The sequence below is a fragment of the Enterococcus sp. DIV1089c genome, assembly GCF_050530965.1.
Taxonomy (GTDB): domain Bacteria; phylum Bacillota; class Bacilli; order Lactobacillales; family Enterococcaceae; genus Enterococcus_B; species Enterococcus_B hirae.
This window is the reverse complement of the sequence record NZ_CP172888.1, coordinates 2,335,001-2,392,671: the sequence shown is the minus strand read 5'-3', so window position 1 is coordinate 2,392,671 and position 57,671 is coordinate 2,335,001. Positions and strand designations below refer to the sequence as shown.

52 protein-coding genes, 1 rRNA gene and 3 pseudogenes (2 of these 56 running past the window's edge) are annotated in these 57,671 nt (G+C 36.9%); 47 read left to right on the top strand and 9 right to left on the bottom strand.

The window, feature by feature from the left end; genetic code table 11:
• Together IGL30_RS11295 and IGL30_RS11290 are read right to left on the bottom strand one after the other, a co-directional pair.
• On the bottom strand, positions 1-804 hold the 5' portion of the coding sequence (locus tag IGL30_RS11295) for a glycosyltransferase family 2 protein (protein WP_002317103.1). Its footprint begins 153 nt before the window's first position; 804 of the gene's 957 nt are visible here — the first part of the coding sequence; its start codon is at positions 802-804; the stop codon falls past the left edge of the window.
• Positions 805-975: 171 nt separating this feature from the next.
• Entirely contained in the window at positions 976-1,329 is a 354-nt protein-coding gene (locus IGL30_RS11290) for a PepSY domain-containing protein (RefSeq protein WP_002317104.1), read from the bottom strand.
• Between the two features lie 198 nt (positions 1,330-1,527).
• Here IGL30_RS11290 and pepA point away from each other — a divergent pair, with 198 nt between their 5' ends.
• From pepA to ytpR, 4 genes are all read left to right on the top strand, one after another.
• Entirely contained in the window at positions 1,528-2,607 is a 1,080-nt protein-coding gene (gene pepA, locus IGL30_RS11285) for a glutamyl aminopeptidase (RefSeq protein ID WP_010720947.1), read from the top strand.
• Between the two features lie 416 nt (positions 2,608-3,023).
• Positions 3,024-3,344, top strand: a complete 321-nt coding sequence (locus tag IGL30_RS11280; RefSeq protein WP_002317106.1) for a thioredoxin family protein — start codon at positions 3,024-3,026, stop codon at positions 3,342-3,344.
• A 29-nt stretch (positions 3,345-3,373) separates the two neighbouring features.
• On the top strand, positions 3,374-3,841 hold the full coding sequence (locus tag IGL30_RS11275; RefSeq protein ID WP_002317107.1) for a universal stress protein: 468 nt from the start codon (positions 3,374-3,376) through the stop codon (positions 3,839-3,841).
• A gap of 309 nt (positions 3,842-4,150) precedes the next feature.
• Positions 4,151-4,756 carry a YtpR family tRNA-binding protein gene (ytpR, locus tag IGL30_RS11270; protein WP_123874971.1) on the top strand — a complete coding sequence of 202 codons (606 nt, stop codon included), beginning with the start codon at positions 4,151-4,153 and terminating at the stop codon, positions 4,754-4,756.
• Positions 4,757-4,813: 57 nt separating this feature from the next.
• On the opposite strand, the gene IGL30_RS11265 is transcribed toward ytpR, so the two are convergent.
• Positions 4,814-6,100: a S1C family serine protease gene (locus IGL30_RS11265; protein ID WP_010737045.1), complete on the bottom strand. Its 1,287-nt coding sequence runs from the start codon at positions 6,098-6,100 to the stop codon at positions 4,814-4,816.
• A 452-nt stretch (positions 6,101-6,552) separates the two neighbouring features.
• Between IGL30_RS11265 and rlmH the strand changes: the two genes are divergently transcribed.
• Positions 6,553-7,032, top strand: coding sequence for a 23S rRNA (pseudouridine(1915)-N(3))-methyltransferase RlmH (rlmH, locus tag IGL30_RS11260; protein WP_002317110.1), 480 nt, complete (start codon positions 6,553-6,555; stop codon positions 7,030-7,032).
• Between the two features lie 429 nt (positions 7,033-7,461).
• Positions 7,462-8,727, top strand: coding sequence for a serine/threonine transporter SstT (gene sstT / locus IGL30_RS11255; protein WP_104858008.1), 1,266 nt, complete (start codon positions 7,462-7,464; stop codon positions 8,725-8,727).
• A 201-nt stretch (positions 8,728-8,928) separates the two neighbouring features.
• Here the strand turns inward: sstT and IGL30_RS11250 are convergent, their stop codons facing one another.
• Positions 8,929-10,107, bottom strand: a complete 1,179-nt coding sequence (locus IGL30_RS11250; RefSeq protein ID WP_113803553.1) for an IS256-like element ISEf1 family transposase — start codon at positions 10,105-10,107, stop codon at positions 8,929-8,931.
• Positions 10,108-10,565: 458 nt separating this feature from the next.
• Here IGL30_RS11250 and xrtG point away from each other — a divergent pair, with 458 nt between their 5' ends.
• The 7 genes from xrtG to IGL30_RS11215 all read left to right on the top strand — a co-directional run bounded on the left by xrtG (position 10,566) and on the right by IGL30_RS11215 (position 17,512).
• A complete protein-coding gene (gene xrtG / locus IGL30_RS11245; RefSeq protein ID WP_002326396.1) occupies positions 10,566-11,168 on the top strand; it encodes an exosortase family protein XrtG in 603 nt (200 codons plus the stop codon).
• A complete protein-coding gene (locus tag IGL30_RS11240) occupies positions 11,168-12,502 on the top strand; it encodes a TIGR03111 family XrtG-associated glycosyltransferase (RefSeq protein ID WP_002326397.1) in 1,335 nt (444 codons plus the stop codon). The genes xrtG and IGL30_RS11240 overlap by 1 nt, the downstream gene beginning before the upstream one ends.
• A 6-nt stretch (positions 12,503-12,508) precedes the next feature.
• Positions 12,509-12,880, top strand: a complete 372-nt coding sequence (locus IGL30_RS11235) for a 6-carboxytetrahydropterin synthase (protein WP_002326398.1) — start codon at positions 12,509-12,511, stop codon at positions 12,878-12,880.
• Between the two features lie 13 nt (positions 12,881-12,893).
• Positions 12,894-14,414 carry a TIGR03766 family XrtG-associated glycosyltransferase gene (locus IGL30_RS11230; RefSeq protein ID WP_025478680.1) on the top strand — a complete coding sequence of 507 codons (1,521 nt, stop codon included), beginning with the start codon at positions 12,894-12,896 and terminating at the stop codon, positions 14,412-14,414.
• 439 nt (positions 14,415-14,853) lie between these two features.
• A complete protein-coding gene (locus IGL30_RS11225; RefSeq protein WP_104858010.1) occupies positions 14,854-15,558 on the top strand; it encodes an EAL domain-containing protein in 705 nt (234 codons plus the stop codon).
• A gap of 17 nt (positions 15,559-15,575) precedes the next feature.
• Positions 15,576-16,745, top strand: coding sequence for a GGDEF domain-containing protein (locus tag IGL30_RS11220; protein WP_162783196.1), 1,170 nt, complete (start codon positions 15,576-15,578; stop codon positions 16,743-16,745).
• Positions 16,746-16,807: 62 nt separating this feature from the next.
• Positions 16,808-17,512 (top strand): Firmicu-CTERM sorting domain-containing protein, encoded by a 705-nt coding sequence (locus IGL30_RS11215; RefSeq protein WP_002326402.1) that lies wholly within the window; start codon positions 16,808-16,810, stop codon positions 17,510-17,512.
• Between the two features lie 895 nt (positions 17,513-18,407).
• On the opposite strand, the gene IGL30_RS11210 is transcribed toward IGL30_RS11215, so the two are convergent.
• Positions 18,408-19,570, bottom strand: a protein-coding gene (locus IGL30_RS11210) for an IS3 family transposase (protein WP_218192801.1) whose coding sequence is annotated in 2 segments (ribosomal slippage) — positions 18,408-19,294 and positions 19,294-19,570 — 1,164 coding nt in all. Because the reading frame shifts where the segments join, the coding sequence is not laid out codon by codon here.
• Positions 19,571-19,678: 108 nt separating this feature from the next.
• On the opposite strand from IGL30_RS11210, the gene IGL30_RS11205 reads away from it, so the two are divergent.
• The 17 genes and pseudogenes from IGL30_RS11205 (at position 19,679) to IGL30_RS11125 (ending at position 34,858) form a co-directional block, all read left to right on the top strand.
• A complete protein-coding gene (locus tag IGL30_RS11205) occupies positions 19,679-19,987 on the top strand; it encodes a DUF960 domain-containing protein (protein WP_086284680.1) in 309 nt (102 codons plus the stop codon).
• A gap of 26 nt (positions 19,988-20,013) precedes the next feature.
• A pseudogene (locus IGL30_RS11200) lies at positions 20,014-20,304 on the top strand (4'-phosphopantetheinyl transferase); the annotation flags it as partial.
• The gene (locus IGL30_RS11195) at positions 20,278-20,820 is read left to right on the top strand and encodes a DUF2877 domain-containing protein (RefSeq protein ID WP_374220267.1); all 543 of its coding nucleotides are present in this window, start codon (positions 20,278-20,280) and stop codon (positions 20,818-20,820) included. The pseudogene IGL30_RS11200 and the gene IGL30_RS11195, both read left to right, overlap by 27 nt.
• A gap of 50 nt (positions 20,821-20,870) precedes the next feature.
• The gene (arcC, locus tag IGL30_RS11190) at positions 20,871-21,812 is read left to right on the top strand and encodes a carbamate kinase (protein WP_375371694.1); all 942 of its coding nucleotides are present in this window, start codon (positions 20,871-20,873) and stop codon (positions 21,810-21,812) included.
• A gap of 474 nt (positions 21,813-22,286) precedes the next feature.
• Positions 22,287-23,180, top strand: coding sequence for an ROK family protein (locus IGL30_RS11185; protein WP_002305082.1), 894 nt, complete (start codon positions 22,287-22,289; stop codon positions 23,178-23,180).
• A gap of 73 nt (positions 23,181-23,253) precedes the next feature.
• Positions 23,254-24,693: a glycoside hydrolase family 1 protein gene (locus IGL30_RS11180; RefSeq protein WP_002305084.1), complete on the top strand. Its 1,440-nt coding sequence runs from the start codon at positions 23,254-23,256 to the stop codon at positions 24,691-24,693.
• Between the two features lie 47 nt (positions 24,694-24,740).
• On the top strand, positions 24,741-25,043 hold the full coding sequence (locus IGL30_RS11175) for a PTS sugar transporter subunit IIB (RefSeq protein WP_002305086.1): 303 nt from the start codon (positions 24,741-24,743) through the stop codon (positions 25,041-25,043).
• A gap of 18 nt (positions 25,044-25,061) precedes the next feature.
• The gene (locus tag IGL30_RS11170) at positions 25,062-26,426 is read left to right on the top strand and encodes a PTS sugar transporter subunit IIC (protein WP_002319286.1); all 1,365 of its coding nucleotides are present in this window, start codon (positions 25,062-25,064) and stop codon (positions 26,424-26,426) included.
• A 55-nt stretch (positions 26,427-26,481) separates the two neighbouring features.
• Positions 26,482-26,796, top strand: a complete 315-nt coding sequence (locus IGL30_RS11165; protein ID WP_002305088.1) for a PTS lactose/cellobiose transporter subunit IIA — start codon at positions 26,482-26,484, stop codon at positions 26,794-26,796.
• A 333-nt stretch (positions 26,797-27,129) separates the two neighbouring features.
• Positions 27,130-28,176 carry a LacI family DNA-binding transcriptional regulator gene (locus tag IGL30_RS11160; RefSeq protein ID WP_002319287.1) on the top strand — a complete coding sequence of 349 codons (1,047 nt, stop codon included), beginning with the start codon at positions 27,130-27,132 and terminating at the stop codon, positions 28,174-28,176.
• Between the two features lie 586 nt (positions 28,177-28,762).
• A pseudogene (locus IGL30_RS11155) lies at positions 28,763-28,984 on the top strand (recombinase family protein); the annotation flags it as partial.
• A 565-nt stretch (positions 28,985-29,549) separates the two neighbouring features.
• On the top strand, positions 29,550-30,122 hold the full coding sequence (locus IGL30_RS11150) for a Dps family protein (protein ID WP_002292150.1): 573 nt from the start codon (positions 29,550-29,552) through the stop codon (positions 30,120-30,122).
• Positions 30,123-30,266: 144 nt separating this feature from the next.
• Entirely contained in the window at positions 30,267-30,971 is a 705-nt protein-coding gene (locus IGL30_RS11145; protein WP_002292156.1) for a Crp/Fnr family transcriptional regulator, read from the top strand.
• Between the two features lie 227 nt (positions 30,972-31,198).
• On the top strand, positions 31,199-31,537 hold the full coding sequence (locus tag IGL30_RS11140) for a hypothetical protein (RefSeq protein ID WP_002300938.1): 339 nt from the start codon (positions 31,199-31,201) through the stop codon (positions 31,535-31,537).
• Positions 31,522-32,376 (top strand): annotated as a pseudogene (lgt, locus tag IGL30_RS11135) (prolipoprotein diacylglyceryl transferase). Before IGL30_RS11140 ends, lgt begins: the two are co-directional and overlap by 16 nt.
• Positions 32,377-32,522: 146 nt before the next feature.
• Entirely contained in the window at positions 32,523-32,756 is a 234-nt protein-coding gene (locus tag IGL30_RS11130) for a heavy-metal-associated domain-containing protein (protein WP_002292161.1), read from the top strand.
• A gap of 197 nt (positions 32,757-32,953) precedes the next feature.
• Positions 32,954-34,858, top strand: coding sequence for a heavy metal translocating P-type ATPase (locus IGL30_RS11125; RefSeq protein WP_375371693.1), 1,905 nt, complete (start codon positions 32,954-32,956; stop codon positions 34,856-34,858).
• Between the two features lie 358 nt (positions 34,859-35,216).
• Here IGL30_RS11125 and IGL30_RS11120 read toward each other — a convergent pair whose 3' ends face one another.
• Positions 35,217-35,549, bottom strand: a complete 333-nt coding sequence (locus IGL30_RS11120) for an OsmC family protein (protein WP_256737378.1) — start codon at positions 35,547-35,549, stop codon at positions 35,217-35,219.
• A gap of 114 nt (positions 35,550-35,663) precedes the next feature.
• On the opposite strand from IGL30_RS11120, the gene IGL30_RS11115 reads away from it, so the two are divergent.
• The 10 genes from IGL30_RS11115 (at position 35,664) to IGL30_RS11070 (ending at position 43,812) form a co-directional block, all read left to right on the top strand.
• Positions 35,664-35,912 (top strand): GlsB/YeaQ/YmgE family stress response membrane protein, encoded by a 249-nt coding sequence (locus IGL30_RS11115; protein WP_002292290.1) that lies wholly within the window; start codon positions 35,664-35,666, stop codon positions 35,910-35,912.
• 199 nt (positions 35,913-36,111) lie between these two features.
• Entirely contained in the window at positions 36,112-36,516 is a 405-nt protein-coding gene (locus IGL30_RS11110; RefSeq protein WP_002292291.1) for an organic hydroperoxide resistance protein, read from the top strand.
• Positions 36,517-36,648: 132 nt separating this feature from the next.
• Positions 36,649-37,692: a hypothetical protein gene (locus IGL30_RS11105; protein WP_086284368.1), complete on the top strand. Its 1,044-nt coding sequence runs from the start codon at positions 36,649-36,651 to the stop codon at positions 37,690-37,692.
• 14 nt (positions 37,693-37,706) lie between these two features.
• Complete coding sequence (locus IGL30_RS11100; protein ID WP_002294754.1) at positions 37,707-38,270, top strand: restriction endonuclease subunit S; 564 nt, start codon at positions 37,707-37,709, stop codon at positions 38,268-38,270.
• A 316-nt stretch (positions 38,271-38,586) separates the two neighbouring features.
• On the top strand, positions 38,587-39,096 hold the full coding sequence (locus IGL30_RS11095) for a DUF1456 family protein (RefSeq protein WP_002296569.1): 510 nt from the start codon (positions 38,587-38,589) through the stop codon (positions 39,094-39,096).
• A gap of 99 nt (positions 39,097-39,195) precedes the next feature.
• Positions 39,196-39,846, top strand: a complete 651-nt coding sequence (locus IGL30_RS11090) for a hypothetical protein (protein WP_002296570.1) — start codon at positions 39,196-39,198, stop codon at positions 39,844-39,846.
• A gap of 450 nt (positions 39,847-40,296) precedes the next feature.
• Positions 40,297-41,235, top strand: coding sequence for a 2-dehydropantoate 2-reductase (locus IGL30_RS11085; RefSeq protein WP_002291914.1), 939 nt, complete (start codon positions 40,297-40,299; stop codon positions 41,233-41,235).
• A gap of 12 nt (positions 41,236-41,247) precedes the next feature.
• Complete coding sequence (locus IGL30_RS11080) at positions 41,248-42,300, top strand: PTS sugar transporter subunit IIC (RefSeq protein ID WP_123874978.1); 1,053 nt, start codon at positions 41,248-41,250, stop codon at positions 42,298-42,300.
• A 257-nt stretch (positions 42,301-42,557) separates the two neighbouring features.
• Complete coding sequence (locus IGL30_RS11075; protein WP_123874979.1) at positions 42,558-43,475, top strand: hypothetical protein; 918 nt, start codon at positions 42,558-42,560, stop codon at positions 43,473-43,475.
• Between the two features lie 13 nt (positions 43,476-43,488).
• The gene (locus tag IGL30_RS11070; RefSeq protein ID WP_010737055.1) at positions 43,489-43,812 is read left to right on the top strand and encodes a hypothetical protein; all 324 of its coding nucleotides are present in this window, start codon (positions 43,489-43,491) and stop codon (positions 43,810-43,812) included.
• A gap of 105 nt (positions 43,813-43,917) precedes the next feature.
• Here the strand turns inward: IGL30_RS11070 and IGL30_RS11065 are convergent, their stop codons facing one another.
• Entirely contained in the window at positions 43,918-46,068 is a 2,151-nt protein-coding gene (locus tag IGL30_RS11065) for a GH92 family glycosyl hydrolase (RefSeq protein WP_123874980.1), read from the bottom strand.
• Between the two features lies 1 nt (position 46,069).
• A complete protein-coding gene (locus IGL30_RS11060) occupies positions 46,070-47,116 on the bottom strand; it encodes a GntR family transcriptional regulator (RefSeq protein ID WP_123874981.1) in 1,047 nt (348 codons plus the stop codon).
• A 154-nt stretch (positions 47,117-47,270) separates the two neighbouring features.
• Here IGL30_RS11060 and IGL30_RS11055 point away from each other — a divergent pair, with 154 nt between their 5' ends.
• From IGL30_RS11055 to IGL30_RS11045, 3 genes are read left to right on the top strand one after another with little or no spacing between them, the layout of a single operon-like run.
• Positions 47,271-48,572 carry a glycoside hydrolase family 125 protein gene (locus IGL30_RS11055; RefSeq protein WP_034700410.1) on the top strand — a complete coding sequence of 434 codons (1,302 nt, stop codon included), beginning with the start codon at positions 47,271-47,273 and terminating at the stop codon, positions 48,570-48,572.
• Positions 48,573-48,582: 10 nt separating this feature from the next.
• Positions 48,583-51,264: an alpha-mannosidase gene (locus IGL30_RS11050; protein WP_123874982.1), complete on the top strand. Its 2,682-nt coding sequence runs from the start codon at positions 48,583-48,585 to the stop codon at positions 51,262-51,264.
• A 3-nt stretch (positions 51,265-51,267) separates the two neighbouring features.
• Positions 51,268-52,128 (top strand): ROK family protein, encoded by an 861-nt coding sequence (locus IGL30_RS11045; RefSeq protein ID WP_088775669.1) that lies wholly within the window; start codon positions 51,268-51,270, stop codon positions 52,126-52,128.
• 102 nt (positions 52,129-52,230) lie between these two features.
• Here the strand turns inward: IGL30_RS11045 and IGL30_RS11040 are convergent, their stop codons facing one another.
• A complete protein-coding gene (locus IGL30_RS11040) occupies positions 52,231-53,085 on the bottom strand; it encodes an RluA family pseudouridine synthase (protein ID WP_123874983.1) in 855 nt (284 codons plus the stop codon).
• Between the two features lie 207 nt (positions 53,086-53,292).
• Here IGL30_RS11040 and IGL30_RS11035 point away from each other — a divergent pair, with 207 nt between their 5' ends.
• From IGL30_RS11035 to IGL30_RS11020, 4 genes are all read left to right on the top strand, one after another.
• On the top strand, positions 53,293-55,464 hold the full coding sequence (locus tag IGL30_RS11035) for a PBP1A family penicillin-binding protein (protein WP_123874984.1): 2,172 nt from the start codon (positions 53,293-53,295) through the stop codon (positions 55,462-55,464).
• Between the two features lie 65 nt (positions 55,465-55,529).
• Positions 55,530-55,871 carry a YlbF family regulator gene (locus tag IGL30_RS11030; RefSeq protein ID WP_010720913.1) on the top strand — a complete coding sequence of 114 codons (342 nt, stop codon included), beginning with the start codon at positions 55,530-55,532 and terminating at the stop codon, positions 55,869-55,871.
• Positions 55,872-56,117: 246 nt separating this feature from the next.
• The gene (locus tag IGL30_RS11025; RefSeq protein ID WP_010720912.1) at positions 56,118-56,330 is read left to right on the top strand and encodes a hypothetical protein; all 213 of its coding nucleotides are present in this window, start codon (positions 56,118-56,120) and stop codon (positions 56,328-56,330) included.
• Between the two features lie 638 nt (positions 56,331-56,968).
• Positions 56,969-57,671 (top strand): 16S ribosomal RNA (locus tag IGL30_RS11020) (it continues 857 nt past the right edge of the window).

The window sequence follows — 57,671 nt, the reverse complement described above, 5'->3', positions numbered from 1 at the left end:
AGAAGGTACCCGTGTGATAAAGTGAGTCAGCATATACTCTCGGATCACTGGAACACCGGCAAATAAGCCGAATACAAAAAAGAAAAAGGTCCAGATGCCAAAAAACATCAATGGTTTGTAGTCTTTCCACATTTTAACGATCATCATGATCACTTTGAATCCATCAGAAAATGTATTCAGTTTCGATTCACTGCCTTCTGGACGGTCTCGGTAATCGATCGGCAATTCGACCAATTTGAATTTTTTGTCTAAGGCATGGATCGTCAGCTCAGTTTCGATTTGGAATCCGGAACTCATGATCGGGAAACTTTTGACAAAAATACGATTAAATCCTCGATAGCCTGTCATGACGTCTCGTATTTTTGTTTTATATAATCGTGTGATTGTGTTTTTCACTAAATTGTTCCCAAAATCATGAAACGGACGTTTGTTTTCGTCAAAGTAAGTCCCATTTGAAAGTCGGTCACCAATTACCATATCCGCTTCACCTGAGCGAAGTTTATCCAGTAATCCATGCACCGCTTCGGCAGGATAGGTATCATCACCATCCACCATGAGATAGTAATCTGCATCAATATCAAAAAACATTTGCCGAATGACATTTCCTTTCCCTTGTCTTGGTTCTTTTTTGACGATTGCCCCACACGCCACGGCAAGTTCATAGGTGGTGTCAGTCGAATTGTTGTCATATACGTAAATCTCTGCTTCCGGTAATTCTCGTCTAAAGTCTGCAATGACTGTTGAAATCGTCGCTTCTTCATTATAACAAGGAATCAGAACAGCAATTTTCTCTTGTTGTTCCATTTTTCACTCTCCTTAAATCATAGAAAACAAAATCTCTATTAAGAATACTGTATCAAATTCTTAAATGCTAGTACCTAGAGAGAATTTTCACTTCTTTTTGTTTCTATTGTAAAAAGCCCCGTATAAAACCACTATTTTTATGTTAATGGTGATAGCTGAGGCTTCGCTTTATTAAATCAATTCATTCTTTTTTCTTGAAATCTCTAACACGGTGCCGGTATACGCATCCGCTAAAAATTCGTAGCAAATGATTTCGCCATCTTCCAGGCGGGAAATCCCTCCACGATAAGCTTTGGAATGGATCGCAAATTTTCTAGTCGGTTCTTTTTCAAATGAGATCCAAGACCCCTCGATGGAGCCTTCTTTTAAGAATGATTCTTTGACTTGTTCTAAGACTTGATCGGCTGATAACGTTTTCTTACGTTGATACAAAACCATTGAAGTGATGCCACTGATTAAACCAAGTCCGATACCTATAGCAAGACCGTTTTTAAAATTATTTGACTCACATTCTTCAGAATACATACGTCTTACCTCCTTCTTTGTCCAAAAAGATTATCTTCATTTATTCTACCATACTCTGTGTTTTTCTTAGAAATAAATAACCGCTATCAATTAAAATAAGCTATAATAAATGTGAGTGATTGACTAAGAGTAATACAAATTAGTCAGTCAACTATAAATTTGAGAGGAGCATAGTCTGAATCTTAGGCGAACTTTATTATGGATGAAAAAACATTTCAACGAATCAAAGAGTTAACAGAACTTCAAGGAACAAGTGGTTTTGAACAAGACATTCGTGCGTATATGGAAGCGCACATGGAACCCTTAGTGGACGAATTACAACTAGATGGTTTAGGTGGAATCTTTGGCTTACGCCAACATGAAGAGGCAGATGCCCCACGTGTGATGGTTGCGGCTCATATGGATGAAGTAGGATTTATGCTAACCCAAATCCAGGACAACGGTTTATTCAAAGTTGTACCTTTAGGTGGCTGGAATCCGTATGTGGTTTCTGCTCAACGCTACACATTGAAGACTTCTTCTGGCAAAAATTACCCATGTATTTCTTCTTCTGTTCCACCACATTTATTACGTGGAACAAGCGGCCAAAAATCAGTGGAAGTGACAGATATCTTATTTGATGCTGGTTTTGAATCACGTGAAGAAGCAATGAGCTTTGGCGTATTGCCAGGCGATACGATCGTACCATTCGCTGAAACCATCAAAACGGCTAATGGCAAAAATATTATCAGTAAATCATGGGATAACCGCTATGGTTGTACAATGGTGTTAGAAGCGTTAGAAGCGCTGCAAAATGAAAAACTAGGTCATACATTGATCGCAGGAGCAAACGTGCAAGAAGAAGTTGGTTTACGTGGGTCAAAAGCTTCTGTCAACAAATTCAAACCTGATCTATTCTTTGCAGTCGATTGCTCAGCAGCAGACGATACGGTAACGAAAAAAGGGACATTCGGACATCTAGGTGAAGGAACGTTGATGCGTATCCAAGACCCAGGATTGATCATGTTACCACGCTTGCGTGAATACTTATTAGACGTGGCTGAAACAAATAACATTCCTTACCAATACTTTGTCTCAAAAGGCGGCACAGATGCAGGTGCGGCACATACACAAAACGAAGGAATCCCAAGTACGGTGATCGGAGTCGTAGGACGCTACATTCATACACATCAAACAATGTTTAGCATTCGTGACTTTGAAGCAGCAAGAGAGATGTTGATCCAAACATTAAAAGGATTAGACAAATCGACTGTCAATACGATCGTTTACGGAAAATAAGAATACATCCTTTAAACGAAGTGAAACGAGAACCATGGATCGTGGAACAGAGATAAGCGAAGGATAGTATAAATAGTTAAGAAGAGGCTGTGAAAGAAGCGTTTAGCTCCGAGCGAATAAGAGAGGACTTTTTTAAAATAGCTCCTCATATTTTAGAAAATCATCGCTTATTGTTGAGGAGTTGCTTCTTGAACACCGTTTATTCGTTTTTAGAGATACTAGAAGAGGCTGAGACAAGTTTTGTCCCGGTCTCTTCTTGTTTTGTCGTCAGTCAGTAAATACGGGGGAAATCGGTGAATCGTTTTTTTGGTTGATGCATCTGAATTTTTTGAATACAAAAGTGAGGACTGGTTAGGAGTTGGTGACTTTTAAAGAAAGGTGTATAATTTAAATATAAAAAGAAAAGAGGGACAGCAATGATTATTCCAGAAAACTTAGAAGAATTAGCAGGTTACGTTGAAAAAGGAAACAGTGTCTTTTTCTTTACCGCAGATTGGTGTGGCGATTGTCGCTTTATCAAGCCTCAAATGCCAGAAATAGAAAATGATTTTGCCGCATGGCGTTTTATTGAAGTCGATCGTGACAAATACATAGATGTAGCCGCTGAGTGGAACATTTTTGGAATCCCAAGTTTTGTAGTGATCAAAGACGGTAAAGAATTAGGTCGTCTAGTGAATAAAGATCGGAAAACAAAACAAGAAATCGAGGATTTTTTAAATCGTGTGACGAACGGCTAACATCTGGATATTTGTTAGGAGGGATCAGGATGGAACAAGAATATAAAAATATTTTGGTCGGGATCGATGGAAGTGAGCAAGCACTTTCTGCCTTTAAAAAAGCAGTTGAGGTTGCTCGAAGAAACGACGGAACCGTCTATGTAGCAAATGTGATCGACCAACAATTTTATAATTTCATGGGCTATGTCCCAATAGATCAAACGCTAGTTGACCAACAAACAGAAGCAGCGAAACAAATGATCGAAGACTGCAAAGCTTATGGAAAAACAGTTGACTACCAAAAAATCGAAGGAATCGTCGCTTATGGTTCTGTTAGAGAATCAATGGCAGTCAACTTACCAAAAAAATATGCGATCGATTTGATCATGGTCGGTCAATCAGGATTAAATGCGGTTGAACGATTTATGACAGGTAGTGTTTCCAGCTATGTCATCCGCCGAGCACCATGTGATGTCTTGATTGTCTCTGATGAAGTGGAGAACAACACCGACAATTAAATATGTTAACTAAGAGATAGTGATAGGCCTAGATCTGAAAAATAAGCCGGAGAATCCAAAAATAGTTCCTCCTATTTTTGGGATTCTCCGGCTTATTTTCTGATAGAGCGACTTTTTGCATGCTGTTTACTCGTTTTTTAGAGTGAAGGGCAAGATATCTTTCACAGGCTCGTTGCTATTGTAAATTCTTGCGATTCCATAACTAAGAAAATAGTTGTTCGCACTTTTTTTGAAGAATGAAAAAAAGCATGCACAAAAACTTTTTTTTTGTTAAGATAAATGTCAGCAAAGGATAATGGAGGAAAAAACATGATTTTTGCTTATAATAAAGCGCACGTGGGAGATACCTTGATGGTCATCGTCTCAAATGACAATGGAACCGAAAATACGGTCATCCGTAAATGGAATGTTGCTCAAATCAAAGATGAAACAGGACAAATCGTTGGCTGGAATTTTTTCCATATCTCCGACCATCTTAAGATCGAAGGTAACGGACAGGTCAAACTAACAGAAGAACAAATTGCACAGTTGAACCGCTTGATCAAAGAAGCTGGTTTTGAAGAAACTCTAACAGAAGAAAATGAACCAAAAATCGTTGTTGGCTACGTCAAAACTTGCGTACCACATCCTGATTCTGATCACTTATCGATCACTGAAACACAAGTAGGAAAAGAGGAAGTCTTACAAATCGTTTGTGGCGCTCCGAACATCGAAGCAGGACAAAAAGTCGTTGTTGCCAAACCAGGAGCTATGATGCCTGATGGAATGATGATTTGGCCAGGAACATTACGTGGGGTTGAAAGTCACGGAATGATTTGTTCGGCGAAAGAATTACAATTACCAGATGCACCGAAAGAAAAAGGCATCCTTGTTTTACCAGAAGATGCAGTGATTGGCGAAGCATTTCCAAAATAAGCAAAAAACAGCACAGTTGCCGAGCAACCGTGCTGTTTTTGCATAGGAAATTAGTTATTAGTTACCAGAGTTCTCTGATTGGCTTTGTTTTAATGCGGATTGATCAATTGTTAATTGAATCGTTGTTGTTTTCTTTTCTTTTCCGCGATAGTAAGTGACCTTCACTGAATCGCCGACTTTTTTCTGATACAAGACAGATTGTAATTCTACACCAGAAGAAACATCAGTATCATCGATTTTTGTAATGACATCATATTGTTTCAAGCCAGCTTTTTCTGCAGGTGTCGCCGGTTGAACGCTGGTAACAATCACACCATTTGTCACAGACTCAGGAATTTTTAAGATTTGTTCTTGTTGTTGGGTTGAAACGGCTGAAAGGTCAACCATTGTGATCCCTAGAGCAGGACGGGTTACTTTTCCATCTTTTTCAAGTTGGTTGATAATATTTACTACATCGTTACTTGGGATCGCAAAGCCCATTCCTTCCACGCTTACACCTGATGAAGAAGCAGAAGTACTTGCAATTTTACTTGAATTGATCCCGATCACTTGACCTTCAATATTAACTAATGGACCACCAGAATTACCAGGGTTAATCGCAGCATCTGTTTGAATCGCATTGATATTGACCGTTTGATTTGACTCGTTCGTGCTGGTTACTTGGCGATTCAATGAAGAGATAATCCCCGAAGTCACAGAGTTGGCATATTCAGAACCTAGAGGAGAACCAATTGCGATCGCAGGTTCACCTACTTTCAATGAATTAGAGTCACCAAATGAAGCAACTTTGTTCACTTTATCTGCACTGATTTTCAAAACGGCTAAGTCAGAATAAGCATCCGTCCCGACTAATTCAGCTTTGACTTTTGTACCATCTTTTAATAAAACTTCTAATCCTTGTTGCCCTTCTACTACGTGATTATTCGTTACGATATAAGCGGAATTACCACTTTTTTTGTAGATGACACCACTACCTTCACTAGAAGCCTCTAGATTGCTATCATCAGAACTTTCTTGTTGTTGTTGGCCAAACAGTTGCCCGAAGCCGTTGGTCCCTTGATTTTGGCTTTGAAGATTGATAACAGATACCACCGCATCTTGGACTTTATCGACCGCATTCGTAATATCTGAATCGACATTGACTTTGACATTCTCAACGACAGTTTCGCCCGCTGAATTTTGATGACCACCCGAATTTGACGCTGCGTTTCCAGAACCCATGACAGCATAAAAAATACCAGCCGTTACCAAGCCCCCAATAATTCCACCGACTAAGCCTAGACCCAGCTTACGCCAGATTCCATTATTCTTTTTCATTTTTGGTGTCACATCTTTTCTCTCCATGTGATCTGCCTCCATTTATCATTTTCTTCTATCTCTAAGTATAGACTTATTTGTTAAGATTAGTCTACTTGGAGACTATGAACTTTTTATGAAAAACTTTAGGAAAAATCATTGCGTTCAGATGAAAAAATAAGAAAAAAGTTTTCCACAAATCCTGTGTAGAAATCAGCGGAAAACTCGCAGAAAAACAATACCCTTTTTTATCCACAAGATGTGGACAACGTGGATAAATCGGTGCAAAACATACGTTTGCTTAAGAAATACTTATAAAATAAGCCAAAATCATCGTCTTTTCTGTGGATAAACCTGTGGATGATGTGCATAACTATGTGGGAATCTTTAAATAAATAAAAAATAACTCGCTTTTTCTTTTAGCAAACATTTCGTTATAATAGAAAAGAAGGAAATACGAACAACTAACAATGAAGAGGAAAAATGAAGGAGTAAAGCAATTGAATATCAAAATCATTTCAGTCGGTAAACTAAAAGAGAAATACTTGATCCAAGGAATCAATGAATACGTCAAAAGGCTGCAAGCATACGCTAAAATCGAACGAATCGAAGTCCCTGATGAAAAAGCACCTGAGAACTTGAGTGAAGCTCAAATGCGCCAAGTCAAAGAAAAAGAAGGCGAGCGGATCTTGAGCAAAATCAAAGAACAAGAATACGTCTACGCACTAGCAATCGAAGGGAAAAATCCAACCAGTGAAGCTTTCGCCAAAGAAATCGACCAACTAGGAATCCAAGGGAAAAGCCAGATCACTTTTGTCATCGGTGGCTCACTCGGCTTAAGCGAAGCCGTCATGAAACGCAGCAACGCCCAAATCTCATTTGGAAAAATGACCTACCCCCACCAACTCATGCGCTTGATCCTCGTCGAACAAATCTACCGTGCTTTTCGAATCAATGCGGGTGCTCCGTATCATAAGTGATGATATTTTTGGACAGTACAATATTGTTGTAATGAGAGATGACCTTTGTACCCGTAACGTTGCAGTCACAGAAAAAATCATTCAAAAAAATGGATTTATTGAAAGTCTACAAGAACAAGCCTACTGATGAATTCCGCCTAGAATCTAACCTATTCTTTATTTCAAATCAATAAATCATCATTTCGTTAATTTGTTCCCCACGAACGTGGGAAAAAAGTAAGAAACACTTTTGACTCATTCTTTAAAAAAGAATAAACGGTGGGAGCAGAAGCAACTCCTTCTTAAATAAGTCGAAATTCACAAAAATTTGAAAAGCAATTTTCGTGAATTTCTTCTTATTTCTCGGAGTTAAACGCTTCTGTCCGATCCTCTTTAATAGTTTGAATTTTTAGAAAGTTTATCTTTTATTTCTATTTTAGAGATGTTAAAATGATGGTTAAACTATATAGGGGTGATTATTTGTTAGATAAGTTTTTGGACATGTCTTTAGTTCAACGAATTGGTTGCGGTATCATAGTTGGTATTATAGTTGGTATTTTTTTACCCTCATGGACGTTTATCACCATATTGGGGACTTTATTTGTTAGTTGCTTAAAAGCGATTGCTCCTCTCTTGGTATTTTTTCTGACGGCAGCTTCGATTGCAAAACATAAAGTTGGGAATGAAACCTATGTCAAACCTATTTTATTTTTATACTTAGGTGGAACATTCCTCTCTGCGTTAGTTGCAGTAGTCGTTAGTTCGATTTTTACGATCCCAATCACTTTGCAAGAACAGGTCTCTGAAAAGGCGCCACAAAATATCGGCAGTGTCTTATCTACGATGTTGACTAACGTGACACAAAACCCGATCCAAGCAATCATTGAATCAAATTATCTAGGCGTTTTGTTCTGGGCCGTCTTGTTAGGGCTGGCTTTGCGTAGTCGTACGGAAACAACTAAAGAAGTCGTGGATCAAGTTTCTGTAGCCTTGTCACACGTAGTGCAGCTGATCATTGCGTTTGCACCGATCGGTATCCTAGGATTAGTTTATCAATCGATCTCAACGACAGGGTTGTCTGGCTTAGCAGAATATCTTCAACTAGTTCTGGTATTAGTAGGAACCATGTTATTTGTCGCTTTAGTTGTTTATCCACTTCTGACTTTCTTATTTATCAAAGAAAATCCCTATCCATTGATTTTCTTTTGCTTAAAAGAAAGTGCGGTTCCCGCCTTCTTTACACGTAGTTCAGCAGCTAACATTCCTATCAATATGATGTTAGCCGAACGATTGAAATTAACGAAGGAGTCCTATGCGATCTCGATTCCATTGGGAGCGACCATCAATATGGGGGGCGCTGCTGTAACGATTACCGTGATGACATTGACGACGGTACAAACATTAGGGATCGAAGCGTCCTTTGCTTCAAAATTGATCCTTAGTCTGTTGGCAGCCGTTGCTGCTTGTGGAGCTTCAGGTGTTGCGGGAGGTTCGTTGCTATTGATTCCTTTGGCTTGCAGCTTGTTCGGTATTTCGAATGAGATTGCGATGCAAGTTGTAGGGATAGGATTTATTATCGGTGTGATCCAAGATTCGGTAGAAACAGCTTTGAACTCTTCTAGTGATCTGTTATTCACAGCGATTGGGGAATTAAGCGTGCGGAAACGTAATGGAGAAGCAATATCCTTAAAAGATTCCTTAAGTGAATCAAACTGATTGCGAATGGATGATCATTTTTCGATGATTGGTTTTCTGAAGTGATGATTGACCGAAAATAAAAAGCTTTTATCCTAACTTTAAGTATAGGGTAAAGGTTTTTTTATTTTGAATTTATGTAGAATCAAAATGAGCATGGGATAAAAGTAGGTTGCGTCAAGAATTATGTGTAAATAAATCGTCCTTCTGCAAAATAATTAGTTACTCAGTAAACATTGAAACTAATGTATCGGTTACTTGTTGGAAACCTTTATGGCTTCTGTTTAGAAATTTTTGATTGTATGTATCAAAAATGCTGACTAGAAAGCGTTCTAGTGATTCTTCATTTTGAAACTGCTCTTTTCTGCGGCTGTACTTTTTAATTTGCTTATTGAAAGACTCGATTAGATTGGTTGAGTAAATGGTTCTACGAATACTGGGCGGAAACTCATAAAAAGTCAATAAATCTTGGTTTTCTATGAGTGACTGCGTCACTTTAGGATAGTTTTTCTTCCATTTCTCAATCATACAGGATAATAATGTATTCGCTTCTTCCTTTGAGTTAGCTTGATAAACAGCCTTAAAGTCATCACAGATTTCTTTTCGGTCTTTGACACGTACTTTATGAGCAATATTACGAGATACATGGATACAACAATGCTGATATTTTGCTTTAGGATAAATTTGTTGGATGGTATCTTTCATGCCTTTTAAGCCATCCGTAATAAAAAGCAAGACTTCTTGAACTCCTCTGGAGTTAATATCCTGTAGCAGCTCATTCCAAACGTATGTTGATTCAGTCGGAGCAATCGCATAACTTAGTACTTCTTTAGTGCCGTCTTCTCGTATACCAATGGCAATATAAATTGCTTCTTTGGATACGGTTTGACGTTTTAATGGAATATAAGTAGCGTCCATAAAAATAGCAACATACTTATCATTTAAGGCTCTGGATTTAAAGGCGTTTACTTCTTCAGTCAGAACTTTAGTCATGTTGGACATGGTTTGTGGAGTATAGTGATGCCCATACATTTTTTCGATTAAATCAGCAATTTCAGACATCGTAACACCTTTTTCGAATAAATGGATAATAGTGGTTTCTAATGTGTCGTTTGTTCTTTTGTAGGCTGGTAAAGTTTGTTGTTTAAACTCACCATTACGATCTCTAGGTATTTCCAATGTTAATTCACCATATTCGGTTTTGATTGATCGAACATAAGAACCGTTTCTCGAATTACCTGAATTAAAACCAGTGCGATCATATTTTTCGTAATCTAAAAAAGCCGTTAATTCAGTCCGTAGGAGTGTGTTTATCGCTTTTTCTAAGTGCAAACGGAATAATTCATTTAAATCGCCTTTAGTGACTAGAGTTTGCACAATTTCTGTAGTAAAATCATTCATGGGGAAGTCCTCTTTTCTGTGAATTGGTTGTCGTTAACTTTATTCTACAGAAGGGACTTCCTTTTTTGTATGGATTTTTTCATTTACACAAAATATTTTACACTCTCTTTCTGTAATTCAAAGATAAATAATTGTTGATTTCAAATCATGAAGTATATATTATATATTTAGAAAAATCAGAACATATTAATCAATTATATCGCTATAAACTATTAAAATATTCAATTATTGTAAATCATTCAAAATTAAGCACGTGTATTGTTTTATTACTTAAAGCGTAAGTTATTTATAATTACACTGAGAAAACTAGTCATTCTTTGATAGCTAAAAAATTGCTACCATTTCTTGAACATATGAGAGATGATAAAAATATTTATTAGTGTATTAAAAAATTTGCCAATTACTGATCTTATTGATTATGAATTGAATGAGATTAACTATATAAAGAGGATTGAAAAATGAACATATATATATTGATTTGTTTATTTATCTGGATTTACTTATTGTCCATAATGAAACGCTCTAGACTGTCAGCCTTCTACTTTATTTTAGGCAGTATAGGTTTGTTTTATTTCCTGATCTTGTTTAGTAGACCTTATTGGGTTTGGTTCTTGACTCAATTGTTAATTAAAGCAGTCGCTTTATTTGATTCAATCACTCATGTTACAGAGACGTTTAGTCAGTATAGTTTGCTTGTTGTCCATAGTGCAAAGGAACAAATGTCTTTGTATGTTGATTATGAATGTTCAGGGGTTATAGAAACAGCAGCATTTTTAGGATTGTTGACTTTCTATCCTTTATACGATCGACAGGAAAAATTTTTCTATGGAATTTTTGGTATATTATGTATTTTTGCTAGCAATGTCATAAGGTTACTTCTTGTTATTATGCTTGTGCATTTTGGCGGTAGTCAACTTTATTTCTTTGCACATTCGATATTAGGGCGATTAATCTTTTATGGATTAGTCATTGCTTTATATTATTACACATTTACGTATTCTCAAGTGGCCAAAAGTTTGTATCAAAAAAAGAGTAAATTGCTTAAAAGAGGGGTATATTAATGGATTATGTATTTAACTTAACACTTGCACAAATGGGCTTCTGGATTACTTGGTTGCTCATTCCTTTGTTAGTGGAAATCATACCAGGTATCTATTCCATTTGTTACTTATTCTTCAAAAAGTTTCGGATTAAACCGTTGGAATTACCAGAGAAATTGCCTTTCATAACTGTAATCATCCCTGTTTATAATTCGGCAGATTCTTTATATAAATGCATCCAGTCGATTGATGCTTCTTCATATCCGAATGAAAATATTCAAATTATTTTAGCAGACAATGGAAGTACAGACTCTAGCTTTTCTGTATTTGATGAGGCACATAATCAGTTCAACCATCTTAATATGCATTGGATTCGCACTGAACAAGGAAAAGCACAAGCACTGAATTCTGCTATATACAATAGTATCGGCACATACATTATCAATATAGATAGCGATGGTTATTTAGAACCGACAGCGTTGATGAACATGGTTCTAAATTTTGAAAGTAATTGTAGTATCTCTGCCATGACTGGTACGATATTAACGCAAAAAGAAGTTATTGAGAAAACTAAATCCTCGTTGATTCGTTGGGTACAAAAAAGTGAATACATAGAATATGCCCAGTCTTTTCTAGCTGGAAGAAATGTCGAAGCGATGAATAATCATTTATTCACAATGGCCGGTGCATTTTCTGGTTTTAGAAAAGAAATTTTAATTAATACCTATCTCTACAACACAGATACTGTTGGAGAGGATACCGATATGACGTTTCAAATAAGGCATCGATTAAAAGGAAAAGTTTCATTATGTGAGAATGCTATATTCTATGTGGAACCGATCCAAACTCTCGATGAATTATATATTCAACGACAAAGGTGGCAGCGAGGTGAGCTAGAAGTAGCCAAGGACTATTCTGAAGAGCAAGTTGGTTTAAGCAAATTTTTTGATAATTTTTTGGTACGCAGGTTAATTATTGACCATACGTTTATTTTTCCAAAAATGATTTGGTTGTTTGCTAGTACCGTTTTATTTTTCTTTGGTTATACAGTTAAAATATTGTTCCTATCTTATTTACTCATTTATTTGCTTTATTTCTTTGACTCGTTACTCAAATTTATCAGCATTTCATTGTTGTTGCAATCCTTTAAGTCTGAACAAAAATTTTATTTTAAACAATGGATAGAAGTGTTAACCTTTCCATTCTATAATTTCTTAATATCATGGTTTCGTTTGATTGGAATTATTAATGAAATCACTTCTACTTCGAAATGGAATGCGACGCCTTTTTCAAAAGAAATAGGACAGATTAAAGAAACTATTTCCAATGATTTAATGAAAATTAGAAAGAAGTGATCATCATTGTCAGAAAAAAGCTGTATCTATAAATTTAAATCACATGTTAATGCAAGTCATGCGATGCGGTGGGAAGGTGGTATGGGAGCAAAACATAATCACACCTGGGAAATTATTTGTGAAATCAAATCCAATAATGGCGAAATGCACTTGTTTGAAGAAATAGAAGGGGTGCTAAAGGATTTCTTCCAACCTTTCTCAGGCTGTTTCTTAAATGAAATGTCACCGTTTGTGGAAATCAACCCATCAGTTGAGAATGTAGCTAATTATTTCTATGATCAATTATTTCATAGATTTGCAGCAATCCAAACGGAGTTGATTCGGATTGAAGTAGGGGAATCACCTACTCGCTTTTATTGTATTGAAAAACAAGGGTAACATGGGGTGGAGAATGAAATCGAAAATATTTAATGCTGGGAATAGACTAATTAACGTCCTATTCTTTATCTTCATAGTTTCGGCGTTATTGTTTGCACTGACTTCTCCTAATTTAATAATCGGAGATAATCAAACCCTTGGAACCAGTACGACATTAGTTACGACTTATCTTGTTTTAAGTGCAGTTGCTTTGTTCATTGCGCTTTATTGTCATCCAAAATTACAACGATCATTTAAGTGGCTTTTTGTAAAAAATCGCATGATAGCTATCACTATATTCATTATAGTTGTTTTAGTTTGGCAAGTGACCTTTGTACACTTCTTACATCCGGCGATAGGCTGGGATGTGTCAGCAATTCATGATGCCCTGACAGATAACATGAGTCCTGAGATTCTTGCTTATTATAGTTTGAATCAGAATAATCTACCGCTTCTCTTGTGGCAACATCAATTGTCTGAGTGGTTCTCAACGACTTCGTGGCTCTTTTTTGATTTTGTGACACTCTTTTTAGTTGATCTTTCAGTCTTGCTCAACGTACTATCGATTCGCTTACTAGCCCGAAACTATTTGTTTCCTTCTATTTATCTGCAAGGAATCTGGTTATTGGTATTTCCTTGGATCATCGTCCCGTATACGGATACATGGGTCTTGCCTTTTGTTTCTTCCAGTCTATTCTTTTACGCATTGATGAACAAGAAAAAGCTTAACTTAAAATACAGAGCAGTTGGAGCTATTGCTATGGCTGTGGTTGCCACATTGGGTTATTTCATCAAACCGTCAGCGTTGATTCCTATCATTGCTATTTTATTGATTGAACTAGTAAGTTTTTTTGAAAAAAAATGGCAGTCAAAAGGTCGTTTGGTATTGCTATTAATAGCCGTACTTACCGCAGGTGTAACGTATGCTGTCTGCAATCAACTATTAGAAAAGCAGCAGTATATTACTATAGATGAAAGTCGCGGAATTCCAATGATTCATTTTATGAACATCGGCCTAACCAACGATGGTGGGTATAGTGCTGAAGATGCACAAGCAATGGCTAAATTACCGAGTAAAGAAGCGAAGATCGCTTATTCAAAAGAAAAAATCCACGAGCGTCTCAAAGAAAGAGGAATTCTTGGCTATTTGAACTTTCTATTTCAAAAACATCGAAACAATACATCAGATGGAACATTTGCTTGGCTAAAAGAAGGGTCATTTATCAAAGAGAGAGAAATACCTACGGGTAAAGGATACAGCGGTTGGCTAGAAGAATGGTATTACTTGTATGGAGAACGAATCGCTGATTTTCGTTTTATTGCACAAATTTGGTGGGTCACTTGTCTTTTTTTTATCGTATTTGGATGGAAGTATCAAGGAAAATTTGAACAGATGTTGCGACTGAGTTTAGTTGGAGGATTCATTTTCTTGCTTTTGTTTGAAGGAGGACGTAGTCGATATTTAATTCAGTTTTTACCAATTTTTTTATTATTGGCAAGTCTTTCTATGGACAACAGCATAAATTTTATTAAACGACTCTTCGCATCGAAATGACGGATTACATGCAGAATGATTAGAAACAAATATTTCTTGTTACCATCAAGGCTGTCTCTACTTGATATAGAATCTTTAACTCCATCATTCATGTGAGGGTAACCCGATTAGCTATTTTTAACAAAATGTGATTTAAAAAAGTTGTTTGGGTTTTGACAATGATCAATAGTGCCTCGCTTTTTTATCATTATTCAGAATTTCACTAATGGGATTGTTGTTCAAAACATTGATTTACAAATGATCATTCTTTTCTAGTCTCTATATCTATTTTGATAAAAATGGTTCGTTTGCTTTGATATTTTCTAAGTATAATTGTTGTTTTTTACTATATGTATCAAGGAGAATATCCCACATCAAGTATTATTTTGTTTAAGCGAATAGTAAGTATATTGGAATAATCATATTTTTTGAAAAATTGTGAAGGGAGTATTTTTTGGTAATGAATTATAATGATTTAAATTTTTTTTGTCAGGGGATTCATCACCCAGAAACGAAGAAAACAATTTATTATGAGTTATTATTAAGAAAAAAAGAAAGTGAAAGTATTTTTCCTGAAGATTTTCATTTGAGTATAATTAGCGATCTAGATAAACATTGGCTATATATGTATTGGCTAAAGAAAACGTTAATTAAGATCTTAGAAAATAATCCGAAAAAAATTTTTAGTCTTAATTTAGACCCACAAGAGTTAGAGTACGACTCCACCTTTTTACTGCTTGAAGAGTTGAGGCGGTATAAGCATCAATTAATTATTGAAATCACAGAAACTCCGCCCCTTAAGAGAAACTACCCCTATTACTCTTTAATAAACGAAGATGCTTTAAAAAAAATTATCCAATTTGGTTACACAGTTTCTATAGATGATGTTGGTCAAGGGATTAATTCTTTAAGTGCTATGTTTAAAATGAAAAATTACTTTCATATCATCAAATTTTCAACAATGGTATTTAGGAAAACAACTTCGGAAGAAACTTTGAAGCAAATTATAAAGTTGTTTGCAAGCATTGCGATTCAGTTAGATAAGCTCTTTGTTGTTGAAGGAATAGAAAATCAAGAATTTGCACAATGGTTAGAAACAAATATTTCTTGTTATCATCAAGGCTATCTTTACTCGATACCGAAAAGGCTCCAAAATATCGATTGATAAGGAGGAAGTTTTTGATGGAAATATTTTATGGAATGTATTTTATGATTATTCGGCTATTTATTGTAATGGGACTCCTTTTTTGTAACTACATGATTTTTATGGGAGTAACTCAATCACCTGTTTTTGAAACAAAAAGTAGTCTAAAAAGAATTATTTGGATATTGATTATAATCAATAGTTTGTTAATTTTGCAAGGGGTACCTGGTTTTTCTTACATTATTCAGAATTACGCTTATGGTATTGTTGTTCAAAATATTGATTTACAAATGGTCATTCTTTTCTATAGTTTATATCTATTTAGAGAAAAATGGGTCATTTACTTTAATGTGTTTCTAGGCAGTATTATTACCTTTTACTATATGTATCAAGGAGAATATCACACAACACAAGATTACATTATTTCAATAGCTATTATAGGAGGGATCTTTTTATCATGTTATCTTGTTTTGGTTTTAGAAGATAGAGCCCTAACAGATTTTTCTACATTCTTTTTGTCAATTTTTCTTTTCGGATCTACTTGGGGATTCAAAATGAATCCATCTTTGAAATTTGATTTTCCTACATATATTGTTTTCTTATTAAACTTTCTTTTTTTGATGATTATAGTTCGTTTAGTCAACAGATTAGTGTATAAACAATTTGCAAAAATAAATGAATTATCAAACCAAGTTCAAATAGATTTTTTGACTGGTATAAAAAATCGATTGACTTTTGAACAAGAATTTAAGAAACGGTTCGATTCTCCGAATTTAAAAAATAGTTTGGTGCTTGCTATAGTCGACATCGACCATTTTAAAAGGATCAATGATAATTATGGACATGATACAGGTGATAGAATTTTAAAAAGTGTAGCTCAAATCATTGAAGAAACACTCTTTCAATATCAATTAGAAAATCAGGTATTTCGGATTGGGGGGGAAGAGTTCGGGTTATTATTTCAAGAAGAACAACATCATGATATTTTGGATATCTTGAAAGTGATAAGTAAAAAGATAAAAAATTTTTCCTTCATTATTGAGGGAGAAGAAATTCGAGTAACCATTTCCACTGGTGTATCTCATTATAATATAACGGATCATAGTAAGAAGGATCTTTATAAGCGTGCGGATGAATACTTATATATCGCTAAGCGCGCGGGACGTAATGCCATATTTATGGATGGTAAAATCAATTATATTACCTAATTAGAATAGATTGTGTTTCTACTTTTACAGTATTTATAGCGGTTATTAGGGAGGAGAACCAAATGAAAAAAAAATACTATCAGTTGCTTATCGCTTTACTAGTCATGGTAATAACGGATGTTTTTTTGACAATAAATGCTCATGCAGACAATAAGTATGATATTGTGATTGATGGTGCATTTAGTGACTGGTCAGACTTGCCAAAGACTAAAATGTTTTTTTCTTATGAAAATGGACAAAATATTAAATATGCTAGCCTAGTCACGGATGATAAGAACTTGTATTTCTGTTTGGATATGGCACCAGAAGGACATAACTACCGTAATTTACAACCAAGTGGACATAGGTTGACAATTGGAAACAAAGTGTATTGGATGACATTTATTAATGTATTTAATAGTGAAGACCTGTCAGTTATTGGTCAAACAAAAGATGTTCAGGTCAATTTTTGGGCTGAAGATAATACTGTTAACTTAACGATTCCAGGGAAACTTACTCGTGTAAAAACGAATTATAGCGCTACTTCTTACTCAGATACAGTGGAAGTTGCAGCTCCTTTTGAGCAATTGAAAGTAGAAGCAACAAGCAGTCAAACTATCACTTATAGCAATAACAATTTGGGACAGCAGATGATTTCTGTAGCAGGAGGAAGCACTGGGCCATGGATACTTGCCGGAATTGCAGCAGTAATCGTAGGTTATTCTTTATGGAAAAAAGAGAAATCCCAAAAAATTAAAATAAAAAACTTACTCTCAAGAATTTCTTGATTAATAATTAGGAATATTTATGAGGAAATAGCTATAGTATAACCACAAAAATTGTATTTGAATAACAATTTTTGTGGTTAAAGATGTCTTGATTTAATTATTTCAAATTTCTTATAATAGAATTAAAGATATCTTTTAAGATATTTTGAGGGGGAATTTTGGGGAAGTGGTTACCCCTCTTTTTTACATAAATTATTATATTTTAAAAGAATATAGAACATATAATTACTATATCTAGATGGAAACAACTTTATGGAATGAGTGAATATAGTGATTGATTAAAATTCTATGCCAACGCAATTGTAAAAATAATATAGAGATTTACTTAACTATGTTACATTTGAAAATATGTATCATCCTATTCGTTTTTATTGCGATATAATCTTAAGAAATATCTTGTTGTATTGGTATTTGTGAAGGAAAAACACTCCATGTAATTTAGCAAATTTACAATGATTTAGAAAATCATTTTATTTATATCCAAATGTGGTAATAATAGATGTAAGAATTTTTTAAGAGGTGATTATTGCATGAAGAAAAAAATATACTCCACGCCCTAAATCAGACTTTGAAAAGCGTTTATTTAAAAGATTTGAAGAACCTAATCGTTTAAAAGCGCTGGAAAAAACTAGATATAAGAGAGCAAGTAAAGGTGGATTTTTATTAATTCAAGTAATTAGTTATTTTAGCTGAATATATTTTTTTTAGATATCGATCAATCTTAAGTAAAAAACAAGAATCCCTATACACAATCATAGGTATTAATATGGAATGGCAACAGTTTTTTTGACAAATTTTATAAGGTGCAGAACTTCTTTCCGTATGCTATTCCGATTGTCCTTGACAATGAGCCTCCTCGGATGTGACGATCTTCGGCAGGAGCTAACAGTTAAAGTTAGACTGCCTCGCTAGCGTTAGCACATCCGAGCTCATTATCAAGGATTCGCTGCGCCAATCTCTGGTTACGGTAACCAACCGGTGTCTCGTAGCCAAGTGTACCGTGCAACCGAAGGTGGTTCCACCAATTGACATAGTCAAATAACTCCAAATCCAATTGTTGTAAGGTTTCAAATGTGTATTGATAGACAAATTCTACTTTCAACGACTTATAAGTTGATTCAGCTACGGCATTATCAAAAGGACAGCCTTTATGACTCAATGATCGATTGATGTCAAAAGTTGTTAATAATTCATCAATAGCTTGGTTATCAAACTCTTTTCCACGATCAGTATGAAAAATCTCAACCTCTGTCAGAGGTTGTTTGATACGGCTAAATGCTTTTTTTACTAGAACGGCATCTTTATGTTCTCCACAAGAATAGCCGAGAATTTCTCGATTGAACAGATCCAAAATGAAACAGACATAATTCCATTTTTTCCCGACTCGTACATAAGTCAAGTCTGTTACGATCGCTTCTAATGGGTTGTCTCTTAAGAATTTACGATTCAATACGTTTGTCGTTTTGGCTTCATTGCAAGTAGAATGATGTACTTTAAAATAAGCAACAGTATAGCTCGATTTTAATCCTCTATTTTTCATGATTCTACTAATTTTTCGTCGGCTGATCTGAATGCCTCGTTTTGATAAGGCTTTTTTTATTTTTCTTGAGCCGTAGGCCTTTCGGCTGCGGATAAATTCTTCAGCGACTACTTCTTCAAGTTCTGATTCGTCTTTCTTTGGTTTTGATTGATAATAATAGGACTGACGTGATAGACCTAATATTCTGCACATCGCTGATATAGGGTAAAGATGCTTATTCGCATCGATTACTTGTCTCTTCGTCCGAATATCAGCGCTGCTTGCTTTAAAATATCATTTTCCATTTCTAATTGCTGGTTTCTTTTACGTAGTTCTAACAATTCTTTTTGTTCAGGCGTAAGATTATCTTTTTCTTTGAATGAACCACTCGTTTTAGATTGCTTTACCCATTTGTCAAATGCTGAAACCGTTAGTTCATATTCTCGAATGATTTCTACACGTGGCTTTCCAGCTAAGTAAAGATTGACGATTTGTTGCTTGAATTCTTGTGAAAAAGTTCTTCGTGTTCTCTTAGACATAAAAATTCCTCCTGGTATGTTTTCTTCTAGTCTACACACCTTAATTTTTCTGTCTAGTTAATTGTAGCCTATCCATGGGCTATTTTTATGGCAAAGGAGGGAAAAGAAATGTTTCAAAATAAAGGACAACGTTATGTCACAAAGGGAGTAATGGACAGTTTATCAGTGGAATTACAAGCTTTATGTTGGAATCTAATCGATCAAAACGTTCAAAAGCAACTTCCTTTAGACTATCTTCAAATTTTTGAATTTTCTACGGAAAAAGGAAATCAAAAGTTGGTTCATCGTCAAGAAGAACCGGAAGAAAGAAAAGAGTATCTGATTTCACCTAAGCTTCGTTTGAAATCAGTGTCTCAAAAAATATGGGCCATTGATTCGGGTGAGTATCAAACGATGTTATTACCAGGAGAATACTAGTATCTAAAAGAAAGGAACGAAAGGACTTGTTAGAAACGGCTATCGAAGTACTGGAAAAGTGTGCACAGCTGGTCACTGCTTCTGAAGAGTGGGGCTATGAATCCGTTACGATGGAAAAAGAGGAAATTGAAATAGGTACACTTCCTAAAGATGTTCATCTACCACGTTTAGTGATGACACATCTTTATATTTATTGCGCACCAGAAGATGGAAAAGACTATGTAGTTTATTTCATTACAGATATTACCAGCCAGCGAGAATTTGTTCGTGGGTTACTGGTAGAAGGACGATTGGTTTGGAGTCAGATTGAAGGAACGATAGATGAAATCAACCCAAAGTTGATTTATAATTTAAAGAACAATTTCCAATCTTTAGGAATTGATGAGAAAACTGAATTAGTTGCAAATGAACGTGATCAATTGTTAATAGAAGAATTCTTGGATGCAAATTGGGAAAATCATGAGTTTTTTCAGCAGTTCGTAGCTCACTTTTTAGGAAGAGGAATAGGCCTTACACCAAGTGGGGATGACATGTTGATGGGCATGATTATGATGTCAAACTCTTTTTCTATGCCAATGGAATGGTCTTCGTTCATTTTAACTCAATTAGAGCGTACACAAACAACAAAAGTAAGTGATGCTTACTACAAAGCTTTGTTATCTGGTTACATAAGCACTCAGTTTGTCTCTCTGTTGCAAATAATCAAAGATAAAAAAATGACTGACTGGAATGAAGCTATTTCAAGAATTGCTGATTATGGACACACTTCCGGATGGGACACGCTTTTTGGTATTTTTTTATTTTTGCAGAAACTAGAGAAATCTTTGTCATGAAGAGCGGTCGTTGATTTTTATAAAAAGCGAGAGTAAGGGAGAATGGAAATATGCCGAAAAAAATAGTTGTTGCTTTAGGTGGAAACGCCATTTTAACAGATATTCCAACAGCGGAAGCACAAAAAGAATCATTGCGTCAAACAAGTGAGCATTTAGTCAGTTTTGTAAAAGAGGGCCACCAAATTATGATCACTCATGGAAACGGTCCGCAGGTAGGGAATTTGTTGCTTCAGCATGCCGCAGCAGATTCAGAAAAAAATCCAGCATTTCCGCTGGACTCTCTTGTGGCAATGACACAAGGAAGTATTGATTTTTGGATGCAAAATGCTTTACGTGAAGCATTGATTGCTCATAATATTGAAAAGCCAGTTGTTTCTTTAGTTACTCAAGTACAAGTGGATGAAAATGATCCGGCTTTTGAAAATCCATCAAAACCGATTGGTCCATTTTTAAGCGAGGAAGAAGCAAAGGTTGAAATGAAAAAAGGGAACGGGACCTTTATTGAAGATGCTGGTTGTGGTTGGCGTAAAGTTGTACCCTCACCAAAACCAAAGAGTATTTTAGAATACCCAATTGTAGAATCATTGACAGATAACGGTGTGATTACGATTGCTGCCGGTGGCGGTGGAATTCCGGTAATCGCCTCTGAGGAAGGATTTACAGGAATTGAAGCGGTTATTGATAAGGACTTCGCAGCAGCAAAACTTGCTGAATTAGTTGGAGCGGACTATTTGATTATTTTGACTGGGGTAGACAATGTCTATGTCAATTGGAATAAACCAGACCAAAAAAAATTAACCGACGTAACGGTCGATGAATTAAAAGAATATATAAAACAAAACCAATTCGCTCCTGGCAGCATGTTACCAAAAGTAGAAGCAGCAATTGAATTTGTTGAAAATGCGAAAGATGGAAAAGCGATTATTACATCATTAGAAAATGCTGGTAAATTATTTGATGGTAACGGTGATGTAACAACGGTAATAAAATAATTGCTTTAACAGTTTAGCGTGATAAAAATCTATACCTTCTTAAGTTGATTTATTAACTTGAGAAGGTATTTTTTTCTGAAAAATGATAATGAAAATCAAAATGTTCATTTCTATCAATTTTGAAGTCAAAAAAATAAAGTACAGCCCAGAAATTTGCTCTGTACTTTAAAAACTGGTTAAATGAAGATGAAATCGCTCCCTTATTTTTTAGTATTGGTGGAATTAAAAGGTACTTTTTAAACAAAAACTACACATAAAAAATAAAAAAAATAAAAAAAGTATTGAAATGTAATTGCTTTCAGTATATGCTATATCCATAAACGCGCGTTCATGGGATGTTCATCGTATAAAAAAAGGTGGAAATGAGCGTATCGTTTTTCTTTTTAACAAATCATGAACGCGCGTTTATGAGTTTGAATCAAGCTGCAATATAAGAAGGCAAACTGCAAGACCTTCATTTTAAGGAGAAGTGTTATGGGGAAAATAAGTTTAGGAATAGACATAGGAGGGACGTTCATTAAGTATGCATTAATAGACAAGCAACATCGCATCAAAGAGAAGTGGAAAGTCGAAACGGTTAAGTACAATACAGCCGACGAATTTTACGATTATATATGTTCAAATATAAGAAATGTAGATGAAATTGACAAAATCGGTGTAAGCGCACCCGGCCTTATTGATGAAGACTCGAATGTTAAATCCTATGCTGCTCCTAACGTAGCTATAATGTACGGCACAAATATCAATAATGAAATCAACAAAAGGACAAATAAAAAAGTGTCCGCAATCAATGATGCAAAAGCGGCAGGTTTATGTGAGTTTAAAATTGGAAATGCAAAGGGATACAAATCTTCAGCGTTTTTGATTATAGGTACAGGAACAGGCGGATGCATATGCGACGAAAACGGAGTTGTGTATGGAAAAGATTCGTTTGCGGGGGAATTCCATAATATGCCTTTTGTAAACGCTGAGATAGGCGGCCTTGATAAGATGGGTGATTATGCTTCGATAACCGGATTGGTTAATTTATACAATAAAAAAGCTAATCGGGAGGAGCAGGTTCAGTATGGAAATGAGGTTTGCAAGAAGTACCTAAACGGAAATGAATCAGCTGTGTCTTCAGTAGATGAATGGATAGGAAACATAGTGGCTCAATTAATAGTAATCACCGTTTTTTATAATCCTGAAGTGATATGCATCGGTGGAGGAATATCCGAAGAAAACTGGTTCATCAATAAAGTAAGAGAAACGTATAAGAAAACCTGTAGGGAGTATTTAGAAGCGGATTTTATTACTACCGAAATTAATAGATGCAAGCATAATAACGATGCCAACATACTGGGTGCTGTTATAAAAGCTTCTATCTAAAATACACAACAGTTTTGTTTCAAGAAAGAATGTTTGAAAATAAATTTATATTGAAAACGGAGGAGAAGATTCAGTGATATACGAAGAATTAGACAAATTCCAAGATGATTTCCTATGGGGATCGGCATCTGCAGCGTATCAGGTTGAAGGAGCATGGGACAAAGATGGAAAGGGGGAAAGTGTATGGGATGTGTACACCCGCCAACCGGGGACAACATTTAAGAATACAAACGGGAATATCGCGGTCGACCATTACAATAGATACAAAGAAGACGTAGCTTTAATGGCTGAAATGGGATTGAAAGCTTATAGATTCTCAATTGCATGGACACGTATTTATCCCAATGGAAGAAATGAAGTAAATGAAGAAGGCTTAAAATTTTATGAAAACTTGATAGATGAACTTATCGCGAACAATATCCAACCAATCATTACGTTGTACCATTGGGATTTACCTCAACATCTTCAAGATTTGTACGGCGGATGGGAATCAAGAGAAATCATTCATGATTTTAATGAATACTGTGTAACGTTATTCAAGAGATTTGGGAATAAAGTTAAGCACTGGGTATCATTGAATGAACAAAATATATTTGTAACACTAGGTTACGTAACCGCTATGCACCCGCCAGCTGTTAAAGATCAAAAGAGAATGCTTGAGGCGAATCATATAGCGAACTTAGCTAATGCTACCGTAATTGAATCCTTCAAAAAATATGTTCCAGACGGTATGATTGGACCAAGCTTTGCATTTGGACCAGTTTATCCATTCAGTTGCGATCCAAAAGATGTTTTATCCGCAGAAAATGCAGAGGATTTAAATTGCAATTGGTGGCTCGATGTTTATTGCAAAGGTAAATATCCAGTGTTCGCTTTTAAATATTACGAAAGACTTGGGATCGCACCCACTATTGAAGATGGAGATCTTGAATTGTTGGAAAGAGTAAAACCAGATTTTATCGGAATAAATTATTACCAAACAAGCACAGTTGCATTCAATCCGCTTGATGGAGTAGGGCAATCGGAAGGTATCAATAACACAGGTAAAAAAGGCACCACTAAAGAAAGCGGATTACCCGGAGTTTATAAAAATGCAAAAAATGCACATCTGGAAACAACAAATTGGGACTGGGCAATTGATCCTACTGGTTTAAGAATTGGACTAAGAAGATTGACCAGCAAATATAATCTTCCAATACTTATTACAGAAAACGGGCTTGGAGAATTCGACAAGCTTGAAGAAGACGACACTGTCAATGATGCTCACAGAATCGATTACTTGAGCGCACATATCAAGGCTTGTAAAGAAGCAATAACAGATGGTGTTGATCTTCTAGGCTACTGCACGTGGTCATTTACAGATTTGTTAAGCTGGTTGAATGGTTATCAAAAACGCTATGGATTTGTGTATGTGGACAGAGATGAAAATGATCAAAAAGATTTGAGAAGAATCAAAAAGAACAGCTTCTATTGGTACAAAAATGTTATTCGCACCAATGGAGAAGAGTTATAAGAATCGTTCACAATCAATGAATATGAAAAAACAAGGAGAGATAGACCATGAAAAAAATTTTACTAGTATGTTCAGCAGGAATGTCCACAAGTTTGCTTGTGACCAAAATGAGAAACTCCGCAAAGGAAAAAGGAATTGAAGTAGAAATAGATGCTCTTCCAGTTGCAGAGGCAAGTACGGCCGTTGATAATGTCGATATCGTTCTTTTAGGACCACAAGTGCGTTTCCAGAAAGGGACCGTTGAAAAACTTGTAAAAGGCAGAATTCCCGTAGAAGTGATGGACATGCGGCTGTATGGAATGATGAATGGAAAAGCGATTTTAGAAGATGCTTTACAAAAAATAAACTAGGAAAGGAGGCTAAAAAAAATGAGTTTTATGGACAAATTTCAAAGTGCTATAGAAAGATTGTTAGTGCCTTTATCTACAAAGTTGAACGCTCAAAGACACATATGCGCAGTAAGAGATGCTTTTATTTTATCATTCCCATTAACGATGGCAGGATCATTGATGGTGTTATTGAATAATGTTTTCTTGTCAGCAGATGGATTCATGTTTAAAATCTTGCAATTCGATAAACTTTTTCCGGGTATTGTTAAATTCCAAGCAGTGTTCGCTCCAGTTGTTAAAGGTTCAGCTGATATTTTCTCGATTCTGATTGTGTTTTTGATAGCCAGAAACCTTGCGAAACTAATGGAAGGCGATGATTTGTTGACAGGTTTGACCGCAATCTCTGTTTATTTCATCATCTATCCTGATTATTTCGATAATGAAGGAGTAAATTATCTAACAAATCAATATATGGGCGCACAAGGGTTGTTTGTAGCAATTTTGGTTGGGCTCTTGGTCGGCGAACTAATGTCTAGATTAGCAAAATCAGATAAGTTAGAAATTAAAATGCCAGAACAAGTACCTCCAGCAGTTGCAAGATCCTTCAAAGTGTTGATTCCGATTATCATCACGACGATTTTCTTCTCCGTCCTCAACTACTTTGTAAAAATGGCTGCACCGGGCGGATTACATGAATTAATTTATAACATCATTCAAACACCATTGACCAGAATGAGTCAAAGTTTATTCTCAGTGATTATTTTAGCATTATTATCTCAATTGCTATGGGCTATGGGAATACACGGACCAAATACGATTGCAGCTATTCGAGATACCATGTTCTCGGAAGCCGGAAACGCAAACCTCTTACATTATGCTGAAAGCGGTACTACATGGGGAGCGCCTTATCCGATAACGTACAGTGGTTTAGCTACTGCTTTCGCTGAATATGGCGGTTCAGGAGCGACATTGGGTCTAATCATTGCTATATTGATTTTCTCGAAAAATAAGGAATCGAAAAGTATTGGCAAACTTTCTTTTGTACCCGGTTTGTTCAATATAAACGAAATGGTTATCTTTGGTTTACCGATTATTCTGAATCCGATTTACATTATTCCATTTATTATTGCGCCACTGGTTAACATTATGATTGGTTATACCGCAGTTATGATTCTTAAGATTATGCCGCCGGTAACGATTGGTATTCCTTGGACAACACCAGGACCATTGATGCCTTTCTTGGGTACAGGCGGAAATATCGTCGCACTGTTTGTCGGATTCATCTGTCTTGCGGTGAGTGTATTGATTTACTCGCCGTTTGTAATCGCAGCGAATAAAGCAGCGATTATTGAAGATGAAATGGAGAATGAAATACAGTCACAAGAAGTAGTAGAATCGATTTAAAAAAGCTGCAGTACGCTGAGAACAAACCGAAAGATTCAAGATAGGAGATTTACACATGGAAGGAATTGAATTAACTGCTTTTAGTATAATCAGTAATGTTGGAATGGCCAAATCATTGGCTATTGAAGCATTAAGAGATGCCAGAAAAGGAAAGTACAATGAAGCAGAAAAGAAAATGGCTGAAGCATCGGAATATTTTGTGAAAGGCCATCATGCACATACTTCTTTGATACAAAAAGAAGCTGCTGGCGAAAAAGTTGAACTTTCGTTAATAATCATGCACGCAGAAGATCAATTGATGTCGACGGAGACAACTAAATTATTAATCGAAGAAATGATAGAAATGTTCAAACAGTTAAACAATAAATAAGTGAACATGAAAGAGAAAATATTAGACGAACTAGAATTGCTTGCTTACTTTACAGGCAGAATCTGATGCCAGCAGCAAAACATAGAGCACCCAGGATGAAATATAATCCTGGGTGCCTTATTTTTAGAACAAAACACCGGGGTGGTAGTTTGTTCTGCGGTTGAAGGCATTTGCTGATGGTTTCTGCATGAAAGGTATTGCCAAAAGTCTCCTTTTGCTGGAATCCTGAAGCAGGCAGAGTTTTTCGAAAAACAGAAAAAGATTGAAAAAAATGGACAAATAATATAGTGTTGCAGTATGAACACGAGTTTACGAACGAAAGGAGATGCCTTTATGATGAATAGTACTGAAATTGCAAAAATTGCCGGAGTATCACGCAGTACTGTATCCAGAGTGATAAATAATTATTCAAATGTCTCGGAAGAAACAAGAGAAAAGGTTTTAAGAGTAATTAAGGAACATGAGTATGTGCCACATGCTTCAGCAAGGATGCTTGCAGGAAGCCAAAATAAGGTGATCGGCTTATTTATTATAGACCTGATACATGAAGAAGTTGGACTAAAAAATAGAATTACCAAAAGTCCGTATTATCTAGAATTTACTAGTTCAGTGATAGAAACAGCAAGTGAGATGGATTACCTGGTTCTTGTCCATATTATACATAGCGTCGCAGGCTATGAAAAAATTAAAGAGAGTTTTTATAATAAGACAATTTCTGGTGGGATTTTCATAGGCCAGAATGACGACGATGAATCGATAAAAACAATCATTGATAGAGGGTATAAAGTTGTGCTGCTCGATCAATCAATCAGACCTGAAGATGCCACCTATAACCAGTGCATGATAGTGAATGCGGACAATTACAACGGCGCTTATTGTGCGACAAAATATCTCATAGATAAAAAACATAAACAAATCGCACATATTACAGGCGGTACGGTCAAATTCTCTTCTAAAGACAGGATAAGAGGATACAAAAAAGCATTAGAAGATGCAGGGATAGAAGTAAATAAGAACTTGATTGTAAATAGCGAATTTGTGGAAAATGCTGGATATGAGGCTGCGAAAAAATTATTTAATGGAAATAGTGAGTTTTCGGCTATTTTTGCCAGTAATGATAAGATAGCATTTGGAGCAATCAAAGCTATTCAAGAAAGAGGTCTCAAAGTTCCAGATGACATCTCTGTTATAGGATTTGATGATATTGAATCGTCTAAATATTTTAATCCGCCATTGACTTCTATGAAAATGAAGTTAGGAGAAATGGCTGATATCGCCACAAAGTCGATTGTTGCATCGATTGAAGGTGAAACGAAGCCATCTATAAATGTAGTACCTGTCTCATTAGTGGAAAGGGAGAGTTGTGGGATTTTGCAGTAGCAAAACTTGCTGAATTAGTTGGAGCTGATTATTTGATTATTTTGATGGAGGTAGACAATGACTGTGTCTATGTCGACTTGAAAAGTAAAGTACAGCGCCCAAAAATGCTCTGTACTTTAAATCTCAGCAAAAACAGGAATATTTCCCAAACATCTCCTTCTTTGAGTAATTATACAAAAATTATGCAGACTTCCTTTTTTCATGATAAGATAATTTAAAAAGTTTTTAAACGATTTCTCCTCCTCTTTTTCTTATATCGGGGGAGCATATTTTTTTGTAGACTAGGGGATTATAAGTTCAGCCATCAATGTCTAGCTCCCAAGTCCTGACCTAGTGAAAAAAGATAAATTTGCCCCATTGCGCGCTTCGCTGCTCATTCAGGGTCAAATTTCCTATTTTTTTCATAGGTCAAGGCGGACTTGTCCGCTTTTCTTATCGCGTTTTTCAATCCTTGTGAATTTAAAGTTAGGCTATCATATTCAAAAATCAAGAGTATTGACTACGGTTGTCCAATCCAGTAAAATCAATACATACAACGGTTTCATAACTTATAGTCAAAAGTAAAGCTTGAAAAAGGGTTAAAAACATGAAATATGGATATGCACGAGTAAGTACTCGCCATCAGGATTTAGCAGGACAGATGCGACAACTGGAAGATGAGCGTTGCGATCGAATCTATTTTGAAAAAATTACTGGAACCAAAAGTAACCGACCTGAGTTTCAAAAACTCCTACAGGAAATACAGACTGGCGATACGCTAGTAATAACAAAACTGGATCGCTTCGCTCGCAGCACTCAAGATGCATTGACCAAACAATTGAAGACATTCAATTGGGTTCGATCAAAGGTTACCTCTAAAGAACCATTTACACAAAATTATTGACGCTCCCAAGCTAAAACTCCTATTAATCGATCTACTAAAAATAAATAAAAAATTCTTTTCAATTTTTATTTATGGTATGACATAAATAAAGTAAAGTTATTCTTCTAGGTTAATCTTATTAATGCTCTTTCTCACTAGTGTTGCATGCAACACTAGTGAGAAAGAGCATTAAATATACTGCAAGGCAAGACATTTGGTAATTGAAGAATAACAAGCAAAAAAATAGCAGTCAGGTCTCTTGACAAAGTATAGTTGCTATTCTTTTTTTAGGCCCTACTTTAATGAAATTTTTGTTTGAAGAGAACGACTTCATTCCTTTGATTATTTCAGTTGAATTTAATAGAGAAGCCTGGCGTCTATTAAGAAATACTTTTCTTGATGAGCGTCAATTTTTTTAACGGAAATCTATCCTATACTAAATTCAGTAAAGAAAAAGGAGGAATCAAAGAAAGCTATTTTAAACAAACCAAAATTATAGGAGGAATAAATCATGACTGAAAATAAAGCTACTCAAGAAAGAACACCCCAAGAAAGATTGCAAGAAGAACAAGAACACAAGGAACATGTTCATCATACGAAAATTAATGCAGCGGCCATTGCGGATCATCTTTTAGGCAACATGCATACATTACATGTGAAACTGCACCAATATCACTGGTATGTAAAAGGAGCCAATTTCTTTACGTTGCATGAAAAATTTGAAGAGTTGTATAACGAAAATGAAAAATGGTTCGACAAACTTGCGGAGCGTCTAATTACTTCTGGGCATAAACCTGCTTCGACAACGGTTGAATTTGAAAAATATTCGATGCTTTCGGAAGATGCAGTTAATAAATACGCTAAAGCAGAAGACATGGTTGAAAATATTATCGAGGACTTCAGAAGCACTCGTGACCTAACTATTCGCGCGATTCGTTTAGCTCAAGACGAGGGTGACGATGCTTTAGAAGATACATTGATTGCTTTTAAAAATGACTTAGACAAGAACATTTGGATGCTGCAAGCGTTCATTGGTAAAGAAGCATTAGAAGATGATGACGCTCTTGATGAGGATGAAGATTAAGGTAAAAGTAGAAGCTGATTTAGGGATTGGAATTCTTTCCAGTCCTTTTTCCATTTTCTTGATGTGCATCAATTTTTTTGTAGTAAGAGACTTATATAATAAAAGCAGCGAATATAAACAAAATAAATAAAGGGGGAGAATGAATTGACTAAACATACCCATCATGAAATTGGCGACCACGCAGCCTGTATCCGCTTGGTTCCAATATTCAATCACTTAGAGGATAGCGCGATGAATTACATTGCTGAAAAAGCCCACACGAAACAGTATCAAAAAGGAGAGTTTCTGTTTCGTTCACAAGAAAAAGAGGATACTTTATATATTATCAATCGTGGGAAAATCCGTATTTATCGATTGGCAGACTCTGGCAAAGAGCAGCTAGTGCGGATCTTGAACCCTGGTGATTTCACCGGAGAATGGACCTTGTTCAACCCGGATGCAGTACACGAGGAATATGCCGAAGCAACCCGAGATACCGTTGTCTGTATGATTCAGCAAAAAGATGTCCAAGATTTTCTGGAACAATACCCAGCTATTTCTTTAAAACTATTGGCGGAAATGTCTAAACGGTTAGAAAGTTCAGAACGTCAAACGACACAAGTAGCCGTGGAGAGTGTCATTACCCGTTTAGTTTTGTTTTTGGCAGAAAATGTGGAACCTGAAATGGGCAACTCTCCCACCATCACCCTGCCGATGGCAAAAAAGGACATTGCTTCCTATTTAGGAACGACACCTGAGACCATCAGTCGCAAATTTGGAGAATTGGAGGACGAGGGATTGATTCAACAGCTGTCTGGGAAAAGGATCAAGATTCAGGATTTAGATGATTTATTGCTTTACAGCGAATAATCGGACACACTTTTTTCTACACGTTGGTGTTCTGTCGCTCTTCATTAACAACGGGACAGAACTCAGTGTTTTTGCTTCCATCTGTCCGTTTTTGGCTTTTTTAAGACAGAACGACCTTCATTCATTGGAAAAATAAAAGCACAAACATGATAACCCTCAAGTTTTTTTGTTTTATTTTTCTTTAAGATAGGGTTGTCGAACAAAACGTAAAAATAAGTAGGGTGAATGTGCATTGTTTTTGGGTGATAGTTGCCATCACGTTGTCAGCAGCGGGTGCATTCTTTGTCGTCCCTTTCACCAAGAACACGATTGGCGGCGAAGCAAAAACGTCTAACGTTGTTGAGGCAGATAGGTTAGCTATGGAAAAAGAAGAGGAAGTTGTAAAAGGAGCCGGCGTAATCGGACACGGAAAAGTGGCGTATTACGAAGCGAGTGACCAGGGAGATAAAAGTGTATTCACTGTTTGGTTTCCATGGAGCTTAGCCGGAATCTTGTTCAGCATCACCATGACTAGAATGACGCGAAAAATTGAAGAAATGGAGCAAATAGAATGGGATTCGTATTAGGCGTTTTGAATCCCCATGTGGTGGAGATTGGTTCTGTTGTGATTCATTAGTATGGAGTCATTATTGCAGCAGGCATATTAGCGGCTCTCGAGTTGAGCACCAAGGAAGCAAAGAAAAAAGGACTGGAAGAGGATACCATTATCGATATGGCCTTATGGGCAATTCCGATTGGACTCCTCGGCGCTCGGCTTTATTATGTGTTATTTGAACTTGGTTATTATCTGCAAAATTCAGGACAAATCCTTACGATTTGGAATGGCGGCATTGCGATTTATGGGGGATTGATTGCAGGAGGGGGTACGCTATATTGGTATGCAAAGAAAAAAGGTACTTCTTTGGCACTCGTTCTTGATATTTTAGCGCCCAATGTATTGTTAGCCCAGTCCATTGGTCGTTGGGGCAATTTTATGAATCAGGAAGCTCATGGTGGACTGGTTACTCGTCAATTCTTGGAAAATCTTTATTTACCTGAATTTATCATTGAACAAATGAATATCAATGGTACCTACTACCATCCGACTTTTTTATACGAGTCATTGTGGAGTTTGTTGGGCTTTGTCCTCATCGTCACTATACGGAACCGAAAACAGCTTTTGCGTCAAGGAGAAGTCGCTTTGAGTTACGTTTTGTGGTACTCAGTGGGTCGGTTCTTCATTGAAGGTATGCGAACGGACAGTTTATGGATTGGCGAGTGGATCCGCGTTTCGCAAGCCTTGTCTCTGGCCCTGTTTATTGGCGCGATTGTAGTATGGTTTATACGCAGACAAGATTATCCACCAATTTCTTATTATTCTGATGGCAATAAGGGGCAGAAAAAGACTATTAAGATGGTGAATTGAGCAAAAAGATAAAAAGAAGTGCAAAACTTAATATGTGTCAATTTTCGTTTGCTAAAAGTGAGCTATACTACAGTTGTAAAAAGGAAAAGGCAGTGTTCATTAATCTGCTGCCGATAAAATAAAAACACATAAAGGAGATAGGAATTATGGAAAAAGCTATATTGCAATTAGAAACGTTGTCTTGTCCAAGTTGTATGCAAAAAATTGAAGGTGCCGTAAAATCAGTTAACGGTGTTGATAAAGACAGCATTAAAGTATTATTCAACTCCAGCAAAGTCAAAGCCAATTTTGATTCAGCTGTCACTTCGATTGAAGAGATTCAAAAAGCTATCGAAAACGTAGGCTATCCAGTCCTTAAAGCAAAAGTCAAGGCCGCTTAACAGATTAAATGAACTAGGCAATTCTGGAAGAAAAGCTATTTTTCCAGGATTGCTTTTTTTGTTGCAATCCGATTCGAGGTGCTTAGAAACGATAAAAGAGAACTTTCTAAACTTGATGTCAGTCAATTAATTACTTAGGCAATTATCTTATACTGTGTTTATCAATAAAAGAGAAATTAAATTTGGAGGGAAAAAGCATGCAACAATATATATTAAGCAAGAAAAATGTTATCACCGTCATCAGTGGATTGTTAATCGTACTCGGTTTCTTCAGTCACTTTGTTTTAGAAAACGTAGGACTTTCAGAGTGGTCTTTGATCATCGCCTCTGTCTTTGGGATTACGCCAATTGCCATTCAAGCGTTTCAAGCAATGAAAGTCAAAGTCATCAGTATTGATGTCTTAGTCAGTATTGCAGCGATTGGTGCGCTTTTTATTGAAAATTATGAAGAATCGGCTATCGTTACGTTCTTGTTCTTGTTCGGACATTATTTGGAACAGCGTACATTGAACCAGACACGTTCAGCAATCAAAGAATTAACCGACATGGCACCAGAAAGTGCCTTGGTCCAAACAGAAGACGGAGAATTTGAAGAAGTGGATGTAGATGATGTAGATGAAGGAGATGTTCTGCTTGTCAAAACTGGTGCGAAAGTTCCAGTAGATGGTACAGTCCTTACGGGTGAAGGGCATATCAACGAAGCCAGTATCACAGGAGAATCCGTTCCTGTCACAAAAACAGAAGGCAGTGAAGTCTTTGCCGGTACGATATTGGAAAATGGCACCATTCAGATTTGGGCAGACAAAGTCGGAGAAGACACCACATTCGGTAAAATCATTGAACTTGTGGAAGAAGCGCAAGATTCTAAATCAGAAGCAGAGCGCTTTATTGACCGCTTTTCTAAATGGTATACCCCAACTGTTTTGGTTCTGGCATTCATTGTCTGGGCAATGACCCAAAACGTTGAATTGGCGATTACGATCTTAGTCCTAGGCTGTCCAGGTGCATTGGTCATTGGGGTTCCGGTCTCCAACGTAGCCGGAATCGGAAACGGTGCACGCAATGGAGTTCTTTTGAAAGGAAGCGAAGTCATCAATGACTTCAGCAAAGTTGATACGATTGTGTTCGACAAAACAGGAACGCTGACTGTCGGGAATCCTGAAGTCGCGGAAACAGAAGTGTACGGAGACAATGTAGAAAAAGCCTACAGTTATTTAGCCAGCGTGGAGACTGAATCAGACCATCCACTAGCCAAGGCCGTCCTCCAGCATACCGGCACGGTAGAACTGTTCCCGGTAGAAGACACAGACGTCGTCAAAGGCGGCGGCATTGTCGCTCAAGTGGACGGACACCGCATCGCGGTTGGAAATGTGGCGTTGATGGAAAAAGAAAATGTGCAGTTGAGTAAAAAAGCGCAGAAAGACGTCAAACAATTCGAGAAAAATGGGAACTCCTTAGTATTGACAGCAGTCGACGGGGAATTGAAGATTCTGATGGGAATCCGCGACCAAATCCGTCCAGGAGTGAAACAAGACTTGCAGGAATTGAAGAATTTAGGCGTGAAAGATTTAGTGGTTCTTTCCGGCGACAACCAAGGCACAGTGGACCGGGTTGCGCGTGAACTGAACCTCACCGAGGCGCACGGGCATATGCTGCCGGAAGACAAAGCGGCTTATATTGAAAAACTCCAGCAAAAAGGGCACACGGTCGCCTTTGTCGGGGACGGTGTCAATGACAGCCCGTCCTTGGCGCTAGCAGATATCGGGATTGCAATGGGAAGCGGAACGGACGTAGCGATTGAAACATCCGATGTCGTTTTAATGAACTCGAACTTCAGCAACTTGCCCCACGCATTAGGATTAGTAAAAGCCACCGCAAATAATATGAAACAAAATATCGTGATTTCAGTTGGAGTAGTGTTGGTCTTGTTGACCAGCGTCTTCTTCAGCGAATGGATGAATATGTCTATCGGAATGTTGGTTCATGAAGGTAGTATCTTGGTGGTAATTTTCAATGGCATGAGATTAATGAAGTATAAGTTGAAAGGTCGGAAAGAACAAAAAGAAGTATCAGCACCTGCAGAGAAAGTAAAAATATATTAAGAATAAATTAGAAGAGGCTGAGACAATAGTCCATCCTTGAAATGACAAAAGCGGAAACTCAGATTTTTAAATCTGGGATTTTCCGCTTTTTTGAGTTCTTGAAAAAAAATAAGAGTATAGAGTATGTTCTTTATAAAATTAATTTTCGTGTAAATGATTAAAAAATTTAATAATAAAATTTAAATTCCTATTAAGTTGTAACACATGAAATTGCTTAAAATAATGTATTTAAAATCTTGATTTAACTAGTTTTTTTCTCTCGTCTTTTTTATAGATATGTATACCTTCGAAAAGACAAGAAATAAAATAGAAATACCTGTTTAGTGCAAAATGAGAAGAATCTTTTTTAATTCATAGTTTATAATTTATGGATTTCTGATTTAGTCGTAGGTGCATTTTTAATGGTATCAGCTACCGGACAAGTACGATCAATAAATGCGATAAAATCTGAAATCTCTTCATCAGTATTATCAGCTTCAATATAAAATTTAGATACGATTGCAGAATAGCCTATTTTAGCTGCTTTATTTTTTCCTATAAAACCATCAGGATCTAATACTCCATCTATCTCTACACGGATATCGTTTAAATTTATGCCCTGCACTTTAGCGAAAGACCGAGCTACAATAACTTTACATGCTCCAAGAGAGGCTAATAATAAGTATTGGAGATGGTGCGAAGTAAGATTGATAAAAAATGGATAAAGGATTAGATTTAATACAATGTCTTATCACGATTCTAATGATTTGATGAGAGTGTAAAATATTTTGTGTAATAAATATTTCACAGAAAGAAAGAGAAAATTATGCATTGGTTATGGGTATTAATCGTAGGAGCTATTATCGGTTTGATTGCCGGAGCAATTACAAATAAAGGTGGATCAATGGGATGGATAGCTAACATCGTTGCAGGTTTAGTTGGTTCAGCAATTGGACAAGCATTGTTAGGTAGCTGGGGTCCTCAATTAGCAGGAATGGCTTTGATTCCTTCTATCATTGGTGCGATCATCGTTGTTGCTGTAGTATCATTTTTCTTGGGACGTTCAAGAGGTTAATCGTCAAATATATCAGCAATTTTACCTATTATCTTAAGGAGCAGCTTTTCGCTGCTTCTTTTTTTGTATAGATAAACTGCTTCTATCACTGATCATCGATGTTGTCTAACTGATGTCGCCGAATGCAAGCATTACCTTTGTCAGATTAAAAAATACTCGTTACACTTAATATAGAACGACGAAAGAAAGGATGATCTCAATGAAAAAAATGTACGAAACAGCAATGATCAATCGTGGAGGCCGTGATGGCGAGGTTGAGGCACCAAACGGAAGTATGCACATGAAGATCGACCGCCCAGGAATCCATAGTGAAGGGACAAATCCGGAACAACTTTTTGCGGCTGGATACGCATCTTGCTTCAACGGCGCGGTTCAACACATGCTGGAAGAAAATAATCTTGAGTCTGATTCTGAAGTCAAAGCACGGGTATCTTTATTTCAATTAGAAGACGGGGGCTACCAAATCGGGGTTGTTTTAGAAGTTTCTTTGCCAGGACTTGAGAAGGACCAAGCAGAGAAAATCGCAGAAGAAGCCCACGCATTTTGCCCATACTCTAAAGCAACAAGAGGCAATATTGATGTGGAAGTGACTATAGTAGAATAAGGGATTCTTAATGTTACTATAAATGAGATTATGAAAGATCCTATAAAGAAACGCTAGTAAAAGAAACATGTAGTTACGGTAATTAATAGCGGTATATGTACGATTGATCGAATAGAACAAGGAGGCAAAAAAATGACACAGCGGGTAGCAATAATGATTTTAGTGTTGCTGGTCATTGGCCTCCTTGTTTACTATGTCCTAAAGTTTAAGCATTGGAAGCAGCAACGGATACATCAGGATATTGAAAAAAAGTTAAAACGGTATCCTATTGTTCAAGCAGCTTGGGAAAAGGCTGAAGCAAAACAATATAACATTCCTGGATTAACAGAAACAAGAATGGTGGTGCCGGAAACCGGCGAAAATGAGGTTTGTCAATGGATGACGCCGCAAGGGTTGGCTTTTTCTCAAGATTTTGTGTTTATTTCTGCCTACTGCTATGACCATCAGCATCATTCTATTATTCATGTACTGGATAGAGAAACAGGACAGCCGATCAAACTGCTGATTTTACCTAAACGGCCACATGTAGGGGGCTTAGTATATGATACAAAACGGGAACTTTTATGGTTGACAATCACAGGATCTGCTACTGGACGAGTAGCCGCTTTACGTTTGATCGATATCTTAGCAGATACATCTGAAGAGACGGGACAGCCAATCGCTTATTGGCTGACAACTGATCTCTCAGAGATTCCACAAGCATCGTATTTGACTCAAAACAATGATCAACTGGTATCTGGCAACTTCACACTAAAAGGTGAAGGACAGTTGACTTTCTATCTATTGCCGACGATAGCTGAAATGAAAACAGCAATTCGCCGCAAAGACAAAATCCAACCAACCGTGACAATGAGCAGAAAAACATCTGATAAGATTCAAGGTGTGGCTTTTTATGGCCATTATCTCTTAGCCAGTCGTTCTTATGGTCCTTATACCTCGGAACTCTTAGTGTCCGAGCGGGACTCTCCTAGCCGGATCCTAAAACGAATCAAATTTCCACCGTATTTGGAACAAATCGTTGTTGTAGAAGATCGTCTAGCAATATTGTTTGAAAGTGGCGCCGCAGCGTATCGCGAGAAAGCCAATCCTGTGTTAGCCAATGTTTTATTACTAGACTTAGCAACGTTGCTTCATGCAAATAAGCGTCCCAAAAAGATTGCTGCAACTAAAAAATAGTCGGACAACTCAAGATGATCACTGTTGTTCATAAAGAACGACAAGAAAAATCATCTAGCGATGTTCGACTATGGGTTTATTTAGGAAGTATTTCTACTAAGATTCAATATGGCTATACAGATTCGGCGAAAAAACAAGGCAATGTTAAGTTTTTGAGAATCACAGATATACAAGAGGGACGTGTAAATTGGTCCAGTGTGCCTTACTGTGATATTAGTAATTCTAAACTAGTTGATTTAAGATTGGAAGAAAATGACATTTTGATAGCAAGGACAGGAGGAACTATGGGAAAAAGTTTCTTGGTTAAGGAAATAAGTGAGGAATCTGTTTTTGCTTCTTACTTGATTCGAATTAGGTTAGTTGAGAAATTATTATCAGAATACGTAGACTGCTTCTTAGACTCGCCATTATATTGGAAGTTATTAGAAAAAATTTCTTACGGAACTGGGCAACCAAATGTAAATGGTACAAATTTGTCTAAACTACTTATACCATTACCACCTTTAGAAGAACAACAACGCATGACTACTAAAATAGAAATGATAAGAAGATCTATTCGTAGAATCAATTTTGAGTAAATATAACGGACCTAGCATCCATTTTATACCAGATGATGCTAGGTCTATTATTTATATTTTATGGAATTTAATTGATTTGTTCTAGTGTTTTAATATTATTACGACAGTAAAAAAATAGTTTGATTCTTCTAACATGAATGACCATCTAGAAGTGGAAATGTATAAAAGATTTATTTTATGAAGTTTTCCTAATATCATTCACTCATGATACGCAGCGCCTTATCATAAGTGATGCGGTTTTTATCATTGATCCTAAAAATCTTAGCAAGACAAAAAGTACGTAAGAAAGTAAAGACTAAATACTTCGGAGGAACAAATGAATAACAATGATAGGTTATTGCGATTGCGTTATGCGATTGATTTGAAAGATACGGATTTGATTAAAGCTTTTGAGCTAGGCGGTGTACCACTGACTAAAGAAGAAGCTCAGGCGGTACTGACCAAAGTACAGGATAAGAACAAAGATAATGCAGAAAATAATGTGTATGAAAAAACCATCAACAACCAAGTTTTTGACGCATTCCTAAATGGCCTGATTCTCTTGGCGCGTGGTCCGCAAAAAGATAAGCCGATAGTAGACACGCCGCAAAAAAGCAAGGAAATCAAATATATCAACAATGTGTTGCTAAAAAAATTAAAAATCGCCTTGTCTATGACCACTGATGATATTTTAGACGTTTTTGCTGAGGCAGAAATCTATCCATCAAAAGGCGAAATCGGGGCATTTTTGAGAAAAGAAGGCCAACGAAATTTTAAGCCTTGCGGAGATAAATATATGCGTAATTTTCTCAAGGGGTTAGGAATTTATAATCGGAGAAAAGTATAAAGAAATTTCATGAGAAATCAAAACAATGGTTGTTTTGATGAGAGCTAGTTTTTGTATGAGATTAAAATATTATCTTAATCGAGGAGCTGGATTGGTTTTATGAATGATGAATATAAGAATGATGAAGATAAGATGCTTTTTGAAGAGATAGAGAATCGATGTAGGCTCAATTTTGAGCTTCGGGGAAAGATGTCTTTAATACAACAAAAAAAGTATTTAGCGAATAAATCAGAGTTTACTCTGGGACATGTTGAAAAATTAATCTCGGATTGGATTAGTAGTAGAAGCGAATTTACAAAAATAAAACAGCCGATTAAATTTGACATGAAAAAACTTTTGTTAAATAAGAGTGAGATAGGTAATAGAGATCAATATATTAGAGCTAAAGGGCAAGAAATAATTGATTCATTAGGTGAAATGAGGTCATACAATTATTTGTATGTAACACATAGAGCTGATGGAATGGTCATTACTGTGGGGAAATCTTCTTCTAATGATATTTTTTTAGATGGAGATCTTTTTTATCAACTCAATACAAATCACTTGTCTGGCACTGAAAATATAATTTTAAGGACGGAATATGGCAATGAAATATTTGCAAAATATGATGAGATTTTAAAAAATTATTTGGACTGGGCTTGGATAATTCCGGTTGAGTCAGGAGATGCTAAGAAACTGGAGAGATTATTGGGCGATGAACTAATTAATAAAAAAGTACCAATTTTAAATTATTATTCCCATAGACAATAAAAGGCTATTTTTCATGATAATACTAGTTATAACTGTAAAAATGGAAGAAAATCTGGGAAAGAAGTTTTTAAATAAGTGTATTGTTCGATTTTAATAAATAATAAGCAATACCATCCGTCTGTGTTGCGCAACATCGTACTACAATGAATATTTTTTCACAAAAAGAAAATCATCCATCGAATGAATGGAAGGTTTTAGTATACACGAGGTTAATGCCCCCTCTTTTATAATCAGAGGAGTGAGGTTTTTTCTATGAATGTTTCTATTTTCTTATTGCTAGTCTAGTTTCTCTTACGATGAAATTGGGATTCTATTCCAGTTTTTATTGATTTGCTGATAAAATAACTTGAATGGTGGATATAAACATGATAAATAAGAGAAGAATAACAAAACAAGGTTGTGAAATGATTCTCAAATGAATATAATAGAAAGAAAAAGGAGGAAGAATCAATGAAAATAGCAATTGCAGGCGCTGGCGCAATGGGAAGTCGCTTTGGGTTAATGCTTCACCAAAGTGGGAATGAAGTATTATTAATCGATGGCTGGGCAGAACATGTCCAACAAATCAAAGAACATGGATTACAAGCAAATTTTAATGGTAAAGAGGTAGAAGCAAAACTACCAATCGTTCTTCAATCCGAAGTAGAAAAAGAAGATCAAGTTGATCTGATTATTCTATTTACCAAAGCGATGCAGCTGGAAAAAATGCTGCAGGATATCCAATCATTAATCAAAAAAGATACAGAGGTCTTATGTCTATTAAATGGTATCGGGCATGAAGATATTATTGAGAAATTTGTACCAATGGAAAATATCTATATTGGAAATACCATGTGGACGGCAGGTCTTGAAGGTCCTGGTCAGGTCAAATTATTTGGAAGTGGTTCAGTAGAATTACAAAATTTAGGTGATGGAAAAGAAGCAGCTGCAAAAAAATTAGCAGACAAATTGTCTGAATCAGGATTAAATGCTCATTTTTCTGACAATATTCACTATTCTATTTATCGCAAAGCATGTGTGAACGGAACAATGAACGGACTATGCACAATCTTAGACGTTAATATGGCTGAGCTAGGAAAAACATCGACTGCTCATAAAATGGTGGCGACGATTGTCAATGAGTTTGCCAAAGTAGCAGCAGTAGAGAAGATTGAACTAGATGTCCCAGAAGTCATTGCACATTGTGAATCTTGTTTTGACCCGGAAACAATTGGGTTACATTATCCTTCAATGTATCAAGACTTGATTAAGAACCATCGATTAACAGAAATCGATTATATCAATGGCGCAATTTCTAGAAAAGGGAAGAAATATGGTGTTGCGACGCCTTATTGTGATTTCTTGACTGAGCTTGTCCATGCAAAAGAAGATAGTTTGAACGTAAAATAAAGGAGAGATTGAATGGAAACTTCACAAAAAATATCACCGAAAATTTTTCTGAATAAAGTCCTCGCTGGTACAGCAACAGGAATCATTATTGGATTGATTCCTAATGCAGTATTAGGTGCCATTTTAAAATATTTTAGTGCGTATCCCTTTGCGGTAACGATCGCACAGTTAGCAGTTATTTTTCAACTAGCAACACCTTTGATCATTGGTGGTTTGATTGCCTTACAATTTGGATTTGATCCGATGAGAATGATGGTTGTAGCCGGAGCTTCTTTTGTTGGTTCTGGTGTAGTCAAATTCACACCTGATTTGGGTGAAACGGGTGTTTACGTTGGTGCTGGTACAGGCGATATTATTAATACGATGCTGACAGCATCGATTGCTGTCGGGCTGATTTTACTGATTGGAAATAGTTTTGGGTCAGTGTCGATTGTGTTAACACCGATTGTTGTAGGTGTAGGTGCAGGTTTACTTGGTTTTTATTTATTCCCTTTTGTAACAGCAATTACTTCTGCAATTGGATCATTGATTAATAACTTCACTACCTTACAACCGCTGTTAATGTCTATCTTGATTGGTTGTTCCTTTGCCTTTTTGATTATCTCTCCTATTTCAACAGTAGCAATCGGAATGGCAATCCAACTAGATGGTGTTTCTGCTGGTGCGGCTGCGATGGGCGTAGCTGCAACCACTTTTGTTTTAGTAGTGAACTCTTGGAAGGTTAATAAGTCAGGTGTGACAATTGCGATTGCTTTAGGCGCTATGAAGATGATGATGCCTAATCTATTTAGAAAACCTGTGATTCTTATTCCTTGTTTAGTTAGTGCAGTGATTACAGCTATTCCTGTCGCTCTATTTTCTATTTCAGGTACGCCTGCTTCTGCTGGTTTTGGGATCGTTGGCTTAGTTGGTCCTTTAGCTTCTTTAGATGCAGGTCTAAATCCGGCTCTTGTTGTTTTGAGCTGGTTAGTCGTCCCAGTTGCGGCAGCATTGTTCACTCAGTTTTTATGTGAGAAAGTATTGAAACTATATGATCGAGCAGATGTGTTTGAATTCTTAGGATAGTGAGACGGCTGATTTTTTGGCTGAGTCTGCTCCTTTGATAGTGAGACAAATCATCTCAATAAAAAAAGCTTGAATTTTTAATTCCTTTTTTTTAAAGGAGATTAAAAGTTCAGGCTTTTTTAATATAAAAAACGAAATTTTTTGTGGATTCAGTGTAGGTATTTTTTTGCTTCTTAGTAGCATTATTTAGTAATATTGATAGTATTTATTTTTCATTAAGCGGTATAATGTTTTTGAATATAATGGAGGGGCGTAATATGGAGATAATGCAAGCGGGTATCAGAGTTCCAAAAAAACAATTGGTAGAAAAAGTGAAGGAATTACATTTTTCAGAAAAAATTGTTAAACATTTAAATGGGGCAATAGTGACGAGTGGTACCGTCATGGAAATTATAAATAAAGGAGAATACGTATTAGATATTCCACCGGAAATATTAAAGGGACTAAAAAATGGAACGTATCGTTTTGTCTCTGGGAAAGATGGAGTATATGCACAGATTGCTGATAAAAAAAGTGGCGAATTTGTTAAAAATTTGACATTAAAAAATGGAACAAGCGTTTGTTCAGCTTTGGGTCCTGCAGCAATAGTAGTAGGAGTCATGTTAGAACTTAAAAAAATCGAAGACAAATTAGATGATCTTAATTTGAAAATAGACGAAGTAATCAAAAATTTTGAAAATGATCGTTATGCAGGTGTAGTTTCTGCTAAAGAGAAATATGAACAATCAGTGTTAATAAAAGATCCTCAAATAAAAAAACAGTTATTAGTTAATGTGCTAAATGATATTACTACTGTGAAATATCAATTGTTAAAACAGTTAGAAGGAAAGGTAATCAGTTACCGAAAAAACCGTATGAAATTTGGTGATAAAGAAAAGTCAGCAAATGATATTTTGCAAAATATTTTATTTATAAATGAGAGTTTTAATATCCAAGTAAATTGCCTTTCAGATTTAGATGAATATGTTGCTTTGAACTATAGCTTAAATCTCCATAAAAAAGATTTGGAAAGCATTTTGACTAGAGAAATGGCGTTAAAATTAGATGAGTATTTTCAAAAATCAACCAATCCAATAACAGAAGCAATTGATGATATTCATACGTTGATTCATACTATCTCTGATATGATCGAAGCGGATCCTGAGTATATTTTAAGTGGATATGTAACGGACTAATGGGGGGAAAGCAATGTATAAATGTACAAATTGTGGACGAGAAATATCTGAACCTAAAAAACTATGTGCATATTGTAAAAAAGAAAAAAATAGGATAACGAATGTGAGTAAACGAGCGTTAAAAAAGACAGTAGAATTTACGAATGAAAAGACAGAAGTAATCGGCAACAAGTTCTCTTCTTTGAAAATAAAACAATTGAAGTCATCAATAAAAATAAATACAAGCATGAAAGAAACAGGTACTAAAGTCAAAACAGAGGTCACTGATACACTAGCCAAAGTTACTGAACAACTAGTAAAAAAAGGAAATAGCCAAAAGAAAAAAAATAAAAAATAATCTTATCGAAAAATTCATTCTAAATCTATCAAAACACCTTCTTTGAGACTAAGAAATTCAAAGAAGGTGTTTTGTCTTATAGAATAGCCAAATAAGTCAGCTTGTTTATTTGGTCAAAGAAAAAGGGAAGTCTTCAGCGTCGTGTTTTGTAGGATTAGGAACAATCCCCAACTGATAAGCAATCGTGCCACCAGTCAACAAGTCTTCATGTGTAAAGAAGAGTTTGCGATAGCTAGTTTCGTTTCTTGTGATCTCATGGATGAATTGTTGTTGTGGGTGATTAGGGCTTGTTTCGATTGTTAAATGTTCACCATTAGACAACGTAAGCACAGCTTTGTCGATTAAAGGCATCCCGATGACATATTCACCTGTTCCTGGCGTGACAGGATAAAAGCCTAAACTATTAAAGATATACCAACCTGCCATGCTCCCATTGTCTTCATCTCCTGGATAACCAGTCGGGGTATCATCGAATGTTTGTGTCAGCAATTGTTTAATCAATGGTTGAGCCATTTCGGGTTTACCAATATAACTGAATAAATAAGGATAGTGGAAGCTTGGTTGATTGGAGATGGCAACTTGTCCAAACTCGATCGCTGCCATTTCACTCATTTCATGGATCTCAAAACCATAACCGCCAACTTCAAAAGTCGGTGCTTGATTACATAATTCAATCAGTTTTTCTTCAAATTGATCTGGTCCACCGTGAGCATTGATCAAACCAGCAAAATCATGGTAAACAGCAAAACTACTTTGCCAAGCGCTACCTTCTGCATAATCCTGACCCCAACGTGTGGAAGAAAACGGAGTACGGAATCTTCCTTCGGGATCTTTGGAACGCATGAAGCCGGTTTCCGGATCAAAGACATTTTGATAATTGAAAGATTGCTTTTGATAGTGTTGTGCGGTTGCTGCTTCATTCAAACCGGTGGCTACTTGGCTGATACAAAAGTCACTATAAGCGTAATCAAGGGTGTGGTTGATTGATTCGTGGTAAGTATTTGGTACATAACCATATTTTAGATAATCAGTCGTTCCTTGACGTCCGTAATTTTGTTTTTCACTTTGGATCGTAGCACCTTTTTTCATTGCTTCGAGAAATTCAGCCATTAAATCTTTACGGATTCCCTTAACCGAGGCATCAGCGATCACTGCATCAATCAATGTTCCTGGCATGAGTCCACGCTCATCTGGCGAAAGCCATTTTGGTAAAAAGCCAGTTTCACGATAGCTGTTCAAAAAGCCGTCAAGCATCTCTTCATATTTTTCGACAGCAATCAAAGAGTAAAGTGGATACACTGTTTTATAAGTATCCCAAAAACCATTATTGGTATAAAGTACACCTGGTTTTACACTTCGACTAGTGGTATCATAATGGATTTTTTGTCCGGTCGAGTCGATTTCATAGAACGTTTGTGGGAATAAAAATACACGGTAGAGATTGTGGTAAAACGTCCGTAACTGTTGCGGATCATGATGCTCGACTTTGATTCGGTCAAAATAGTTTTGCCATTGTTGTGAACTATTCAGCAAATAGTCATCAGGTGTTTGATGTAACTCTTGTTCTAGATTAAATGAAGCTTGTTCAGAACTGATGAAGGAAGTACCGAAACGAATGACTTGTTTTTTTACGTCGCCAAAATAAATCGGAATCGACCCAGCGTCATCGGCTGCTAACTGTGACAATTCCTTTGATTGGATTGGCTGTTCAAAATGTAAGACAAAATAGAACGTAAAATCAGGATCTTCGGCGCCTGAAAAATGAGTGACTTGTCCTTCAATCGTATAGGGATCTTTTAGAACTAATTGATGTTTACCAGGAAACGACAAAAGTAAACCGCTCTCATTTTTGTGGTAATCAATGGTTAGGATACCACCGTACATGCTAGGGATCAACGTGGAGCGAATACCATCACGTAATTGGTTGATCGTTAAATGAGTTGGACAGAATGTGCTTTCTTCTGGACGATACGAACTTTGTGCATGGAACAGGGTATTCTCAGGTAATAACCCATTGATCGGAGTGAAGACAAAATAGCTGAAGTCACCCATCCATGGACTTGGCTGATGAGTCAAACGGTAGCCTTGGAAGGTATGATCGTCAGGATGGAACCACCAGCTACCTTTTTGATCAGTTGTCTGTGGGGCAAAGTAATTCATCCCAAAAGGAACACCAGTATAAGGCTGGCAGTTCCCATTTGAGAAGTTCGCTTGATTGGCTGTACCGTGACGAGTATCAATATGTTGAATGTTCATGTTAAATCTCCTTTGTTGAGTGTCGTTTAATAAATGAGACTGGTTGGCTCGTATCTTCGGGAATGTCATTTGTTTTGAGCCAAGTGATCAAAGCATTTCCTGCAAGTTCTCCTAGTTGGTGGAAATCTTGAGCAATCGTTGTTAATGGTGGATCAACTAAAGCGGCTGCTTGGATATCATCGAATCCAACGATCGAAAAATCATCTGGGATACGATAGCCTTGTTGTTTTAAATGATTCATCGTTTGAATAGCTACCAGATCGTTTTCGCAGACAAACGCAGTGACCTGATGTTCATTGATGTAGGTCAGTAACGTTTCAATCGTAGTGCCTTTTGCATCTAAAGTTGTATGAAACGGCAAATTGGCTTTGTCCAAAGCTTCCAGATAACCCAAATATCGTTGTCGGACAGATTGTGGATGCGCCTGTTCACCAAAAAGATAGGCAATCTTTTTATGCCCTTTTGAAATCAAATGAGCCGTAGCCAAAGAACCACCTTGGAAATTATCTGAAAGGACAGTTGGAAAAGGAAGTTCATAGATTTTTTTATCTAAAACAACAACTGGGAATTGTTTCAATGATAATTCAAAGAGCAGATCCAGATGTTGATCGGTCGCAAACGCATAATAAATCATTCCGTCAAATTCTTGCATGATTTCCTTCGCCGTTTTGTTTGCCAGAAAATCAACAGTCGTCATCATGACTTCTAACTGATTTTCTTGCATCACTGGATTTAGTCCTTTTGTAAAATCTCCGACAGAAAGGTCAGATAAAAAGGGAAGTAGGAACAGGATGCGACTATTTTTAATAACATCGTTTCTATTAAGATCACTAGTCGTTGCTTTGACAAAACTGCCTTTTCCTCTGACACGATAAATCAGACCTAATTGTTCTAATTCAGTTAATGCACGTTTAGAAGTGATTCGACTCACTTGATACTTGGTGGACAATTCCTTTTCGGTAGGTACCTGGCTGTCAACAGGTAACGATCCATCAGCAATTGCTTGTTGTAAGTCATGAAAGATTTGTTGGTATAGTGGTTGATTCATAAAAGCACCTTCTTATAAGATATATCATATAAAGATCATAGCATAAAACCACTAAAAGTAAATAAGAAAAATCTCATTTTGAAAGCGTAGACAATTGTAAAACGACGAGGTATAATCCTCTTATGATATATCAATAAAGAAAAGAGGAAAATAAATGGCATATAAAGATATACCAAAGTCAGTTCAACAGTTTATGGATGAAATTACTGCAAAATGTGGGGAAGAGCATGCAGATTGGGCAACGAATTTCTCTGCTGCCTTTGCCAATACATTGTTAACGACAGTCAAAAGACATGAAGACGGGACGACTTTTTTATTAACTGGTGATATTCCAGCGATGTGGTTGCGTGACTCCACCGCTCAAGTCCGTCCATATTTAGTCATTGCAAAAGAAGATGAAGACTTAGCTTCGATGATTAGTGGGCTTGTCAAAAAACAATTTGAATATATCAACATCGATCCATACGCAAACGCATTCAATGAAGAAGCAAATGGAGCGGGGCATCAAAGTGACCATACTGAAATGAATGATTGGATCTGGGAGCGTAAATATGAAATCGATTCCTTATGTTATCCTATCCAATTAGCTTACTTATTATATAAGAACACTGGTCGAACGGACCAATTGAATGATTCGTTTGTTGAAGGAATCAAAAAAGCCTTACATGTCTTCAAAACCGAACAAGATCACAATCAATCTCCTTATACTTTCGAAAGAGATACGACGAGGAAAGAAGATACCTTAGTCAACGATGGGCGTGGAAGTGCAGTTGCACCAACTGGAATGACTTGGTCTGGTTTTCGTCCAAGCGATGATGCGTGTCAATATGGCTACCTCGTTCCTTCAAATATGTTTGCTGTAGTAGTGCTGGGTTATATTGAAGAAATCTTTACGAACATTCTCACGGAAGAAACAAGTAGTAAAGCAATCCTTGAAGAAGCCAAACGTTTAAAAGAAGATATCCAAAAAGGAATCGAAGACTATGCGTTGACTAAAAACCAACAAGGAGAAACCATCTATGCTTATGAAGTTGATGGATTAGGAAACGCTTCTATTATGGATGACAGTAATGTACCTAATTTGATTGCTGCTCCGTATTTAGGTTACTGTTCTACCACAGATGAACAATATTTGGCAACGAGAAAAACGTTACTAAGTAAAGAGAACCCTTACTTCTATGAAGGGAAATATGCAAAAGGGATCGGATCATCTCACACTCCAGAAAATTACATCTGGCCGATTGCATTAGCGATGGAAGGGATGACCACTGAAGATAAAGAAGAGAAAAAGCGGATTTTAGACTTATTAGTTGCGACAGATGCTGGTACACATTTGATGCACGAGGGGTTTGATGTCGATGATCCAAACAACTACACCAGAGAATGGTTCTCTTGGGCGAACATGATGTTTTGTGAATTAGTGATGGATTACTTTGATATTCGAGTAGCGAAATAGGAGGAATAAAATGAAAAAGAAAGTATATATCATTTCACACAGTCATTGGGATCGTGAATGGTACATGGCTTATGAACAGCATCATATGCGTTTAGTCGAATTGATGGATGATCTTTTGGAATTATTTGAAACCGATCCAGATTTCAATAGTTTCCATTTAGATGGACAAACGATTATTTTAGATGATTATTTACAAGTACGTCCAGAAAAGAAAGAAGCGGTGCAACGAGCAATTGATGCGGGGAAATTAAGGATCGGTCCTTTTTATATTTTACAAGATGATTTCTTGATTAGTTCAGAAGCGAATGTCCGTAATATGTTGATTGGAATGGAAGAAAGTAAGAAGTGGGGAACGCCTGTGATGCTCGGTTATTTCCCGGATACTTTTGGAAATATGGGGCAAACACCACAAATGATGAAACAAGCAGGACTTTCAGCTGCTGCTTTTGGACGAGGCGTAAAACCAATTGGCTTTGATAATCAAGTCTTGGAAGCAGAAAATTATTCTTCTCAATATTCTGAAATGTGGTGGAAAGGACCAGATAGCACAGAAATCTTTGGGTTACTGTTTGCCAATTGGTACAGTAATGGAAATGAAATCCCGACTGAAAAAGAGAAAGCAAGAGCCTTTTGGGACCAAAAGCTGGCAGATGCAGAGCAATACGCATCAACCGATCATCTGTTGATGATGAATGGAGTGGATCATCAACCGGTTCAAAAGGATGTAACAGCAGCAATCAAATTAGCGAATGAATTATATCCAGAGTATGAATTTATCCATTCCAATTTTGTCGATTATCTTGCAGCGGTGCAAAAGGACTTGCCAGAAGAACTTGGTTCCGTTGAGGGAGAGTTGACCAGTCAGGAAACAGATGGCTGGTATACGTTAGCGAATACTGCTTCAGCACGTGTCTATTTAAAACAATGGAATACTAAAGTTCAAAGACAAATTGAAAATATCGCTGAGCCATTAGCAACGATGGCTTATGAAGTTACTGGTAAATACCCCCATGATCAATTAGATTATGCGTGGAAAACGTTGATGCAAAATCATCCACATGACAGTATTTGCGGGTGTTCGGTTGATTCTGTCCATCGAGAAATGATGACACGTTTTGAAAAAGCAGATGAAGTAGGGAAGTATTTAGCAGAAGAAGCGATCAGGCAACTTGCCCAAGCGATCGACACTAGCAGCTTACCAGCAAAAAGCTATCCTTTCTTAGTTATGAACACCGCTGGATCAGCAAAGACTGGTGAAGCAGAAATAACGATTGAGTTAGAAAGAAAATGTTTTGCAGAAGGAATACCTGAGAAATTATATGAAGAATTAGAAAAGCAACCACCAAAAAGCTATCATGTAGAAACATCCAATGGTGAAGAAGTCCCTGCATTACTATCAGAAACATTTGTGACGTTTGATTATGATCTGCCCAAAGATCGGTTTAGGATTCCTTACATGGCGAGAAAAATCACGGTCACTTTACCAGTGAGCGAAATGCCAGCTTTTTCTTGGAACACGTATGTATTAATAGAAGGAAAAGCTAAAGAAGAAAAAGAGACGATGATCCAAAACGATGGACGAGTATTAGAAAATCAACAAGTTCGGCTAGAGATCAAACCGAATGGCACCTTGACGTTGACAGACAAAACGAAGGGCAAACAACTAGATGAATTACTGACATTCGAAGATGTTGGGGATATTGGAAATGAATATATTTTCAAACAGCCAGAAAATGACCAGCCTATTTTATCAAAGGAAAATGATCAAAGTACCGTAGAAATCGTAACTGATACGAGTGAATTAGCACAAGTAAAAGTTACCCAGGAATTATTGATCCCAGTAGCTGCTGATGAACGTTTAGCAAAAGAACAACAGATGGTCATTGAGTTTCGTCACCGTAAAGCAGGTCGTTCAAAAGAAAAGCGTATGTTAGAAGTAACAACTGTTATCACTTTAAGAAAAGACAGCAAAAAAATCGACTTTGAAACAAAAGTGAATAATCAAATGGATGATCATCGCTTACGTGTGTTGTTCCCAACAAAGTTACATGTGAAACAACATCAAGCTGATAGTATTTTTGAAGTGGTTACCCGTCCCAATGATGTATCAAGTAGTTGGGAAAATCCAACAAATCCACAGCATCAACAGGCGTTCGTTCATTTAGAAGGAAACGATTATGGAGTAACAGTTGGCAATTATGGATTAAATGAATATGAAGTAATCGATGACAGTGTGATTGCGGTGACTTTACTACGTTGTGTAGGGGAATTAGGAGATTGGGGATATTTTCCAACACCAGAAGCCCAATGTCATGGGGTACATTGCTTTAACTACAGTATCGAAGTGCATCAGCCAGAAGAAAAATTTGCTAGTTACCATCATGCTTATAGCGCACAGATTCCTTTTTCTACCACGCAAATGGCGATTCAAACAGGAACCTTGCCAGCTGAAAACAGCTATTTAACTTGCGAAGGGGAAACGTTTGCAATTACTGCTTTGAAACGAAGTAAATTTAGTGATAAAGTAGTGGTGCGTGGGTTTAATCTGTCCGGTCTTGATTCACCATTACAAATCACTAAAAATGGGAAACAAGGGGAATTATTGAATCTGCTAGAAGAAACAGTTGAGCAAACGATTGCTCCGACCGTTAGACCTTATGAAATTCGGACAATCGGATTCGAGGAGGAATAAGCAATGTATGGTGGAATAGAAGCAGGGGGAACAAAATTCATCTGTGCCGTTTCAAATGAAGGCGTTATCGTAGAAAGAGTAAGTATTCCTACAACTACACCTGAAGAAACACTAAAGCAAGTATTTGATTTTTTTGATCAATATGAACTAGAGGCGTTAGGGATCGGTTCGTTTGGTCCGATCGGTATTGATAAAAATGCCGATAATTATGGGTATGTTTTGGCAACACCTAAACCTGGATGGGGAAACTACAATTTTTTAGGCAGCATCCAAGAACGTTACGGGATTCCGATGGCTTGGACGACAGATGTGAATGCAGCAGCTTACGGCGAATTGCTAAAAGGAGCCGCACAAGGGAAAAAGAGTTGTATTTATTTGACTGTCGGTACAGGGATCGGTGCCGGTGTGGTCCTTGAAGGAGATATCTTTTCTGGACTTGCCCACCCAGAAATGGGGCATATCTGGGTAAAACGTCATCCAGAGGATACCTATGAAGGAACATGTCCTTACCACAAAGATTGTTTGGAGGGATTAGCGGCTGGACCTTCAATTGAGGCACGAACTGGAATCAAAGGCCAAGAACTTCCTCAAGATCATCCAATATGGGACATCCAAGCCTATTATATTGCTCAAGCATTGATCAATTATACGTTGATGTTAGCTCCTGAAAAAATCATTTTAGGTGGCGGAGTGATGAATCAAGATCACTTGTTGCATAAAATTCGACAACAATTCGTTGAGTTAATGGGTGGGTACATGGAAACGCCACAAGTAGATGAATACATTGTACGCTGGGGTCTGCCGAATGAGAGTGGAATTATTGGCAGCTTGCTTTTAGCAGAAAAAGAACATGGTAAACAATAAGGTGTATATATTCTATATATAGTAATAAAAAACGGCTAGAGGTGTGTCTCTAGCCGTTTTTTGATTGTGATCAGTAATGGATCGCTCCTTACAATAGTGTCTTTACCATAAACCAGGGAGGGCTTTTGCGACAATGGTTTCTTGCGTGAAAGGATGAGACATGTGTAATTCTAACGCATGGAGCATGAGACGGTTCGCAGGCCGTGTTTGGTAAAGTGGATCGCCGACAATGGGATGACCAATGTGAGAGAGATGGACCCTGATTTGATGGGTACGTCCGGTTTCCAAAACACAGTAAACCTGAGTCTGACCATTCACTACTTGATCAACGGAAACATGTGTGAGAGCCGTTTGACCTTTATGAGGATCTACCACCCGTTTTCTGCGATCGTGCCGATCACGACCGATTTTGTCTTTCAAAATCAAATCCTCTTTGATTGTTCCCCAGACAAGTGCTTGGTATCGTCGATAAATCTTCTTTTGTTCCAACATTCTGCCTAGGATAGGTAAAACAAAGGGATTTTTAGCAAATAAAATTGCACCACTTGTTTCTTTGTCCAATCGATGCACGACATAAGGGCGTTGCTCTTTTTTCTTTAAATACGCAGCTAAGTGACTCAATAAAGTATCATTTTCGGTTGGTTCATTCGGATGAGTTTTCATGCCGGCGGGTTTATTGACAATGAGTAAATGATCGTCTTCATATAATGGTTGGACGAAGGAAGCTTTACCCAATTGGACTTCTTGGTATTGATAATCAGTTTCTTCAAAACGTAACGTAATATGATCACCAGCGTGGACTTCAAAATGAAATAAGGCAGGTTCTTGATTGATCCACACATTTTTTCTTATACGTAAAAAGTGGCGGACTTTTCTTGGAACGAGCCATTCTTGTTCTAATAATTCTCGAATGGTGGTTGTTGGCTGAGTGTCAGGTAACGTGATCGTGATTTCCATAAAAATACTCCTTTTAGCAAAAATGCAGCTCTATTGTACCATTTTTAAAACTTATTTAAGAAAAAAGTGACTAATTTCTGATACTTCTTATGCTAAACTATCGTCAAAACTTAAAAAAACAGTTTGCCTACATCTCAAGCAGGAAGAATGAAGAACGTACCTGTGGTAGAATAAGGCGATTCAATCAAATAGACAGGAGAAGAATAAATGGATTTTCAAAGCATTTTAAGTAAAATAAAAGCTGCTTTGATCAGTTTTTGGCATTGGATTAAACCTTATTTAGGGCGATTCCATCGATGGCGAAAACGTATATGGAAAAAGTATCATATCAATAAACTGATCCTATTGATTGGCTTGATCTGTGTATTGATCGTCAGTATCTATCTTTTTATTTTAGCAAAACAGGCAAATGTCTCCACATTAAAATCGGGGCTAAGTCAGTCTACCGTTATCTATGATAAAAAGAATGAAGAAGCAGGCACCCTTTATGCTCAAAAAGGGACTTATGTGGAATTGAATGCAATCTCTCCAGATATCCAAAATGCGGTTATCTCAACCGAAGATCGTAATTTTTATCAGCATCATGGATTTGATATCAAAGGGATCGCTCGGGCAGCAGTTCGGATGGTCCTTTCAGGTGGCACTTCTGGTGGAGGTGGGAGTACAATTACCCAACAATTAGCTAAAAATGCTTATTTGACACTTGATCAAACTTTTGACCGTAAAGCAAAAGAATTATTTTTAGCCATTGAAATTGAAAAGAAATACAGCAAAGAAGAGATTTTGACCATGTATCTCAACAATGCTTATTTTGGAAATGGGGTATGGGGCGTACAAGATGCTTCAAGGAAATACTTTGGGGTAGATGCTAATCAGGTTAATTTAGCAGAAGCGGCAACGTTAGCTGGGATGCTTAAAGGTCCGGGTATCTATAATCCGATCGATCATCCAGAAAATGCAAACAATCGAAAAAACACCGTATTGAGTGTCATGGAAGAAAACGGCAAGATCACGAAACAACAATACCAAACGGAAAGCAAAGTGGATATCAAACAATACGTGAAAGATACGTATGATAATTCGGAATCAGGCTATCGCTATCCTTATTACTTTGATGCCGTGATTGATGAAGCAGTCAATGATTATGGTTTAGATGAAGAAGATGTGATGAACAAAGGATACAAAATCTATACATCACTTGATCAAAATTATCAAAAACAATTAGAAACAACGTATCAAAACAATGCACTATTTCCGGCAAATGCTGCGGATGGGGCAATGGTTCAATCCGCATCAGTCGCATTAGATCCTAAAACTGGTGGTGTTGAGGCGCTGGTAGGGCGACGTGGGGAACATGTTTTCCGGGGATTTAGTTTTGCAACACAAATGAAACGTTCTCCTGGCTCAACGATCAAACCTTTGAGTGTGTATGCACCAGCGTTAGAAGCGGGATACACCCCAGCAAGTATTTTGAAAGATGAACCATTATCTTATTATAAAGCTCATAATTACGACGGAACGTACCGTGGTGAAGTACCGATGTATCAGGCGGTTGCTGAAAGTTTGAATCTTCCTGCTGTATGGTTGCTTCATGAAATCGGTCTTCAAAAAGGTTATGATAAAGCAGAAGAATTTGGATTGCCTCTATCGAAATCAGATAAGTATTATGGTTTAGCATTAGGTGGTTTAGCTAAGGGAGTTTCGCCGTTAACGATGGCTGGAGCTTACAGTGCATTTGCTAACGCTGGTAAAATGTACAAACCACACCTGATTACTAAAATCGTGGATTCAACGGGTGCAGTAATTGTTGATAAGACCAATGAAAAACCTAAACAAGTCATTTCAGAAGAAACGGCTAATCAAATGACTTCAATGCTGCTTGGGACTTTTTCTAATGGGACAGCCGTTGCAGCTAAACCGGCTGGTTACACAGTCGCAGGGAAAACAGGAACGACTGAAACCAATTTTGATCCTACCAAAGCTAACGACCAATGGATTGTTGGCTATACGCCTAATGTCGTGATTTCAACTTGGATGGGATATGAAGAATCTAGTGAATTGCATTATTTAGCAGGAACAAGTGGGAATGTGGTTGGTAAAGTCTTCAAATCGGCCGCAGAAGGCATTCTTCCTTATACTGAGCAAGAGCCTTTCCCTGTAGCAGATGCATATGCGACTGGCGGAAAAGTAGTCCCTGCTGATCAAGTCAATAATAATACGCAAACCAATGAGAACTCAGAACAATGGAAAGAAAATCTGAATAAATACGGGGAACAAGCTAAAGATGGGCTGAAAAATATCGGTGATATGGTAAAAGAAGGCGTAAGAGGTTTAGGTGAAGCTGCGAAAGATCTCTGGCGGAAATATCAAGAACAGTAATCCTATGAAAAACGATAAACAAATGGTACAATAAAACTAAACGATCTATAGAAAAGAGGCTAACTATGTCAAATATTTATGATAGCGCAAATCAAATCGAACGCGAGATTCGCGAATTGCAAGAATTCAAAGCTTTAGAAGAAGCCTATGCAAAAGTTAAAGCAAATGAAGAAGCACATCGTCTATTCAAAGATTTCCAAGCGATGCAAATCGAATTGCAGGAAAAACAAATGAGCGGGCAAGAATTTAGCGATGAAGATGCAATGAAAGCGCAAGAAATGGCAATGAAAATTCAATCAGAAGAAGTGATCAATGATTTGATGCAAAAAGAACAACAATTCAGCACGATCATCAATGACTTGAATCGCATCATCATGACACCAGTTAGAGATTTATACAGCGAGTAATTAACGTTGTAGAAAATAATTTAGCCAGAACAAGCAAAAGCAACGTAAAACAAAATTGTTTTGCGTTGCTTTTTTAGTATGAAGAAATCAGACGGGGATAACTCATAGAAAATTAGCTTATTTTTCATTGTTTAATAAATAATTATTGTTAACCTAGCTATAATAGCTGATTTTGTCTATTATAGAAGCGTAGAAATGTCTATTCAAGTAGTGAATTTCTCTCATATAAAGCAAGGAGGTGGAGCGATGAAACACAAAAAATTTTCTTGGAAAGATTTTTGGGAAATCAGTGGCTCGTATCTTTTCACGATTATTTTGCTACCCGCATTTTATTCTTTAACTACAAATCAGCCATTAACAAATGTTTTTAGCGACCAATATCTGATTGATATTCTTCTCTTGTTTCTTTTTGTGATCTTGCCATTAGCTATTTATAAAGGTGTGCGGTATCGAAAGTAAGATATGAGAGATATTTGATGATTGAGCATGAAAATAGCTAGCCATTGCAGTAATCGTCTGAAGTACCAATGAGTCTAAATAAGAAGATAGGCAACTAAAGTAGGTTAGACCAATAGAGAGAAATAAAGTAAGGTGCTACTAAAATTAATTTTTAGCTTGACCATTCTTTTTTTTAATGGTAAAGTAATTGACGTTGCTGAAAAAGAGAAAAAGATAGTGAAATTTATTTAGAAAAATTCATTGACATTTACTTTTTAAGGTGATAAGATAACTGAGTCGTAAAAAATCAATAGCTTACGAAGCTTGATTCTATCGAAAAAAACTTCAAAAAAGTTGTTGACAAATAACAAACGATGAGTTATGATAAATGAGTTGCTGAAACACTTCTGAAAAACGAAGTCGAAAAAACTTTTTAAAAAAGAGTTGACAAACAAACGTCGCTCTGATATGATATAAAAGTTGCTACGGCAATCTCAACTGATTAGCTTTTAATCAAGTAGACCTTTGAAAACTGAACAAAGCAAAGACAAACCAAATGTGTAGGGCGTCTTGATTGATTCAAGACAACAAACATTTTTAACAAGCAAGCAATATGCTAGCAAACAATTGAGCTTAACAATCGTAAGATTGTTCGAACTTTTTATGAGAGTTTGATCCTGGCTCAGGACGAACGCTGGCGGCGTGCCTAATACATGCAAGTCGAACGCTTCTTTTTCCACCGGAGCTTGCTCCACCGGAAAAAGAGGAGTGGCGAACGGGTGAGTAACACGTGGGTAACCTGCCCATCAGAAGGGGATAACACTTGGAAACAGGTGCTAATACCGTATAACAATCGAAACCGCATGGTTTTGATTTGAAAGGCGCTTTCGGGTGTCGCTGATGGATGGACCCGCGGTGCATTAGCTAGTTGGTGAGGTAACGGCTCGCCAAGGCGACGATGCATAGCCGACCTGAGAGGGTGATCGGCCACATTGGGACTGAGACACGGCCCAAACTCCTACGGGAGGCAGCAGTAGGGAATCTTCGGCAATGGACGAAAGTCTGACCGAGCAACGCCGCGTGAGTGAAGAAGGTTTTCGGATCGTAAAACTCTGTTGTTAGAGAAGAACAAGGATGAGAGTAACTGTTCATCCCTTGACGGTATCTAACCAGAAAGCCACGGCTAACTACGTGCCAGCAGCCGCGGTAATACGTAGGTGGCAAGCGTTGTCCGGATTTATTGGGCGTAAAGCGAGCGCAGGCGGTTTCTTAAGTCTGATGTGAAAGCCCCCGGCTCAACCGGGGAGGGTCATTGGAAACTGGGAGACTTGAGTGCAGAAGAGGAGAGTGGAATTCCATGTG

What these genes read in the sequence shown, in the direction of transcription:
- IGL30_RS11290 (WP_002317104.1), bottom strand. Translation starts at nt 1,329, where the DNA reads ATGTATTCTGAAGAATGTGAGTCAAATAATTTTAAAAACGGTCTTGCT.
- pepA (WP_010720947.1), top strand. Translation starts at nt 1,528, where the DNA reads ATGGATGAAAAAACATTTCAACGAATCAAAGAGTTAACAGAACTTCAA.
- IGL30_RS11280 (WP_002317106.1), top strand. Translation starts at nt 3,024, where the DNA reads ATGATTATTCCAGAAAACTTAGAAGAATTAGCAGGTTACGTTGAAAAA.
- IGL30_RS11275 (WP_002317107.1), top strand. Translation starts at nt 3,374, where the DNA reads ATGGAACAAGAATATAAAAATATTTTGGTCGGGATCGATGGAAGTGAG.
- ytpR (WP_123874971.1), top strand. Translation starts at nt 4,151, where the DNA reads ATGATTTTTGCTTATAATAAAGCGCACGTGGGAGATACCTTGATGGTC.
- IGL30_RS11265 (WP_010737045.1), bottom strand. Translation starts at nt 6,100, where the DNA reads ATGGAGAGAAAAGATGTGACACCAAAAATGAAAAAGAATAATGGAATC.
- sstT (WP_104858008.1), top strand. Translation starts at nt 7,462, where the DNA reads ATGATGGTTAAACTATATAGGGGTGATTATTTGTTAGATAAGTTTTTG.
- IGL30_RS11250 (WP_113803553.1), bottom strand. Translation starts at nt 10,107, where the DNA reads ATGAATGATTTTACTACAGAAATTGTGCAAACTCTAGTCACTAAAGGC.
- xrtG (WP_002326396.1), top strand. Translation starts at nt 10,566, where the DNA reads ATGAACATATATATATTGATTTGTTTATTTATCTGGATTTACTTATTG.
- IGL30_RS11240 (WP_002326397.1), top strand. Translation starts at nt 11,168, where the DNA reads ATGGATTATGTATTTAACTTAACACTTGCACAAATGGGCTTCTGGATT.
- IGL30_RS11230 (WP_025478680.1), top strand. Translation starts at nt 12,894, where the DNA reads ATGAAATCGAAAATATTTAATGCTGGGAATAGACTAATTAACGTCCTA.
- IGL30_RS11225 (WP_104858010.1), top strand. Translation starts at nt 14,854, where the DNA reads ATGAATTATAATGATTTAAATTTTTTTTGTCAGGGGATTCATCACCCA.
- IGL30_RS11220 (WP_162783196.1), top strand. Translation starts at nt 15,576, where the DNA reads ATGGAAATATTTTATGGAATGTATTTTATGATTATTCGGCTATTTATT.
- IGL30_RS11215 (WP_002326402.1), top strand. Translation starts at nt 16,808, where the DNA reads ATGAAAAAAAAATACTATCAGTTGCTTATCGCTTTACTAGTCATGGTA.
- IGL30_RS11205 (WP_086284680.1), top strand. Translation starts at nt 19,679, where the DNA reads ATGTTTCAAAATAAAGGACAACGTTATGTCACAAAGGGAGTAATGGAC.
- arcC (WP_375371694.1), top strand. Translation starts at nt 20,871, where the DNA reads ATGCCGAAAAAAATAGTTGTTGCTTTAGGTGGAAACGCCATTTTAACA.
- IGL30_RS11185 (WP_002305082.1), top strand. Translation starts at nt 22,287, where the DNA reads ATGGGGAAAATAAGTTTAGGAATAGACATAGGAGGGACGTTCATTAAG.
- IGL30_RS11175 (WP_002305086.1), top strand. Translation starts at nt 24,741, where the DNA reads ATGAAAAAAATTTTACTAGTATGTTCAGCAGGAATGTCCACAAGTTTG.
- IGL30_RS11170 (WP_002319286.1), top strand. Translation starts at nt 25,062, where the DNA reads ATGAGTTTTATGGACAAATTTCAAAGTGCTATAGAAAGATTGTTAGTG.
- IGL30_RS11165 (WP_002305088.1), top strand. Translation starts at nt 26,482, where the DNA reads ATGGAAGGAATTGAATTAACTGCTTTTAGTATAATCAGTAATGTTGGA.
- IGL30_RS11160 (WP_002319287.1), top strand. Translation starts at nt 27,130, where the DNA reads ATGATGAATAGTACTGAAATTGCAAAAATTGCCGGAGTATCACGCAGT.
- IGL30_RS11150 (WP_002292150.1), top strand. Translation starts at nt 29,550, where the DNA reads ATGACTGAAAATAAAGCTACTCAAGAAAGAACACCCCAAGAAAGATTG.
- IGL30_RS11130 (WP_002292161.1), top strand. Translation starts at nt 32,523, where the DNA reads ATGGAAAAAGCTATATTGCAATTAGAAACGTTGTCTTGTCCAAGTTGT.
- IGL30_RS11125 (WP_375371693.1), top strand. Translation starts at nt 32,954, where the DNA reads ATGCAACAATATATATTAAGCAAGAAAAATGTTATCACCGTCATCAGT.
- IGL30_RS11115 (WP_002292290.1), top strand. Translation starts at nt 35,664, where the DNA reads ATGCATTGGTTATGGGTATTAATCGTAGGAGCTATTATCGGTTTGATT.
- IGL30_RS11110 (WP_002292291.1), top strand. Translation starts at nt 36,112, where the DNA reads ATGAAAAAAATGTACGAAACAGCAATGATCAATCGTGGAGGCCGTGAT.
- IGL30_RS11105 (WP_086284368.1), top strand. Translation starts at nt 36,649, where the DNA reads ATGACACAGCGGGTAGCAATAATGATTTTAGTGTTGCTGGTCATTGGC.
- IGL30_RS11100 (WP_002294754.1), top strand. Translation starts at nt 37,707, where the DNA reads ATGATCACTGTTGTTCATAAAGAACGACAAGAAAAATCATCTAGCGAT.
- IGL30_RS11095 (WP_002296569.1), top strand. Translation starts at nt 38,587, where the DNA reads ATGAATAACAATGATAGGTTATTGCGATTGCGTTATGCGATTGATTTG.
- IGL30_RS11090 (WP_002296570.1), top strand. Translation starts at nt 39,196, where the DNA reads ATGAATGATGAATATAAGAATGATGAAGATAAGATGCTTTTTGAAGAG.
- IGL30_RS11085 (WP_002291914.1), top strand. Translation starts at nt 40,297, where the DNA reads ATGAAAATAGCAATTGCAGGCGCTGGCGCAATGGGAAGTCGCTTTGGG.
- IGL30_RS11080 (WP_123874978.1), top strand. Translation starts at nt 41,248, where the DNA reads ATGGAAACTTCACAAAAAATATCACCGAAAATTTTTCTGAATAAAGTC.
- IGL30_RS11075 (WP_123874979.1), top strand. Translation starts at nt 42,558, where the DNA reads ATGGAGATAATGCAAGCGGGTATCAGAGTTCCAAAAAAACAATTGGTA.
- IGL30_RS11070 (WP_010737055.1), top strand. Translation starts at nt 43,489, where the DNA reads ATGTATAAATGTACAAATTGTGGACGAGAAATATCTGAACCTAAAAAA.
- IGL30_RS11065 (WP_123874980.1), bottom strand. Translation starts at nt 46,068, where the DNA reads ATGAACATTCAACATATTGATACTCGTCACGGTACAGCCAATCAAGCG.
- IGL30_RS11060 (WP_123874981.1), bottom strand. Translation starts at nt 47,116, where the DNA reads ATGAATCAACCACTATACCAACAAATCTTTCATGACTTACAACAAGCA.
- IGL30_RS11055 (WP_034700410.1), top strand. Translation starts at nt 47,271, where the DNA reads ATGGCATATAAAGATATACCAAAGTCAGTTCAACAGTTTATGGATGAA.
- IGL30_RS11050 (WP_123874982.1), top strand. Translation starts at nt 48,583, where the DNA reads ATGAAAAAGAAAGTATATATCATTTCACACAGTCATTGGGATCGTGAA.
- IGL30_RS11045 (WP_088775669.1), top strand. Translation starts at nt 51,268, where the DNA reads ATGTATGGTGGAATAGAAGCAGGGGGAACAAAATTCATCTGTGCCGTT.
- IGL30_RS11040 (WP_123874983.1), bottom strand. Translation starts at nt 53,085, where the DNA reads ATGGAAATCACGATCACGTTACCTGACACTCAGCCAACAACCACCATT.
- IGL30_RS11035 (WP_123874984.1), top strand. Translation starts at nt 53,293, where the DNA reads ATGGATTTTCAAAGCATTTTAAGTAAAATAAAAGCTGCTTTGATCAGT.
- IGL30_RS11030 (WP_010720913.1), top strand. Translation starts at nt 55,530, where the DNA reads ATGTCAAATATTTATGATAGCGCAAATCAAATCGAACGCGAGATTCGC.
- IGL30_RS11025 (WP_010720912.1), top strand. Translation starts at nt 56,118, where the DNA reads ATGAAACACAAAAAATTTTCTTGGAAAGATTTTTGGGAAATCAGTGGC.